The 57,671-nt window shown below is 63.3% G+C and carries 48 protein-coding genes (1 of these 48 running past the window's edge); 32 read left to right on the top strand and 16 right to left on the bottom strand.

Features of this window, described 5'->3' with window-relative positions:
* The 4 genes from xseA to tal form a co-directional block, all read left to right on the top strand.
* Positions 1-1,189 carry the 3' portion of an exodeoxyribonuclease VII large subunit gene (gene xseA / locus AC22G6_RS15035; protein ID WP_487367431.1) on the top strand. The gene continues 152 nt to the left of window position 1, outside the view, so only the last 1,189 of its 1,341 coding nucleotides appear in the window; its start codon lies off the left edge, out of view; the stop codon is at positions 1,187-1,189.
* A 177-nt stretch (positions 1,190-1,366) separates the two neighbouring features.
* On the top strand, positions 1,367-1,951 hold the full coding sequence (locus AC22G6_RS15030) for a superoxide dismutase (protein ID WP_108948889.1): 585 nt from the start codon (positions 1,367-1,369) through the stop codon (positions 1,949-1,951).
* 108 nt (positions 1,952-2,059) lie between these two features.
* On the top strand, positions 2,060-2,809 hold the full coding sequence (locus AC22G6_RS15025) for a pseudouridine synthase (RefSeq protein ID WP_487367430.1): 750 nt from the start codon (positions 2,060-2,062) through the stop codon (positions 2,807-2,809).
* Positions 2,810-2,848: 39 nt separating this feature from the next.
* On the top strand, positions 2,849-3,928 hold the full coding sequence (gene tal / locus AC22G6_RS15020; protein ID WP_487367429.1) for a transaldolase: 1,080 nt from the start codon (positions 2,849-2,851) through the stop codon (positions 3,926-3,928).
* A gap of 72 nt (positions 3,929-4,000) precedes the next feature.
* On the opposite strand, the gene AC22G6_RS15015 is transcribed toward tal, so the two are convergent.
* The 13 genes from AC22G6_RS15015 to AC22G6_RS14955 form a co-directional block, all read right to left on the bottom strand.
* Positions 4,001-5,902, bottom strand: a complete 1,902-nt coding sequence (locus AC22G6_RS15015) for a chemotaxis protein CheA (protein ID WP_487367428.1) — start codon at positions 5,900-5,902, stop codon at positions 4,001-4,003.
* A 65-nt stretch (positions 5,903-5,967) separates the two neighbouring features.
* Complete coding sequence (gene cheZ / locus AC22G6_RS15010) at positions 5,968-6,840, bottom strand: protein phosphatase CheZ (RefSeq protein ID WP_487367427.1); 873 nt, start codon at positions 6,838-6,840, stop codon at positions 5,968-5,970.
* A 32-nt stretch (positions 6,841-6,872) separates the two neighbouring features.
* On the bottom strand, positions 6,873-7,274 hold the full coding sequence (gene cheY / locus AC22G6_RS15005) for a chemotaxis response regulator CheY (protein ID WP_108976102.1): 402 nt from the start codon (positions 7,272-7,274) through the stop codon (positions 6,873-6,875).
* A 27-nt stretch (positions 7,275-7,301) separates the two neighbouring features.
* The gene (locus AC22G6_RS15000) at positions 7,302-8,261 is read right to left on the bottom strand and encodes a chemotaxis protein (RefSeq protein ID WP_108976104.1); all 960 of its coding nucleotides are present in this window, start codon (positions 8,259-8,261) and stop codon (positions 7,302-7,304) included.
* 9 nt (positions 8,262-8,270) lie between these two features.
* On the bottom strand, positions 8,271-9,239 hold the full coding sequence (locus AC22G6_RS14995) for a chemotaxis protein (protein ID WP_487367426.1): 969 nt from the start codon (positions 9,237-9,239) through the stop codon (positions 8,271-8,273).
* A gap of 137 nt (positions 9,240-9,376) precedes the next feature.
* Complete coding sequence (locus tag AC22G6_RS14990) at positions 9,377-11,053, bottom strand: methyl-accepting chemotaxis protein (RefSeq protein WP_487367425.1); 1,677 nt, start codon at positions 11,051-11,053, stop codon at positions 9,377-9,379.
* 137 nt (positions 11,054-11,190) lie between these two features.
* Positions 11,191-11,802: a chemotaxis protein CheB gene (locus AC22G6_RS14985; protein ID WP_487367424.1), complete on the bottom strand. Its 612-nt coding sequence runs from the start codon at positions 11,800-11,802 to the stop codon at positions 11,191-11,193.
* 9 nt (positions 11,803-11,811) lie between these two features.
* Positions 11,812-12,747: a CheR family methyltransferase gene (locus tag AC22G6_RS14980; protein ID WP_487367423.1), complete on the bottom strand. Its 936-nt coding sequence runs from the start codon at positions 12,745-12,747 to the stop codon at positions 11,812-11,814.
* 61 nt (positions 12,748-12,808) lie between these two features.
* Positions 12,809-13,828 (bottom strand): flagellar motor protein MotB, encoded by a 1,020-nt coding sequence (gene motB, locus AC22G6_RS14975; RefSeq protein ID WP_487367422.1) that lies wholly within the window; start codon positions 13,826-13,828, stop codon positions 12,809-12,811.
* Between the two features lie 73 nt (positions 13,829-13,901).
* Positions 13,902-14,756, bottom strand: a complete 855-nt coding sequence (motA, locus tag AC22G6_RS14970; RefSeq protein WP_108948900.1) for a flagellar motor stator protein MotA — start codon at positions 14,754-14,756, stop codon at positions 13,902-13,904.
* 136 nt (positions 14,757-14,892) lie between these two features.
* Positions 14,893-15,450 (bottom strand): flagellar transcriptional regulator FlhC, encoded by a 558-nt coding sequence (gene flhC / locus AC22G6_RS14965; RefSeq protein ID WP_487367421.1) that lies wholly within the window; start codon positions 15,448-15,450, stop codon positions 14,893-14,895.
* Positions 15,451-15,462: 12 nt separating this feature from the next.
* Complete coding sequence (flhD, locus tag AC22G6_RS14960) at positions 15,463-15,780, bottom strand: flagellar transcriptional regulator FlhD (RefSeq protein WP_108976115.1); 318 nt, start codon at positions 15,778-15,780, stop codon at positions 15,463-15,465.
* Between the two features lie 147 nt (positions 15,781-15,927).
* Positions 15,928-17,904 (bottom strand): GGDEF domain-containing response regulator, encoded by a 1,977-nt coding sequence (locus AC22G6_RS14955; RefSeq protein WP_487367420.1) that lies wholly within the window; start codon positions 17,902-17,904, stop codon positions 15,928-15,930.
* Positions 17,905-18,067: 163 nt separating this feature from the next.
* Here AC22G6_RS14955 and AC22G6_RS14950 point away from each other — a divergent pair, with 163 nt between their 5' ends.
* The 19 genes from AC22G6_RS14950 (at position 18,068) to AC22G6_RS14860 (ending at position 43,814) form a co-directional block, all read left to right on the top strand.
* Positions 18,068-18,610 (top strand): NUDIX hydrolase, encoded by a 543-nt coding sequence (locus AC22G6_RS14950; protein ID WP_487367419.1) that lies wholly within the window; start codon positions 18,068-18,070, stop codon positions 18,608-18,610.
* Positions 18,611-18,734: 124 nt separating this feature from the next.
* Positions 18,735-19,370 (top strand): HNH endonuclease, encoded by a 636-nt coding sequence (locus AC22G6_RS14945; RefSeq protein WP_487367418.1) that lies wholly within the window; start codon positions 18,735-18,737, stop codon positions 19,368-19,370.
* 132 nt (positions 19,371-19,502) lie between these two features.
* Entirely contained in the window at positions 19,503-21,011 is a 1,509-nt protein-coding gene (gene xdhA, locus AC22G6_RS14940; protein WP_487367417.1) for a xanthine dehydrogenase small subunit, read from the top strand.
* A complete protein-coding gene (gene xdhB / locus AC22G6_RS14935; RefSeq protein WP_487367416.1) occupies positions 20,998-23,316 on the top strand; it encodes a xanthine dehydrogenase molybdopterin binding subunit in 2,319 nt (772 codons plus the stop codon). Before xdhA ends, xdhB begins: the two co-directional genes overlap by 14 nt.
* Entirely contained in the window at positions 23,313-24,395 is a 1,083-nt protein-coding gene (gene xdhC / locus AC22G6_RS14930; protein WP_487367415.1) for a xanthine dehydrogenase accessory protein XdhC, read from the top strand. The genes xdhB and xdhC overlap by 4 nt, the downstream gene beginning before the upstream one ends.
* Positions 24,392-25,984, top strand: a complete 1,593-nt coding sequence (locus AC22G6_RS14925) for an ABC transporter ATP-binding protein (protein ID WP_487367414.1) — start codon at positions 24,392-24,394, stop codon at positions 25,982-25,984. Before xdhC ends, AC22G6_RS14925 begins: the two co-directional genes overlap by 4 nt.
* Positions 25,971-27,035 (top strand): ABC transporter permease, encoded by a 1,065-nt coding sequence (locus AC22G6_RS14920; RefSeq protein WP_108948908.1) that lies wholly within the window; start codon positions 25,971-25,973, stop codon positions 27,033-27,035. Before AC22G6_RS14925 ends, AC22G6_RS14920 begins: the two co-directional genes overlap by 14 nt.
* A gap of 9 nt (positions 27,036-27,044) precedes the next feature.
* A complete protein-coding gene (locus tag AC22G6_RS14915) occupies positions 27,045-27,977 on the top strand; it encodes an ABC transporter permease (protein ID WP_108948909.1) in 933 nt (310 codons plus the stop codon).
* 354 nt (positions 27,978-28,331) lie between these two features.
* Positions 28,332-28,748, top strand: a complete 417-nt coding sequence (locus AC22G6_RS14910; protein ID WP_487367413.1) for a sugar 3,4-ketoisomerase — start codon at positions 28,332-28,334, stop codon at positions 28,746-28,748.
* Complete coding sequence (locus AC22G6_RS14905; RefSeq protein ID WP_487367412.1) at positions 28,745-29,605, top strand: sulfotransferase family protein; 861 nt, start codon at positions 28,745-28,747, stop codon at positions 29,603-29,605. Before AC22G6_RS14910 ends, AC22G6_RS14905 begins: the two co-directional genes overlap by 4 nt.
* 108 nt (positions 29,606-29,713) lie before the next feature.
* Positions 29,714-30,814, top strand: a complete 1,101-nt coding sequence (locus AC22G6_RS14900) for a DegT/DnrJ/EryC1/StrS family aminotransferase (protein WP_487367411.1) — start codon at positions 29,714-29,716, stop codon at positions 30,812-30,814.
* A gap of 86 nt (positions 30,815-30,900) precedes the next feature.
* Complete coding sequence (locus AC22G6_RS14895) at positions 30,901-32,109, top strand: ATP-grasp domain-containing protein (protein ID WP_487367410.1); 1,209 nt, start codon at positions 30,901-30,903, stop codon at positions 32,107-32,109.
* A gap of 1 nt (position 32,110) precedes the next feature.
* Positions 32,111-33,040: a glycoside hydrolase family protein gene (locus AC22G6_RS14890; protein WP_487367409.1), complete on the top strand. Its 930-nt coding sequence runs from the start codon at positions 32,111-32,113 to the stop codon at positions 33,038-33,040.
* A complete protein-coding gene (locus AC22G6_RS14885; RefSeq protein ID WP_487367408.1) occupies positions 33,037-33,969 on the top strand; it encodes a GNAT family N-acetyltransferase in 933 nt (310 codons plus the stop codon). The genes AC22G6_RS14890 and AC22G6_RS14885 overlap by 4 nt, the downstream gene beginning before the upstream one ends.
* A gap of 8 nt (positions 33,970-33,977) precedes the next feature.
* Positions 33,978-34,754, top strand: a complete 777-nt coding sequence (locus AC22G6_RS14880; protein WP_487367407.1) for a class I SAM-dependent methyltransferase — start codon at positions 33,978-33,980, stop codon at positions 34,752-34,754.
* A 2-nt stretch (positions 34,755-34,756) separates the two neighbouring features.
* A complete protein-coding gene (locus AC22G6_RS14875; protein ID WP_487367406.1) occupies positions 34,757-36,178 on the top strand; it encodes a hypothetical protein in 1,422 nt (473 codons plus the stop codon).
* A gap of 520 nt (positions 36,179-36,698) precedes the next feature.
* On the top strand, positions 36,699-38,180 hold the full coding sequence (locus AC22G6_RS14870) for a flagellin N-terminal helical domain-containing protein (RefSeq protein WP_487367405.1): 1,482 nt from the start codon (positions 36,699-36,701) through the stop codon (positions 38,178-38,180).
* A 452-nt stretch (positions 38,181-38,632) separates the two neighbouring features.
* Complete coding sequence (locus tag AC22G6_RS14865) at positions 38,633-40,057, top strand: methyltransferase domain-containing protein (protein ID WP_487367404.1); 1,425 nt, start codon at positions 38,633-38,635, stop codon at positions 40,055-40,057.
* Positions 40,058-40,073: 16 nt separating this feature from the next.
* Positions 40,074-43,814, top strand: coding sequence for a glycoside hydrolase family 99-like domain-containing protein (locus AC22G6_RS14860; RefSeq protein WP_487367403.1), 3,741 nt, complete (start codon positions 40,074-40,076; stop codon positions 43,812-43,814).
* Here the strand turns inward: AC22G6_RS14860 and AC22G6_RS14855 are convergent, their stop codons facing one another.
* On the bottom strand, positions 43,815-46,133 hold the full coding sequence (locus AC22G6_RS14855) for an O-linked N-acetylglucosamine transferase family protein (RefSeq protein ID WP_487367402.1): 2,319 nt from the start codon (positions 46,131-46,133) through the stop codon (positions 43,815-43,817).
* Between the two features lie 240 nt (positions 46,134-46,373).
* On the opposite strand from AC22G6_RS14855, the gene AC22G6_RS14850 reads away from it, so the two are divergent.
* The 9 genes from AC22G6_RS14850 (at position 46,374) to AC22G6_RS14810 (ending at position 53,847) form a co-directional block, all read left to right on the top strand.
* Positions 46,374-47,855 carry a flagellin gene (locus AC22G6_RS14850; protein WP_487367401.1) on the top strand — a complete coding sequence of 494 codons (1,482 nt, stop codon included), beginning with the start codon at positions 46,374-46,376 and terminating at the stop codon, positions 47,853-47,855.
* A gap of 77 nt (positions 47,856-47,932) precedes the next feature.
* Positions 47,933-48,340: a flagellar protein FlaG gene (locus AC22G6_RS14845; protein WP_487367400.1), complete on the top strand. Its 408-nt coding sequence runs from the start codon at positions 47,933-47,935 to the stop codon at positions 48,338-48,340.
* Positions 48,341-48,367: 27 nt separating this feature from the next.
* Positions 48,368-49,798 (top strand): flagellar filament capping protein FliD, encoded by a 1,431-nt coding sequence (fliD, locus tag AC22G6_RS14840; RefSeq protein ID WP_487367399.1) that lies wholly within the window; start codon positions 48,368-48,370, stop codon positions 49,796-49,798.
* Positions 49,799-49,815: 17 nt separating this feature from the next.
* Entirely contained in the window at positions 49,816-50,220 is a 405-nt protein-coding gene (gene fliS, locus AC22G6_RS14835) for a flagellar export chaperone FliS (protein WP_487367398.1), read from the top strand.
* Positions 50,221-50,232: 12 nt separating this feature from the next.
* Complete coding sequence (locus tag AC22G6_RS14830) at positions 50,233-50,556, top strand: flagellar protein FliT (RefSeq protein ID WP_487367397.1); 324 nt, start codon at positions 50,233-50,235, stop codon at positions 50,554-50,556.
* Between the two features lie 36 nt (positions 50,557-50,592).
* Positions 50,593-51,729 carry a flagellar hook-length control protein FliK gene (gene fliK, locus AC22G6_RS14825; protein WP_487367396.1) on the top strand — a complete coding sequence of 379 codons (1,137 nt, stop codon included), beginning with the start codon at positions 50,593-50,595 and terminating at the stop codon, positions 51,727-51,729.
* Positions 51,716-52,057 carry an EscU/YscU/HrcU family type III secretion system export apparatus switch protein gene (locus AC22G6_RS14820; protein WP_487367395.1) on the top strand — a complete coding sequence of 114 codons (342 nt, stop codon included), beginning with the start codon at positions 51,716-51,718 and terminating at the stop codon, positions 52,055-52,057. The genes fliK and AC22G6_RS14820 overlap by 14 nt, the downstream gene beginning before the upstream one ends.
* 113 nt (positions 52,058-52,170) lie before the next feature.
* On the top strand, positions 52,171-52,950 hold the full coding sequence (locus AC22G6_RS14815) for a flagellar brake protein (RefSeq protein ID WP_487367394.1): 780 nt from the start codon (positions 52,171-52,173) through the stop codon (positions 52,948-52,950).
* Positions 52,951-53,067: 117 nt separating this feature from the next.
* Positions 53,068-53,847 (top strand): flagellar brake protein, encoded by a 780-nt coding sequence (locus AC22G6_RS14810; protein WP_487367393.1) that lies wholly within the window; start codon positions 53,068-53,070, stop codon positions 53,845-53,847.
* A gap of 36 nt (positions 53,848-53,883) precedes the next feature.
* Here the strand turns inward: AC22G6_RS14810 and AC22G6_RS14805 are convergent, their stop codons facing one another.
* Together AC22G6_RS14805 and AC22G6_RS14800 are read right to left on the bottom strand one after the other, a co-directional pair.
* On the bottom strand, positions 53,884-57,336 hold the full coding sequence (locus tag AC22G6_RS14805) for a pyruvate carboxylase (RefSeq protein ID WP_487367392.1): 3,453 nt from the start codon (positions 57,334-57,336) through the stop codon (positions 53,884-53,886).
* Positions 57,337-57,355: 19 nt separating this feature from the next.
* Positions 57,356-57,671 (bottom strand): NAD(P)(+) transhydrogenase (Re/Si-specific) subunit beta (locus tag AC22G6_RS14800; protein ID WP_487367391.1); only part of this gene is annotated, 316 nt, incomplete at its 5' end.

The raw sequence follows: 57,671 nt of genomic DNA, 5'->3' as shown, positions 1-57,671 counted from the left end.
CCTCAAGGATGCGCAGGCGCAGGTGCGGTGCGCGATGTGGCGCAACCGGGCGCAGCTGCTGGCGTTCCGCCCGGAAAACGGAATGAAGGTCGAAGCCCGGGCACTGGTCACGCTCTACGAGGCGCGCGGGGACTACCAGCTCAACGTCGAAGCCCTGCGTCCGGCGGGCATCGGCAACCTGTTCGAAGCCTTCAACCGGCTCAAGGACAAACTGTCGGCCGAGGGGCTCTTCGACCCCGAACGGCGTCGGCCCCTGCCACGCTTTCCACGCGGCATCGGCATTGTCACCTCGCCCGCCGCAGCCGCCCTGCGCGACGTCATCGCAACCTTGCAGCGGCGTTGCCCACAATTGCCGCTGGTGCTCTATCCGGCACCGGTGCAGGGCGCTGACGCCCCCGCCCGGCTGCTCGCATCGCTGCAGCAGGCTGGGCGACGGGCCGGGTCCGACGGCATCGATCTCATCCTGCTGGTACGTGGCGGCGGCAGCATCGAAGATCTGTGGGCCTTCAACGACGAGGCCCTGGCGCGCGCGATCCGGGCCTGCCCGGTGCCTGTTGTCAGCGGCGTCGGCCATGAAACCGACTTCACCATTGCCGACTTTGCCGCCGACCTGCGCGCCGCCACCCCGACCGGTGCCGCGGAGCTCGCCAGCGCCGGCTATCACGCCGCACGCAGCGAATGCCAGACACTCGAGATGCGTCTGACACGCACCATGCAGCGCAGGCTGGAAACCCTCGGACAGCAGTTGGACCGCTGCGCCCTGCGCCTGGTGCACCCGCGCGAGCGCCTGCGTCGGGCAGCAGAAACCATGAACGGGCTGCGACAGGGCCTGCAGCGCGCCATGCGCACCCAGCTGGAACGCAGCGCCCATCGCCAGGCCCAGTTCGCGGTCAGGCTGCAGAACCGACGCCCGGATCCTGCCCGCTCAAAGCAACAGGTCGATCAACTCGGCGACCGGCTGCGACGAGCCGCCCGCGGCAGGCTTGACGCGCACAGGCATGGCATCGCCGCTCTCGCCGCCCACCTCCAGCACCTGGCGCCCGAGGCGGTGCTGGCCCGGGGCTACAGCATCACCCGCGATGCGGCCGGCAACATCCTGCGCTCGGCCACGACGGCCGGCATTGGCGACACGATTCATGTGCAACTGGCTGAGGGCGAACTGAGCGGAAAGATCACCGGCAAGCGCTGATCTGCCGGCGCACACACCGTGCCGGCCAGTTTCCATGCCCCACGGATAGGCTTATGATCATGGCCCTCAGGATTGTCACTTCAGACCAATCCCGACTAGAATGGTCAGGCTTTGAATCATCGGCATTCCTCATTGACTGACCGATTGACGCTTCGACAATACCGACTGGAGAACTCGATGGAACATACTCTTCCCGCTCTGCCCTATGCCAAGGATGCCCTGGCTCCGCATATCTCTGCTGAAACCCTGGAGTTTCACTACGGCAAGCACCATCAGGCCTATGTCACCAACCTGAACAACCTGATCAAGGGTACCGAGTTCGAGAACCTCGACCTCGAGGCCATCGTCAAGAAGGCCCCCGCCGGCGGCATCTACAACAACTCCGCCCAGGTCTGGAACCACACCTTCTTCTGGAGCAGCATGAAGCCGAACGGCGGCGGCGAGCCGAGTGGCGCACTGGCCGACGCAATCAAGGCCAAGTGGGGCTCGTTCGACGACTTCAAGAAGGCCTTCACCGCTTCGGCCGTGGGCAACTTCGGTTCGGGCTGGACCTGGCTGGTCAAGAAGGCTGACGGCGCAGTGGATATCGTCAACATGGGCGCCGCCGGCACCCCGCTGACCACCGGCGACAAGGCACTGCTCTGTATCGACGTGTGGGAACATGCCTACTACATCGACTACCGCAACCGTCGTCCGGACTTCGTGGCCACCTTCCTCGACAAGCTGGCCAACTGGGAATTCGCGGCGAAGAACTTCGCCTGATTCCTGCCGTCCCGCTCCCTTCGGGGAGTGCAGACTCGCAAAGCGATCCCGGCCTCCGGGGTCGCTTTTGTTTTCTCGGACGCCCGAAGCACAAGGCCATACCCTCCGATGCTCGACATCCTCTATCGCGACGATCACCTGATCGCGATCCACAAGCCCTCCGGTCTGCTGGTTCATCGCACCGGACTTGACGCGCGCGAGGAGCGCTTCGCGGTACAGTTGCTGCGCGACCAGATCGGCCGCCACGTCCATCCCGCTCACCGTCTCGACAAAGGCACGTCGGGCGTACTGCTGTTCGCACTCGATCGCGATACGGCCGCGCGTGCCGGCGCGCTGTTCGAGAATCAGCAGGTATCGAAACGCTATGTTGCTGTCGTGCGCGGACATCCGCCCGCAGCCGACGTCATCGATCATCCGCTGGTGCGCCGTTTCGACCCCGCGGAGCGCAGGTCTGCGCGCGCGGAAACCTTGCCGCAGAGCGCCATCACCCGCTACCGCCGACTGGCCACGGCCGAACTGCCCTACCAGGTCGACCGCTACCCGAGCAGCCGCTATGCGCTGGTCGAGCTGCAACCCGAGACCGGCCGCCGCCATCAGCTGCGCCGCCACCTGAAACATGTCTCGCATCCGATCATTGGCGATGCAACATTTGGCAAGGGCCGCCACAACCGGCTATTCCAGACCCTCTTCGGCAGCGATCGCCTGCTCCTCGCGTGCACCGGACTCGCCTTCCGCCACCCTTTGAGCGACACCCCATTGCAGATCGACTGCCCCTTGGCACAGGACTTTACGAAGGTACTGACGGCACTCGGTTGGCATTTGCAGGCTGACGGACTTTCGGCCACGGGCGATTCATAGCAGAATAAGGGTCCGATCCGTCACCCGCCCTCAGGTCACATGAATCCGCTGCTGCAAGTTCGCGAACAGGGTCAGCAAATCTGGCTCGACAACCTCTCCCGCACGCTGCTCAACGAGGGGCACCTGGCACGCTTCATAGCCGAGGATGGCGTCGCTGGCGTGACCACCAACCCGGCAATCTTTTACAAGGCCATTGCCGGCGGACGCTACTACGAAGACGATCTGGCGGCGCTCAAGCGCCAGCCCATCGGTGCCGAAGCGCGCTATGAACAGCTGGTGATCCCCGACGTGCAGCGCGCCTGTGACCTGCTGCTGCCACTGCACCGCGAATCGCACGGCAACAAGGGCTACGTGAGCCTGGAGGTGTCACCCGAACTGGCCGACGACGCCGCAGGCACCCTGGAAGCCGGCCTGCGGCTCAAGGCCGCGGTCAATCGTCCCAACCTGCTGATCAAGGTACCCGCAAGCGCTGCCGGACTGAAGGCGATCGAACAGCTCATCGGCGCCGGCGTCAGCGTCAACGTCACCCTGATGTTCTCGCTCGCCCATGTCGATGCGGTTGCCGCCGCCTATGTGCGTGGCCTCGAACGTCTGCGTGCCGCGGGCGGTGACGTTTCCAGCGTGATGTCGGTGGCAAGCCTGTTCCTGTCGCGGGTCGATACCCTGGTCGACAAGCAGCTGGAAGAGCTCGGCGGCGAGGCGCTGGCACTCCGCGGCAAGGCTGCGGTCGCCACTGCACGCCTCGCCTACCAGCGCTACCGCGCGCGCTTTCACGGTCCCGACTTTGCCGCCCTGCAGGCGGCGGGCGCCCGCCCGCAGTTCATGCTGTGGGCCAGCACCGGGACCAAGAACCCCGACTACAGCGACCTGCTGTACGTTGAGCCCCTGATCGGGCCGGAAACAGTGAATACCCTGCCTGACGCAACGCTGGACGCGCTGCGCGACCATGGCAAGGTCGGCAATACGCTGGAGCAGGACGTCAGCCTCGCGCAGGCGGCCATGGATGGCCTTGCAGCCCTCTCGATCGACATGGATGCAGTCGGCGAGAAGCTGCAGGCGGACGGCCTGCGCCAGTTCGAGGAAGCGTTCTCAAAACTGCTTGAATTGACAGCAGACTGAAGCGGCGACGGCCGCTTCAGGCACTGCGCGCCGCACGGCAGCTCACGCTGGCCGCGGCGCGCAGCTGGCGGGTCAGGCCGCCGCCAGCTGCGGCAGGGGCTTCTTCACCAGCGCCGAGCGTGCCACACCACGCTGATCGCCAGCCGCGCCCAGCACTTCCTTCATGTCGAGGATGAGGACGATCTGTCCGTTGGACAGGGTCGTCACACCGGCCACACCCTTGGGCCGGAAGTCATCGAGCGACTTGATCACGGCATCCTCGCGACCGGCGAAACTGTCGATGGCCAGAATGAACGACAGCTCGGCGGTCTGCATCAGCACGCCGTACTCCGGCGGGCGCTCCTGCTCCCAGCCCAGCAGGCCGGCAAGTGGCAGAATGGGCAGCACTTCGCCCCGCACCACCATCGTCGCCCTGCCCCCCACCTCCTGCACCTGGTCGATCTCGATCGGCAGGATCTCGCGCACCATCGACAGCGGCACGGCAAACGGCTGCTCCCCGAGCCTGACCAGCAACACGGGCAGAATCGCCAGCGTCAGCGGCAGGCTGATGATGAAGGTCGTGCCCTTGCCCTGGGTCGAGCGGATGTCGATCGATCCGTTGAGCTTCTGGATGTTGGTTCGCACCACGTCCATGCCGACGCCGCGGCCGGATACGTCCGACACCTGGGCGGCAAGCGAGAATCCGGGCAGGAAGATGAGGTTGAAGCTCTGCCGCTCATCCATCGTATTGGCCTCCTCATCGGTGATGAGGCCTTTCTGCAAGGCCTTGGCCCGCAGCTTCTCAGCGTTCATGCCGCGACCGTCGTCGGCGATCAGGATCACGATGTGATCGCCCTCCTGGCGCGCCTCCAGACGTACTTCGGACTTCTCCGGCTTACCATTGGCCCGGCGTTCGACGCTGTCCTCGACACCATGATCGACCGCATTGCGAATGAGGTGGATGATCGGATCGGACAAGTCCTCGATCATGGTCTTGTCAATCTCGGTTTCCTCGCCGGCAAGCACGAGCTCCACGTCCTTGCCGAGATTGCGCGCAAGATCGCGCGCAATGCGCGGATATTTCTGGAACAGCCGCCCGATCGGCTGCATGCGAGTCTTCATCACCGCGTTTTGCAGATCCGAAACCAGCAGGTCGAGCTGGCTCACCGCCAGGTCGAGCGCATGCAGGGTCTCGGTATCGTTGCGTCCGCTCAGGATGTCGCTGCGCAGCGCATTGAGTCGGTTCTTGGTCAGCCCGATTTCTCCCGACAGGTTCAGCACCTGGTCAAGACGCGAGGTATCGACGCGGATCGAGTTGTCGCGCTGACGCTCGCCCTCGCGTCTCCCTGCCGGTGCGGAAGCACCTGGCCGGTCGCTCGCACGGCGTCCGACCGCGCGCTTGATGACCTCTTCCGGGTCCTCCAGCGGCTGCGCAGGAATGAGCTTCGCGGCTTCTGCTGCAGGTTCGACAGTCCCCTTCGGCACCACCGCGACGGCGTTGTAGAGGAGCTTCCAGTCAGGCTCGTGCGCGCTGCCGGTGTTCTCGCCCCCGCCTTCGCCACCACCCTTTCTGGTTGACGCCGGCTCGACCGCCGGCACGGCCTCACCGGCAATGGCGAGTTTCAGCGCGGCAATCAGGGCCGGATCGGCTGCCGGCGGCTGGCCGCCATGCTCGAGATGATTGAACATCTCGCGCACTGCACCGGTCGCCTCGAGGATGACGTCCATCATCTCCGAGCTGACCGCGAGTTCGCCGTTGCGCAGCTTGTCGAACAGGTTCTCGGTGAGGTGGCACAGGGTCACCAGCTCGGTGGCGTTCAGAAAACCGGCGCCGCCCTTGATGGTATGAAACCCGCGAAAAATATCGTTGAGCAGGTTCCGGTCGTCAGGGAAGCGCTCCAGATCGACCAGCTTGTTGTCGACACCTGACAACAGGTCTCCGGCTTCGACCAGGAAGTCCTGCAGCAGATCTTCCATTCCGGCAAAGTCACTCATCGCTCTATCGCTCCCATTCACGTTCGGGCCGCCGGGTCAGAATGCCCGTACGGCCAGCGTGCAGATCAGAAACCCAGGCTCTCGAGGAGGTCATCGACCTGCCCCTGGCTGGTCACCACGTCATCGCGGCCTTCACTGCTCACCACCGGGCCATTCATCAGCCCGGCATTCTTCTCGATGCGCATCTCAGCGGGCGCAACCTCGAGCAGGACCTCGAGAAGTTGCGACTCCAGGGTCTGCGCCATGTCGACTACCTTCTTGATGACCTGGCCGGTGAGATCCTGGAAGTCCTGCGCCATCATGATCTCGAGCAGTTGCGCATTCGTGGCGCGACTGCCGTCGCTGACGGCGGACAGAAAGCCCCGGGTCTCGCCCGCCAGTGCCTTGAACTCTTCAACCGAGAGTTCGTTCGCATACAGTCGGTCCCACCTCGCGCGCAGTGCGTCGGCATCGCTTTCGAGCTTGTCCTGAATCGGTTTGGCCACATCGGTGGCGTTTAGCACCCTGCTCGCCGCCTGTTCGGTCATCTGCGCGATGTAGGTCAGGCGCTGACGTGCATCGGGCATCGCCTGCGCGACCTCCTGCAGGGCAGAGTCGAATCCGAGCTCGAGGAGCGAGTCGTGCACCTTGCGCGTCATCTGACCGATACGATTGAATACGGCTTCCGGGGCCGCTGCATCCTGCTCTGCGGCGGCAGGCGCTGGCTCCGGCAAATGCACGTCGGGCTCTGCCCCCTCGGATACGTCGAATTCGGCGGCAACCGAGTCGAACAACGCCTGCAGTTCGTCGCTGTCGTCCGTTTCGGGGGCTGCGGCCGGTGCGGGCACTGGACGCTGGAGCACGGGTTCGGGCTCGGCCTGGGGCGACGCAATGCTGTCGAACAGGGCCTGCAGTTCATCCGAATCGCTCGCTTCGTCAAATTTCATCCGCTTCGCCATTTCCTGGCTCCCTATGTGGTTCGTGCTGCCAGTCAGGCAGCTGCACTTTTGCCGAGCTTCTCGAAGATCTTCTCCAGCTTCTCGGACATGGTCGCAGCGGTGAAAGGCTTGACGATGTAGCCGTTGGCCCCGGCCTGCGCGGCTGCGATGATGTTTTCCTTCTTGGCCTCGGCCGTGATCATCAGCACCGGAAGATGCTTCAGCTGCGGCGTGCGGCGGATGGTCTGCAGCAGGGTCAGGCCATCCATGTTGGGCATGTTCCAGTCGGTCACGACGAAATCGAAGGGGGAAGCACTGAGCTTTTGCAGTGCAACCACGCCATCTTCAGCCTCGTCGACATTGGTGTAACCCAGCTCCTTGAGCAGGTTGCGCACGATGCGGCGCATGGTCGAAAAATCATCCACGACCAGAAATTTCAGTTTTGGGTCAGCCATCTCATTCTCCGTTGTGCCCGTTCCCGATCAAGCCTGGCGTGCGCGCTGGAGCAGCGGCCGCAAGGTCTCGGCGAGAACATCAGCGTCGAATTTTGCCACGTATGAATCCACACCGACCCTTTTCCCCATCGCCCGATTCGCTTCCGATGACAGGGAGGAGTGCATCACGACGGGAATTCCGTCGAAGCGGCTGTCGTTCTTGATATTGCGCGTCAGCACGTAACCGTCCATTTCGGGCATCTCCGCATCGACCATGATGAGATCGATCTCATCACCGACGTGATGCCCCATCTGCTGGGCGTGCGCTGCCATGCCTTCCAGCCGCGTCCACGCCTCAAGCCCGTTCTGCGCATGCTTGTGGCGGACACCCAGCTTGTCGAGCACTTCGGCGATCTTGCGCCGGGCAACGGCCGAGTCATCCACGAAGAACACGTTCACGTCATCGCCGCCATGCAGTGGACTAATGTTGCCGACGATCGCCTCGCCGAAGGTATTGGCCAGAATGGTCTCGACATCAAGAATCGACACCAGCTTGCCATCGGCCAACTCCGTGATCGCAGTGATGTAGTTCTGACTGTTCGACGACACGTTGTCAGGCGTGCGCACCTTGTCCCATTCGACGCGGATGATGCGATCGACCTCCTTCACCAGGAAGCCGAGGGTGCGCTTGCTGTACTCGGTCACCATCATCGAGCCGCCGAGGGCATCGCCGGGCGCGCTCAGGCCGAGAATCTTGGCCAGGGACAGCACGGGAATGACGTTGCCACGCAGGGAGATCAGACCCTCCACACCGCGCGGCATGTTGGGTGCCTTGGTGATGAAGGGCGTCTTGGACACCTCGCGCACCTTGAACACGTTGATCCCGAAGGTTTCGCTGGTACCGAGCGAAAACAGCAGGATCTCCATTCGGTTCGAGCCGGCCAGCATGGTGCGGCCGTCTACCGAATCGAGCAGGGCGGTATCTTCTTTCTGGTCGAGACTCAACATTGACTCACCTCACTTCCTGACCGGCGCGACATTGCGGCTGATCAGGCGACGCAGCGTCTGCGACAGGCGCTGCGGTTCAAACTTGGGAACGTATTCATCCACACCGACCGACTTGCCAAGCTGCTGGTTCGACATGCCCGACAGCGAAGAATGCATCACCACCGGCACGCCCTCGAAACGCGGGTCGGCCTTGATGTTGCGGGTCAGGATATATCCGTCCATCTCGGGCATTTCGACATCGGTCAGCACCAGGCTCAGGGTGTCGCTCACCTTCCGCCCAGCAGCTTCTGCCTGCGCAGCCATCAGCTTGAGCTCTTCCCACGCACGACGCCCGTTTACGGCCGAGATGTACTTCACACCGAGCACATCGAGCGTCTGGCAGATCTGCTTGCGTGCCACTGACGAATCGTCGGCGAACAGCACCAGATGTTCGCCGCCATTGTCAATTGGTGTGATGTCCTTGAACATGTGGCTGTCGTCGTAGCGGGTCGTCTCCGACAGCACCTTTTCGACATCGAGCAGCATCACCAGGCGGTTCTCCGGCAATTCGGTGACGGCGGTGACCAGGCCGCCCATGTTGGCGGTCAGCATGTCGGGCGGCACCCGCATCTGCGACCAGTCCAGGCGCAGAATGGTGTCGACCGCTTCGACCAGGAAACCCTGGGTGTGGCCGTTGTACTCGGTCACGATCATGATGTCGCGCGGCGTGTCGGCCCCCACGCCAACGTAGCGCGCCAGATCAACCACCGGCACCAGTGCGCCGCGCAGGCTGACCATGCCCACGACCGATGCGGGCATCTCCGGCGCGGCGGTGATGGCCGGCGTACGCATGACCTCACGCACCTTGAAAACGTTGATACCGAAAGTCTCGCGCCGGCCCGTTTTCTGATCCGTACCCAGCGTAAACAGCAGGATCTCCAGCTTGTTGGTCCCGGCAAGGCGGGTACGGGCATCGATATTCTTCAGTAACTCGGACATTTCATTCTCCGCACGCTTGCGGCTGCTGGCCCGGTCAACGCGACCGGTAGCGCTGTTGTGTAGTGTATCGACCCGAAGGGATCAGACTTTAGCAAGTGGCCGACATTGTGCCCCGGACTACAGGGCGAGTGCACCCCTCAAGCCTGATAGCCCATGCGGAATCCGCCCCACTGGCGGCCATTGACATACACCGGCGCCGAGATGTCGTGCATGATCTCGCCGGTATCGCGGCGATAGGTCTGGATCAGGAACTGCAGTTCATGCGCGCCACAGCGCTTGCCCACCGGATCGTCAAAGATCCGCTTGCTGCGGTTGCCGACAAAGTCCTTGTCGTAGTCCCCGGTCAGGGGCTGGGAAAAGCGCGTGTTATGGGTTGGAACGTAGCCACGCCGGTCGCAGCCGATGGCGTAGATGATTTCACCGTGCTTCTGCAGGATCGCCTCCTGAACGCGGGGAAACAGCTTGTCGGTGAATGCATCGAAACGCGTGGTGTATTTCTGCGGCCGGGTATTGGGAATGGGCTGGGAGGTCTGGTCGAACAAGGCGTCGGCCGTGATCTGCCCTGCCGCAATCGCCTGCTCCATGAGCCGCCCGAGTTCGCGGGCGGCCTGCTGCACGATCGCGGGCATCATCTTGTGGGTGGCCATGGCCTTCTCGCCTTCGGCACCGAGACGGAACACGTTGCTGATCTCGTGCAGGTTGAGCGCCAGGCTGTCGAGCTCGTGCGCCTCGTCGAGCGTCTTCGCCGCACCGTCGGCATTGCGCTCGACCATGCTCATGATCTGGCGGACGTTTCCGACCACCTTGTCGGCCTCATCCCCCTGCCGGGAGATGGACTGCGCGATTTCATCCACCCGCTCCATGGTCTGCTGAGCGCCACGATTGATCTGCTCGAGGGAACTGGCCGCCTGGCGCGCGAGCTCGGCGCCGGCGCGGGCCTGCTCGCTGCCCTGCTTGATGGAAACGATTGCTGCACCGGTTTCCGTCTGGATGGCGGTGATCATCGTGCCGATCTCACTCGTGGCAGCAGACGTGCGTTCCGCCAGTTTTCTCACCTCGTCGGCGACCACCGCGAAACCCCGGCCCTGCTCGCCAGCACGCGCAGCCTCGATCGCCGCATTGAGGGCAAGCAGGTTGGTCTGATCGGCAATCTCGCGGATCACCTTCACGATGCCGCTGATCGCCTGCGAGCGTTCGCCAAGCGCCGAGATCACCTGTGCGGACTGCTCCACCGAGCGGGCAATCAGGTCGATCTCGGACGAGGCGCTGGACACCACTCGTGCGCCCTCGATCGACAGTTCCCGTGCCTCCTGCGCATTCCGGGCCGTTTGCGACGCATGACCGGCGATCGCATTCACGCCGGTCGTCATCTCCTCGATTGCCTGCGCCATCTGTTCCGATGCACTGCGTTGCGACGTCGATCCCTCGGCCACGCCGGCAGCGAGCGACGACAGCGTTTTGGCCTTTTCCGCCACACGCTGGGCGTCGTAGATCACCTTGCCGACGATGCCCTGAAAGCTCGCAATCAGGCGGTTGTAGTGCTCGATGCAGTCGGACAGGGGGCCGCTCGTCGTCGCCGCCCGCCGCGACAGATCGCCATCCTCGTAGGTTTTCCGCAGCGTCGCGGCAAAGTCCCCGAGCGGCGAGCCGAAACGCAGCTTCAGCAGCATGGCGGCAAGCGCAGCGACCGCAACACCGACAAGCGCATGTGCAGCCATCGCAATCCACGCCGGCGCCGGGTCGATCGCGGCAACGATGCCGCCTCCGAGGCCTGCCAGCAGGCCCAGCATGATGCAAACCGACCACATCCTCATCTCCCTCTCCTCTCGCGCTCACTGCCGCATATCTCATCACAGGCCGCGCGCTTGCGGCGCAGCTCCAATGTCTTCAGCTATCGGCGCGGATCCAGAACTTCTTTAGCCCTGATCCACAACATGAACGGAAATAGCGCTCAGGTGCCCGCGCCCTGGGCCGCAAGCCGCACCTGAATACGCCCTGCAATGTCGGACAGACTGACGATTTCACGCGCAGCGCCCAGCAGCGCCGCTTCGCGTGGCATGCCGTACACCACACAGGAAGCCTCATCCTGCGCGATCGTCCACGCCCCGCCCTGGGACATGCGCAGCAGACCCGCCGCACCATCCCGCCCCATGCCGGTCAGCAGCACGCCGACGGCAGCGCGTCCAAGTACCGCTGCCGCCGAGTGAAAAAGCACATCAACCGAAGGACGGTGCCGGTTGACCGGATCCGACTTCGCCAGCCCACACTGGAAACCCGTCCCCCCGCGACGAATGCTCAGATGCGAATGACCAGGCGCAATATAGACGGTTCCGGGCTCGACACGCTCGCCGTGCTCGGCCTCCTTGACCCGCAGCGCGCACAAGCCGTCGAGCCGGCGCGCAAAGGAGCCGGTAAACATCTCCGGCATGTGCTGGACGATCATGATCGCGGGCATGCTCGCAGGCAGCCCCGTCAGCACTTCGCGGATCGCCTCGGTGCCACCGGTCGAGGCGCCGATGAAGACGATGCTGCCACCCGCTGTTGTGCCGAAAACGTGACTCACGCCGGCACCTCAGCGCAAGGGCGAATCGAGCCGCACATACACCGTGCGCCCGCGCGAACGCACAAGGTCTGCGGCATGCATGAAACTCTCCGAGTGCCCGGCATACAACTGCCCGTCGGGGCGCAGCAGCGGAACGAAGCGCTTGAGAATGCTGTACTGGGTGGGCTTGTCGAAGTAGATCATCACGTTGCGGCAGAAGATCGCATCCAGCGGTCCCTGCACCGGCCACATGGGGTCAAGCAGGTTGATGCGGCGGAAGCTGACCAGGCGGCGCAGTTCCGGGCGGATCTCGAATGCCCCGGCGTCAGCGCCACTGCGCGGGGTGAAGAACCGGCTCTTGCGCGCATCGGACAGGCGCTCGATACGATCCTGCCGATAGATGCCCGCCTCCCCGTGCGCCAGCACCGAGGTGTCGATATCGCTGGCAAGGATCTGCACCGGCGGCGCGAGGGAGTTGAACGCCTCACACGCAGTCATCGCCAGCGAATACGGCTCTTCCCCGGTCGAGGCTGCGTTGCACCAGATCCGGATCGTACGCTTCTCGCCGACCTGGCGGAGCTGATCGGCGAGGATGTCGAAGTGGTGAGGCTCACGAAAGAAGGAGGTGAGGTTGGTGGTCAAGGAATTGACGAAGGTCTCCCACTCCCCCCGGTCGCGCTCGAGTCTGGCCAGATACTGCGCAAACGTGCGGTCGCCGCAACTGCGCAGACGGCGCGCGAGGCGGCTGTAGACCATGTCCTGCTTGGCCGACGACAGGGCAATGCCCGCGTGTTGATGGATCAGGGTACGGATGCGCTCGAAATCGGCCGGCGTAAACTCGAACTCACGATCGCGCGCAGCCAGACCGGGCGCAGAAGCGGCAGGCGAGAACGGTGCCCGCCGAGGCGCATCCGGTGCAGTGCCTGCCGGCGACAAGGGCCGCCGCGGCGGAGGATCGAAAACCATGCATGAACCTCTTCAAGTGCGCGCAATGAACGCACACGCGGCGCTCACATGCTGCTGTTCCTTATCGCCCCAGCGCCGGGCGGATATTCGGGATGATTCCTTGCGCAGCCGATCCACTGCTGCCGTCGCGCGTCAGCGTCGCAGGATCGAGCGGCGCTGACGCGCTGACATCGAGGTTGCCACCCTCGCCACGAATGGCGGCTTCGGTGCGCTTGTTGAGCACGATGATGCTGATTCGGCGGTTGATCGGATCGAGCGGATCTTCCTTCCGGAGCGGAATGGTGTCGGCAAGCCCCACCACACGCACCACCTTGGCCACCTCGAGACCGCCGCTGACGAGTTCGCGGCGCGAAGCATTCGCTCGGTTGCTGGACAGCTCCCAGTTGGAGAAGCCGCGATCGCCGCCAGCATAGCGCGCCGAGTCGGTATGGCCCGAGAGGCTGATGCGATTGTCCACGTCATTGAGCGCACGCCCGATCGAACGCAGCAGGTCGCGCGTATAGGGCTGAAGGTTCGCACTTGCGGAGGTGAACATCGGCCGGTTCTGTTCGTCCACCAGCTGGATGCGCAGCCCCTCCGAGGTGATGTCCATCAGGATCTGCTCCTTGAACTGCCGGAGCTGTGGGTCAGCCTCGATGATGGCTTCGATGCGCCCCTTGAGATCGACCAGCCGGGCCCGTTCGCGACGCAGCTCGGCCTCTTCGGCACTGCCATCGGCGGGATCGGACGGGTTCCGGTCGCGCGCAGCGTCAACATTGATGGCACGGGTGCTCGGCGTATCGCCACGCTTGACCTGCCCCACCTTGCGCGACAGATCCTCGCCACCGCCCTTGATGATGCTGGAACTGTCTCCCGAGCCCTCGCCGCCAGCCATCGCCAGCTTGAGCGGATTCTGGAAGTGATCGGCAATGCCTTCCAGGTCGCCCTGCGCGGTCGAGCCGAGCAGCCACATCAGCAGGAAAAACGCCATCATCGCGGTCACGAAGTCGGCATACGCAATCTTCCAGGCACCGCCGTGCGCGCCACCGCCGCCTTTCTTGATGCGCTTGACGATGATTGGTTGCTGGCTTTCGTCGCTCACGACTCCACCCCGACCGGAACCGGATCCGGATCAGAACGCACCAGCACGAAGCCTGTTTCCGCCATGCCCTGCCTCAGCCCTTGCGGTTCTTGATTTCTTCTTCGAGCTCGGTAAAGGTCGGCCGATCGGAGGCGTACAGCACCTTGCGTCCGAACTCGACCGCCACCTGCGGCGCATAGCCGTTCATGCTCGCCAGCAGCACCACCTTCATCACCTGGTAGATCTTTCCACCCTCTTCGACCTTCTGCTCGATCTGGCTTGCAAGCGGGGCCACGAAACCGTAGGACACGAGAATACCGAGGAAGGTACCGACCAGCGCGCCGCCGATCATCTTGCCCAGCACCGCCGGCGGCTCGCCCACCGAGCCCATCACGTTCACCACGCCCATCACCGCCACCACGATACCGAAGGCCGGCACCGAATCGGCGACCTTGGACACGATATGGGGCGCCACATGCGCTTCCTGGTGATGGGTCTCGATCTCCATGTCCATCAGGTTCTCGATCTCGAACGCATTCAGGTTGCCGCCCACCATCATGCGCAGGTAGTCGCACAGGAACTCGACCACATGGTGGTCCGATGTCACGCTCGGATACTTCGAAAAGATCGGGCTCGAATCCGGGTTCTCGATGTCGTTCTCGATCGACATCAGGCCTTCCTTGCGCACCTTGGCCAGGATCTCGAACAGCATCGCCAGCAAATCGACGTAAAGCGCGCGGTTGTACTTTGAGCCCTTGACCGCCATGCTCAGCGAGCCCAGCGTGGCCTTGAGTGCCTTCGGCCCGTTTCCGGCCACGAAGCCGCCGATCATGAGGCCGAAAATGGCGATGTACTCGAGCGGCACCCACAGTGCGAGCAGGCTGCCGTGCACCGCATAGGTGCCGATCGACGCGGCGAGAATGATGACGTAGCCGATGATCAGAAACACTGCTTACTCCAGGCTAGAATCACGGGTCGGTTGGGAATGCAAAATTGTAACGGCCCGCAGCGTAAAAACTTGAACTCCGGGCACGAAAAAAAGGCTGCCTCCGGATCAGGCAGCCTTTCTGTTGGAAACGGCAGCGTCAGGCCGCAACCGTATCCCTGACCTTGGTCTTGCGCACCGCCGTCCGCTTGGTCTTGCCTGCACGCGAAGGCATGTTGCACAGACCGCAGACATAGGCCTGCGTCGGGTCGTATGCATGGGCCACAAAGTGCCCGCCGCAACAGGTGCAGCCCGCCATGTGCAGCAGGTCGGCATCAAAGAAGCGGACCAGGGTCCACGCGCGGGTCAGGCTGAGCACCGGTTCCATCTGCTCGGCCTCGATCTGATCGAGATAGAGATGATAGGACTTCAGGATGGCTTCGAGACCACTGACACCAGCCTTCTTCTCGAAGAAGCGATGAAAGCCCATGAACAGCGACGAGTGCACGTTGGGCTGCCAGGTCATGAACCAGTCGGTCGAAAACGGCAGCATGCCCTTGGGCGGCGACACCCCGCGAACTTCCTTGTAGATCTTGAGCAGCTTCTCGCGGCTGAGCTGGGTTTCGACCTCGAGCATCTGCATGCGCGCGCCGAGCTGCACCATTTCCACCGCGCGGCGAATGTCGTCCGCTTCGTCGATAATCCGTTTGTTCTTCATTTTCTCTTCTCCTCAGGCAGCTTCCTCGGCAGCCTTGCCGGCAGCGATGATCGCTGCATGCAGACTGGAGCTTGCCTGATCGCGGCCCTCGCCCGCCATCAGGCGGCCAAGTTGCTCATCATTGAATCGGAACTGCGGCATCAACATCTGGTTGTTGGACATGCGCACGAGCTTCGCAGCGGAAAGCCCCTCGATCAGGTCGGCAAACGCCTCGCCCACGCCGAGCCTGAACATTGCAGTTTCCCGATCACTGCGCAGCATCTGCTGTGCCAGCATCAGATAGGCCAGGTTCAGCTCGCGAATCTCTGCCTGAAAATCGGGGCGTTTCATGAAAAATGACTCCCTTTCAGGGACAAGCGGCTTTGAAGTTAAAGTAATTTCTGAACATCCGCAAGCTTTCCCATGCCGCAATGGGGGTCAATGCTGTTGCAAACAGACAACACCTCTTCAGCCCAGCTCATGCCAAACGGGCAAAAATCAGGCCGGTGCTTCCGGTTGCTGCACCGAGGCGACGCGATTCCGGCCCTGACGCTTCGCCATGTAGGCGCCACGGTCGGCCTGTTTGATCAGCGCGTCGAGATCGGCCATCGCGCCATCTCGCATCGCCACCCCGATACTGACCGTCAGTTCAAGCGCGGGACCACCGGTCTCGATCAGGAGAGCATCCACCGATGCACGCAAGCGCTCGGCACAGATCATGGCCGAGGTCAGCCCGGTCTCTGGACAGATCACCAGAAATTCGTCGCCACCGGTGCGACAGATCACGTCCTGCCCGCGCAAGGCCTCGCGCAAGGCATCCGCGGCCTGGCGCAGGACCATATCGCCGACGTCGTGGCCGTGCGTGTCGTTGATGAGCTTGAACCCATCGAGATCGATGATCATGCACGACAGCGGCCGGCGATTACGGGTAGCCGTCACCCATTCCTGGTGCATGCGGTCAATGGCATAGCGACGGTTCGGGAACCCGGTCAGCGCATCGGTCAATGCCACTTCCTGCAATCGCCGGTTCGAGATCGCAAGCTCGGCTGCGAAATGCCGGACTTCCTCGCGGTCGCGCTCAAGTTCCTGCTGCAGGCGCACGACGCGCTGCCCTGCATGGAAACGTGCGGTAAGCACCTTGGGACGGAACGGCTTGAGCAGAAAATCGTCTGCGCCTGACTCGAACGCATCGATCAGGCGATCGTCGTCATCGTTCGGCGCAAGCAGCAGGATGTACATCCTGCGCCCCACGCGGGTGGCACGCAGGGCACGAATCAGCCGTTCGCTCTCAGCACCGAACACACCGCAATCGATCACCATCATGTGCGGCTGAAGCTCGACAACCGCCTCCAGCACCTGCTGCCCGGGGCGGACCTCGAACAGGCGATGCCCCTCGCCGTCAAGCACTTCGCGCAGCTGGTCACGACTGCTCGCCTCGTCATCCACCAGCAGGACGCGCAAAGCCGCACTCGGGCTCTGCGGAGCGGCTTCAACCGCAACACTCGCCTCCGGCACCGCACATTCGCCGGGCTTCACCGCAGCGCTTGCATCGCCCCCGTCACCCGGGCACAGCTCCGAGAACTGCGGCGGCGTAACCGTGTCGATCTGCAGCAGCTTGCCCCATTCGACCCATTGGCGTCCGATGTCGCTGCAGGCTCCGACGAACTCATCGCGGCTGTATCCGAGGCGCAAGGCCAGCTTCAACACCATCCCCATCAACGCTGGCTGATCGGCCTCTACGGCAAGGCAGATCTCCGCGACGGCCCGGGACAGCACGAGACACTGCATCATCGTCGCTTCGCGACTCTCGGGTGCGAAGGCCGCACGCTCGGTCTGCTCGAAGAAACGCACCGGCTCGGAGAAGACCGGCGGCAACCCCCAATCCACCAGCATGGCCGCACCCAGCTCGCGGTGGGTCATCGCCAGCGCTTCCTGCTCCAGGTCGAGCAGACGCCGATCCGGATTGCGCTGGACCTCAAGCAGCAGGCGGCCATACTCAACCGGATACACAGTCGCCATCGCCAGCTCGCCGATCCGCGCAAGCAGCCCGACCGAGAAGGCCTCGTCAGCGGCGACCACGCGCAGACGCTGAACCAGCGTTTGCATCGACAGTGCCATGACCAGCGAAGATGACCAGAAGCGCACGTAATCAAAGCCGGCGCATGCACCCTTGCGATAGCTCGACAGCAGCGAAAAACCGAGCGCCATCGTTCGCACCGCAGGCATGCCCAGCACCATCAGGGCTTCCTGCACCGACACGACCGAACGCCGCTGCAGCCCGACCAGACCGTTGGCGGCCTTGATGATACGGCCCACAAAAGCGGGGTCGCCCTTGATCACCCGCGCCAGCTCTGCCACCGACACGTCGTCGCTTTGCGTCATGCGAATGATGGCAAGCGCAACCCCGCGTGGGGAAGGAAGATCGCCCGTCGCCTTAAGCTGCGCAAAACGGTTCATGTCGATCGAAGGAGGCATGTTCTCGCAAGAAGTGAATTGGACCCTGTTCGCTAGCATAAACGCTAACGACGATATCTTGTACAGATCACATACACACACAGCGGTGCCGCCCCGCTGTTTCGATACTGATTGGCGCTGCACGGGCCTGTTAGAATTGGCATCGTATACAGGAAGCCCTCCCATGAAGTTCTGCTCAAGCTGCGGTGCCGCTGTCGATTTACGCATCCCCCCGGGCGATGCCTTGCCACGCCATGTCTGCGACAACTGCGGCACGATCCACTACCAGAACCCAAAGCTTGTCGTCGGCGCGCTGGCCGAGTGGGGAGACCGCATCCTGCTGTGCCGGCGTGCGATTGAACCCTGTTATGGCAAATGGACCTTGCCCGCGGGTTTCATGGAGAACAATGAAACCACCGCACAAGGCGCTGTGCGTGAAACCCTTGAAGAGGCCTGCGCGCGGATCGAGCTGGGCGAGATGTTCTCCCTGATCGACGTTCCCCATATCAGTCAGGTTCACATCGTGTATCGCGCCCGCCTGCTCGACCTCGACTTCCGCCCCGGCGAAGAGTCACTCGAAGTCGCACTGTTCGAAGAAGCGGACATTCCGTGGGACGACATTGCCTTCCGCACCATCGCACTGAGCCTGCGACACTTCTTTGAAGATCGTCGCAGTGGCAAGTGGTCTTTCCACACCGGCAGCATCGGGCCCGCGCCAAAAACCTGAAACCCTGCTTCGGCGCGCGCTGCAGCCCCCGGGGACAGCTTGCGCTGCGGGGAGTTGTCTGTTTTCATTCACAAACGTGGTGCGCCGCGTTTCGGTGCGCCCACCCAGAGGTAACGGAGGACGCGTGCTGATCGAACATGGAGCGACGCTGCTGGGACCGGACGGATTGGCCATTCAGGAAGATGGCCAGCATCCGTGGATCCTGTCGCTCGACATGAACGGCGCCCCCTACCGCTGGATCTCGTGGCAGGCTGCCTGTCACTACCATGCGCGTGATCTCGTGGCCTGGAGCATTGGCGACCATTCCTTCAGCTTCCTCGGCGGCACCTCGCGTCTCACCGGGAAACGATCGCAGATCACCACCCAGAGCATCATCGCCATCAAGGGACGCACGCAGCGCCCGGCGGCGCTCACCAAGGTGCCTCCACTCAGCAACCGCGAGCTGTTCCGGCGCGACCAGTTCCTCTGCGCCTACTGCGGACATCGCCTGCCCGGCAGCCAGCTCACCCGCGACCACGTGATGCCGGTTTCCCGCGGCGGCCGCGACGTGTGGATGAACGTGGTCACAGCCTGCCGGCCCTGCAACCAGCGCAAGAGCGGACGCACCCCCGAACAGGCGAGAATGGCGCTGCTTTATGCGCCCTATGTGCCGAACAAGGCCGAGTACCTGATTTTGTGCAATCGCCACATACTTGCTGACCAGATGGATTTCCTGACCCGCCATCTCCCGCGCCAGAGCAGGCTTCTCGCCATAGACTGACGGGCGTATTGCGCCAGTCTGGGGCATTATTTTGTGCATCGCACCAAGCTGGCGCACAAAATCCATCATTTTCAATACTTTGTATAAACAAGGGCACCGGCACGCCAGCACCGGCGATGCTAAATTCAAGCCATGACGACAGCAGAACTTCATTTCCTCCTCGACGGTCGCGACATCCGGCTGCATCAGGTCAGCCCGACAACGACGCTGCTCAACTGGTTGCGCGAAGACGAGGGACGCACCGGCACCAAGGAAGGCTGTGCCGAAGGCGACTGTGGCGCCTGTACCGTGGTCGTTGCCGAAGCACGTGACGGCGAGCTGGTCTGGCGCAGTGTCAACGCCTGCATCCAGTTCCTGCCCACCCTGCACGGCAAGGCCTTATTCACGGTGGAAAGCCTGCGTGCAGCCAAGGGCGGGTTGCATCCGGCCCAGGCGGCGATGGTGAGCTGCCACGGCTCTCAGTGCGGGTTCTGCACACCGGGCTTCGTGATGTCGCTGTTCGGGCTGTACCAGACCGAGGCCGCACCCGATGGTGACGCCGTGGCCGACGCGCTGTCCGGCAACCTGTGCCGCTGCACCGGCTACCGCCCGATCGTGGATGCCGCACAGGAAATGTATCGGCTGCCTGCACCCGACGGCGAACTGCCTGCGCCACAGTGGCAGAACGCAACCGACCCCGCGGCACAGGCCCTGCTCGACCGTCTCGTGCGCATGAATGCGGACGACGCCACGCTCGACATCGTCCATGCGGACGGCCGCTTCACCGCGCCGCGCAGCCTCGATGAATTTGCCAGCTGCGTCGCCACCTACCCGGACGCGACCATTCTCGCCGGCAGCACCGACATCGGCCTGTGGGTCACCAAGCAGTTCCGCGCCCTTCCGCACCTGATCTATCTTGGCCGGGCGCGCGAACTCAACCGCATTTCCGAAACCGACGGCTGGCTCGAAATTGCCGCCGCGGTGACGCTGGAAGACGCCTTCGAGGCCATCCTCCCGCACTACCCCGAACTCACCGAACTCTGGCGCCGCTTTGCCTCACGCCCGATCCGCAACGCCGGCACGCTGTGCGGCAACATCGCCAACGGCAGCCCCATCGGCGACTCGATGCCGGCGCTGATCGCCATTGGCGCCGAGGTGGTGCTGCGCCACGGCGATCGCACCCGTGCGCTGCCGCTCGAAGCGCTCTATCTGGGCTATCAGAAGAAGGATCTTGCACCGGGCGAATTCGTGCAGTGCGTCAGGATTCCCGTCGCACGCGGCCCCCTCGATGAACACCTGTTCCGCGCCTGGAAGATCTCAAAGCGTCAGGACCAGGACATCTCGGCGGTGTTCGCAGGCTTCTCGATCATTCATCACCATGGCATCGTCAGCAGCGCACGGCTCGCCTTCGGCGGCATGGCCGCAACGCCCAAGCGCGCCAGCCACGCGGAAGCCGCGCTCATCGGCCGCCCCTTCGATGCTGCGGCCCTGAGCGATGCCCGCGCCGCGCTCGCACTCGACTTTCAGCCGCTGTCCGACATGCGTGCGTCTGCCGAATACCGCATGAACGTCGCGCAGAACCTGCTCACCCGCCTGCACCATGAACTCGCAGGTCATCCGACCCGCATCGACAGCGTGGAGGCCGATCATGCTCAGCACTGAAGCACGCGGCAGCGCCGGCGCTGCCCTTCCCCACGAATCGGCAGTGCTGCACGTCACCGGCAGCGCCACCTATATTGACGACCTGCCCGAACTGCGACGCACGCTGCATGCGGCAATCGGACTCGCGACCGAAGCACATGCCCGCATCCTCAGCATCGACCTGTCGGCCGTCCGCGCGGCACCGGGTGTGGTCTGTGTGCTCACCGCAGACGACATTCCCGGCCTGAACGATTTCGGCCCTGTCGTGCACGACGACCCGATCTTCGCCACCGAAGAAGTGCAGTTTCATGGCCAGGCGCTGTTCGCAGTGCTTGCCGAAGACATGCGCGCCGCCCGCGCCGCCGCCCGTCTTGCCAAGGTCGAATACGACCGCCTGCCCGCGCTGCTCGGCATCGACGAAGCGCTCGAAGCCGGCACCCGGGTGCTGCCCGACGTCGCACTCCGGCAGGGCGATGTCGATACGGCCATCGGTGCCGCGCCGCATCAGCTCGAAGGCACCGTGCGCCACGGCGGACAGGATCACTTCTACCTCGAAACCCATATCGCCTACGTCATCCCGCAGGAAGACAGGACCTTCAAGGTGCATTCGTCGAGCCAGCACCCGGGCGAAGTCCAGTTGCAGGTCGCCCACGCGCTCGGTCTGGAGGCCAAGGACGTCACCGTCGAATGCCGACGCATGGGTGGCGGCTTCGGTGGCAAGGAAAGCCAGCCCGGGCAGATCGCCGCGATTGCCGCCATCGGCGCGCTGCGCACCGGGCGCCCGGTCAAGCTGCGCCTCGACCGCGACGACGACATGGTGCTCACCGGCAAGCGCCACGACTTCCGCATCGACTGGCACGTCGGTTTCGACGACGAGGGCCGCATTCTCGGCGTGCGTTTCCGCCAATCCACCCGCGCCGGCTATTCGGCCGACCTCACCGGTGCGATTGCCGACCGCGCGATGTTCCATGCCGACAACGCCTACTTCCTGCCCAGCGTCGCGATCGACTCCCACCGCTGCAAGACCCATACGGTATCGAACACCGCGTTTCGCGGCTTTGGCGGGCCGCAGGGCATGTTCGGCATCGAGGAGGTGATCGACGCCATTGCGCGCAAGCTCGAACTCGACCCGCTCGACGTGCGCAAGCTCAACTACTACGGCACCACCGAGCGCAACACCACGCACTACGGCCAGGTCATCGAAGACAACGTGATCCACGAGATGACGGCCGAACTCGAAGCCGGCTGCGACTATCGCGCCCGCCGCGAAGCCATCCGCGAGTGGAACGCAAACAGCCCGGTTGTGCGCCGCGGCATCGCCCTCACCCCGGTCAAGTTCGGCATCTCCTTCACCGCCACCCACCTCAACCAGGCCGGCGCACTGCTAAATGTGTATACCGATGGCACGGTGCTGCTCAACCACGGTGGCACCGAGATGGGACAGGGTCTGTTTACCAAGGTGGCGCAGGTGGTGGCCAGCGAATTGCAGATCGACATCGACCGCATCCGCGTCACCGCCTCCGATACCGCGCGCGTGCCCAATGCCTCGGCCACTGCAGCGTCGAGCGGTGCCGACCTCAACGGCAAGGCCGCACAAGACGCCGCACTCAAGATCAAGGCACGGCTCACCGAATTTGCCGCGGCCAGGTACGCCGTGCGCGAAGACCAGGTCGAGTTCCGCGCCAATCAGATCCATGCCGGCACCACCGTCGTCAGCTTTGCCGAGCTCGTGCATGCGGCGTGGATGGCGCGCGTCTCGCTGTCCGCGACCGGCTACTACCGCACACCCAAGATCGCCTACGACCGCGAAACCCTCTCGGGCCGCCCGTTCTATTACTACGCCTACGGGGTTGCGTGCAGCGAGGTCGCCATCGACACCCTGACCGGTGAGTCGAAAGTGCTGCGCACCGACATCCTGCACGACGCCGGCCAGTCGCTGAACCCGGCGATCGATATCGGCCAGGTCGAGGGCGGCTTCATTCAGGGCATGGGCTGGCTGACCATGGAAGAGCTGCACTGGGACGCAAGCGGACGCCTGCGCACTCATGCACCCTCCACCTACAAGATTCCGGCGGTCTCCGATGTCCCCAGGATCTTCAACGTTCGCCTGTGGGATCGCGCCATCAACGTCGAAGACTCGATCTTCCGCTCCAAGGCCGTCGGCGAGCCACCCTTCATGCTTGCGCTGTCGGTCTGGCACGCGATCAAGGACGCGGTGGCTGCGTCAGCCGACTACCGCGTCACCCCGATGCTCAACGCGCCGGCCACCGCCGAAGAGATCCTGCGCAGCGTGGACGACGCCCGTCAGCGGGCCCACACGCCATGACTGCCGGACGCCTGCTCGATCATCTGGCCGCCAGCCTCTGCGCCGGCGAGCCCATGGTGTGGATCGGCGTCGCGGAGACACGCGGCTCGGCACCGCGCGCGCCGGGCGCCCGCATGCTGGTCGGCATGGGCTCGAGCTTCGGCACCATCGGCGGCGGTCACCTCGAACTGCGTGCCATCGAAATTGCGCGCGGCATGATCGTCGATGACGCCGCTGGTCTTGCGACCGCCCCCAGAATCGAGCGCTTTCCGCTTGGGGCCAGCGTCGGCCAGTGCTGCGGCGGCGTGATGCACCTTGCCTTCGACGTCATTCGCCCGACTGAGCGTGCATGGGTCGAAGCGGCACGCGCACTGGCGCACGAGGACATCGAGTGGGTGCGCATCCTCAGCCTCGGGGGCGCACCTGTGCAGGTCGCCAGCCTCGCCAGCCTGCGCGCCGACAGCCGCCATCCGGCGCTCGCCGCCAGTGCGGCCGGGCTCGCCTCCCTTGCCGGCGACAGCGCCATGATCTGCTGCGACAGCCTTGGCGGCGAGCGCCACGTCATCGAACTCATGCGCCCGGCGGAGCTGCATCTGGCCTTGTTCGGTGCGGGCCATGTCGGCCGCGCACTGATCGAAGTCCTTGCCCGCCTGCCGATCCGCGTCACCTGGATCGACCCGCGCGAGTCGGAATTTCTGGCCTGGATGCCGCAGAATACGCGCCCCGTCCTGACCGACATGCCGGAAGCCGAAGTGCGACACCAACCTGCCAACACCGCCGTGCTGATCACCACGCACAGCCATGCGCTGGATCTGGAACTGGTGCGGACCTGGCTCGATCGCGGCGACTTCGGCTTTCTCGGCCTCATCGGCTCGACCTCCAAGCGCGCCAGCTTCGAAGCCAGGCTGCGCGCCCGCGGCTACACCGAAGCGCAACTCTCCCGCATCGTCAGCCCGGTCGGCGACCCCGCCGTCGTCGGCAAGGAACCCGAAGTCATCGCCATCGCGATTGCCGCGCAGCTCATGAGCCTGCGCAGCAAGCCACAGAACGTCCGGCACATCCGGCAAGATCATCCAGCCAAGGCATGCACGACACCATGACCCAGCAGACAAGCCCTTCCCCGGGCGCGCCGCCGCGCCTCGTACTGAGCAACATCCGCAAGGTCTACCCGACCGTGGTCGCCAACGACGGCGTCAATCTTGAAGTCGCGCCCGGCGAGATTCATGCCGTTCTCGGCGAAAACGGCGCCGGCAAGTCGACGCTGATGAAGATCATCTACGGCGTCACCCGGCCCAGCTCGGGGGAGATGCAGTGGGAAGGCAAGGATGTCACCGTCGAGAGCCCGGCGCATGCGCGCGAACTCGGCATCGGCATGGTGTTCCAGCACTTCTCGCTGTTCGAAACCCTGACCGTGGTCGAGAACGTCGCCCTCGCCCTGCCGGGCAAGCCCGATCTCGGCGAACTCGCGCAACGCATCGAAGAGGTCTCCAAGCGCTACGGCCTGCCGGTCGATCCGCGCCGCCATGTGCACGCGCTGTCGGTAGGCGAGCGTCAGCGGGTGGAGATCGTGCGCTGCCTGCTGCAGAACCCGCGCCTGCTGATCATGGACGAGCCGACCTCGGTGCTCACGCCGCAGGCCGTGCGCAAACTGTTCGAAACCCTGCGCCAGCTCGCCGCCGAAGGCTGCTCCATTCTGTACATCAGCCACAAGCTCGACGAAATCAAGGAGCTGTGCCACACCGCCACCGTGCTGCGCGGCGGCCGCGTCACCGGCCACTGCCGCCCGGGCGAGGAAACGCCGGAATCAATGGCGCGACTGATGATCGGCAAGGATCTGCCAGTGTGCGAACACGGTGCCAGCCAGGCCAGCAACGAGGTCCGCCTGCGCCTGGCCGGGCTGTCCCACGCCACACCCGACCCCTTCGCCACCGACCTGCGCGACATCCATCTCGACGTCCACGCCGGCGAGATCGTCGGCATTGCCGGCGTATCGGGCAATGGTCAGCAGGAGTTGCTGCGCGCGATCTCGGGCGAGGAACCGCTGTCGGAAAGATTCCCGGTGCAAATCCTCGGCACCGAAGCCGGTCGCATGAACCCCGGCCAGCGGCGCAAACTCGGCATGTGCTTCGTGCCTGAAGAGCGCCTCGGTCGTGGCGCCGTGCCCACGATGTCGCTCGCCGACAACGCGATCCTGACCGCGGCGAAGTCGCAGCATTTTGTTAACGGGGGCTTTCTGGCCTTCAGCCGTGCGCGGACCTTTGCCGAGAAGTGCATCGAGTCCTTCAGCGTCAAGTGCGGCGGCGCCCCTTCGCCAGCCAAATCGCTCTCGGGCGGCAACCTGCAGAAGTTCATCATGGGCCGCGAAATCCTGCAGGCACCCAAGCTGCTGGTGTGCGCCCAGCCCACCTGGGGTGTCGATGTCGGCGCAGCCGCCTTCATCCGCCAGTCCATCATCGACCTGCGCAACCGTGGCTGCGCCGTGCTGGTCATCTCCGAGGAGCTGGACGAATTGTTCGAGATCTGCGACCGCATCGCGGTCATCGCCAAGGGCAGGCTGTCGCCGCTGCGCCCGACCGCTGAAACCTCGGTAGAGGATATTGGCGTGTGGATGAGCGGCCTGTGGCCAGGCTCCGAGCTCGCAACCGAAACGGTTGAACAGAAAGGGGAGCTCGCTCATGCTCAGGCTTGAACCCCGCGCCGAAGTCTCGCGCCTGATGAGCTACCTGTCGCCGGTACTGGCGGCCGTGCTCACCCTGATCGCAGGCATGGCCGTCTTCTCCTCGCTGGGCAAGGATCCGGTCGAAGGTCTGCGTCTGTTCCTGATCAGCCCGGTCAAGGATCTCTACGGCGTTTCCGAACTCCTGCTCAAGGCCACGCCGCTGATGCTGTGCGCCATCGGTCTCGCGGTGGGCTTCCGCGCCAACGTATGGAACATCGGCGCCGAGGGGCAATTCATGCTCGGCACCGTTGGTGCGACCGGCATGGCCCTGTATTTTCAGGAATCCGACAGCAGCCTCGTGCTGCCCGCAATGGTGCTCGCGGGTGCCGCCGCCGGCGCAGCCTGGGCCGCCATCCCAGCCCTGCTGAAAACGAAGTTCAACGCCAACGAGATTCTGGTGTCGCTGATGCTGGTCTATGTGGCGCAGTTGTTCGTGTCCTGGCTGGTGTTCGGGCCCTGGAAAGACCCGGACGGCTTCAACTTCCCGCAGACGGCAATGTTTGCCGACCATGCGCTGCTGCCGATTCTTGTTGAAGGCACACGCCTGCATGCGGGCTTCCTCATCGCGCTCACCGCGCTGGTCGCCGGCTACGCCTTCATGAACCGCAGCTACACCGGCTTCAAGATGCGGGTCGCGGGCGAAGCGGCCGAGGCCGCGCGTTACGCGGGCTTCTCTGCCAACCGCATGATCTGGATCGGCCTGCTCACCGGCGGTGCCGCAGCCGGCATTGCGGGCATGAGCGAAGTGGCCGGCCCCATGGGCCAGCTCACCGACAAGGTCAACCTGGGCTACGGCTTTGCCGCCATCATCGTGGCCTTCGTCGGCCGCCTCAACCCCTTCGGCATCCTGCTTGCCAGTCTGCTGATGGCCTTGCTGTACATCGGCGGCGAGCAGGTGCAGCAGTACATGAACCTGCCCAGCTCCATCTCGCTGGTGTTCCAGGGCCTGCTGCTGTTCTTCCTGCTGGGTTCGGACGTATTCATCCACTACCGGCTGAAGTTCGGCCGCGTTGCCGCCTGAGGATCGATCATGGACGCTTCGCTCTTTACTTCGATGCTGTTTGCCACCGTCGTGGCCGGCACCCCGCTGATCATCGTGTCGCTCGGCCTGCTGGTCAATGAAAAGGCCGGCGTGCTCAACCTTGGCGCCGAAGGCATGATGGCCATGGGCGCGGTCGCCGCCTTCGCCGTCACCCACCACACCGGCAGCCCGTGGCTGGGCGTGCTCGCCGGCATGGGTGCGGGCATGGCGGTGTCGCTCGTATTCGGTCTGCTCACCCTCACGCTGCAGGCCAACCAGGTGGCGTCCGGGCTCGCGCTGGCGATCTTCGGCGTCGGCCTGTCGGCCTTCATCGGCAAGCCCTTCGAGTCCATCGCCCTGCCCGCGGTGCCGCCGATCCGCATCCCCTTCATTGCCGACCTGCCGCTGATCGGCGAGGCACTCTACAACCAGCAGGCCCTCGTCTATCTGTCGTGGGCGATGTTCTGGGCCGTGGTGTGGTTCCTCTACCGCAGCCGCGCCGGCCTGGTGCTGCGCGCCGTGGGCGAATCCCCCGCCTCGGCACACGCCATCGGGCATCCGGTCATCCTCATCCGCTATCTCGCGGTGCTCTTCGGCGGCGCCATGGCCGGCATCGGCGGCGCCTTCCTGTCGGTGTTCTACACCCCGATGTGGGTCGAAGGCATGGTCGCCGGTCGCGGCTGGATCGCCCTCGCGCTGGTCGTGTTCGCCACCTGGCGCCCGCTGCGGGTCATGGTCGGCGCCTATCTGTTCGGTGGCGTCATGATCACCCAGCTCTTCATCCAGGGCTCGGGCATGCAGATCGACTTCCCCGCGCAGTTCCTGTCGTCGCTGCCCTACTGGGCGACGATCATCGTGCTGGTGGTGATCTCGCGCAATGTGAACACCATCAGGCTCAATTCACCGATGTCGCTGGGCAAGCCTTTCCGCGCCGAAGGCTAGGCGCGCAAGCGGCATTGAACAATGCGAACCCCGGACGATCGTTAGCACACTCATCGTGCGGTAAGCGAGAAGCCCCACCCGTGCGCGAGATAGTCGCAATGACAAGGCCCGTATTTACGGGCCTTGTTGTTTCTGGGACGTTCGTGCGGGCTCAAGCGGTCGGAATTCCTGTCTGCCGCACCAAACAGGACGCCGCGACACAATGCGATATTGCGCATCAAAAGGAGAAACAGTAGCCAAAACCCATAACAGTTCGATGTATCAATCGCCCCCCCTCCCCCTTAGAATTACAACGTGCCCTGCTTGCCAGGAAGTCAATCAAAGGGTAATCGCCAAGGCCACAAGGGATGGACCATGTCACTCGATGACTGCAGGATGATCGAACTACCGAAGATTCACGACCAGCGAGGGAACCTGACCTTCGTCGAGGGTGACAGACACGTGCCCTTCGATATCAAACGCGTGTACTACCTCTATGACGTGCCCGGCGGATCGGAGCGCGGCGGTCATGCTCACGGAAAACTCCAGCAGTTCATGATCGCCATGTCGGGGAGCTTTGACGTCGTGCTCAACGATGGTGATCGCGAGCGTCGCTTCCACCTCAATCGCTCATACAACGGCATCTACATCGCGCCGATGACCTGGCGCTATCTGGATAACTTCTCATCGGGCGCCGTCTGTCTGGTGCTCGCCTCAGCGTATTACGACGAAGCCGACTATTACCGCGACTATGCGTCATTCAGGATTGCGGCACAGGCATCACGCACATGATGAACACCTCGACTCTTCCCAACGAGGCTGACATGCGAGGTAGCCGCTTGATTATCGTCGGTGGCGCGCCGCGATCGGGGACCAGCCTGTTCCAGTCCATGATGGACTCGCACCGTGATGTCTATGGCGGGCCCGAGTTTGATCACCTGACCGACATCGTCAACTTGCGTAACCGCCTGCAGCAGGGCCTGCAGTATGGTCGCATCACGCACTTCGTTGATGCGGCGCAGATCGATGACGCCATGGGGCAAATGGTGGAGTCCCTGCTCTATCCCGTCGCGGATCGCCATGGGGTCAGCCGGCTCTCCGAAAAAACACCGATGAATGTCCTTGTCTTCAAGGACCTGATGACGATACTGCCTGGCGCCAAGTTCGTGCATGTCATACGCGACCCGCGCGCAGTCATCATGTCCATGTATCAGGTCGCCAAGCGCATTGACCAGGCCGGACAAACGCGGCCGCACTTCCTGAGCAACCTGGAAGCAATGGCCTTGTACATCAATCAGTGCGTGCATGCCGGCGTTGAAGCCTGCGAGAGTCAAGCCGCCCGCGCGATCATCGTGCGCTACGAAGATCTGCTCTCCCGTACCGAAGACACGATGATGAATCTGCTGAACTTCCTCGACCTGCCTGATGATCGTGCGGTCCTGAACCCGGGCCAGGTCGTGCACGAGAGCGCGAGCCTGTTGAAGGACGGTTCCGACCCATGGGCCGGCGGGCGCAGAACGTATACCGATCCAGAGCGTGAGAATCAGGACAAGTGGCGCGAAGATCTTGACCCAAACTCAATCGAAGTACTCAACCGCCTGTTTTCCGCTGCTCCGGTATACGCTGCACTGGGCTACAACTTCGATTGACGAGATCCGCGTTGCGCGGCCTGCGCATCGACAACCAGGCGAAAAATTCACGGCATTCGGTTGCGGACGTTTGGTTCCGTTAGCCGAATCGACTGACTGCGCACCGAGATGACGACACCTTTCTTCGACATGCAGGCGATCACCACCCCGATCGAATCCGAGTTGAGGCATGCCTTCGAGCGGGTTCTCAGCAGACATCACTTCATCCTGGGTGACGAGCTCATGGCCTTCGAACAGGAGTTCGCCCGCTACTGCGGCGTCGAACACTGCGTAGGCGTCGGCAATGGGCTCGAAGCGCTGTACCTGACACTGCAGGCCATGGGTATTGGCGCTGGGGATGAAGTCATCGTTCCGGCCCATACTTTCATCGCCACCTGGCTCGCCGTCACCTGGAGCGGCGCCCGGCCCGTGCCGGTCGAATCCTGTCCATCCGGCTTCAACATCGATCCTGAACGCATTGTCGAAGCGATCACGCCCCGCACAAAAGCCATCATCGCCGTGCACCTTTATGGTGAGCCCGCCGATATGGCCGCGATATGCAGCATTGCGGCACAGCATGGTTTGCAGGTGATCGAAGATGCTGCGCAGGCGCATGGCGCGCGCTACCGCAACCGCCCCGTAGGCAGCCTCGGTGACGCGGCCGCCTTCAGTTTCTACCCGACCAAGAACCTGGGTGCGATGGGCGACGGTGGCGCCATCTGCACGAGTAGTGCAGCCCTGGCTTCGCGCCTGCGCTCACTGCGCAACTATGGATCGCAGACCAGGTATCAGCATGACGAAGCTGGCTACAACTCCCGCCTCGATGAGCTTCAGGCTGCCTTTCTGCGTGTCAGGCTGCGACGCCTCGATGAAGACAATCGTGCGCGCCAGTCAGTCGCCCAAGCCTACATTCAGGCATTGTCAGCGCTGACACATATCACCGTGCCTCAGACGCCCGACTGGGCCACGTCCGTATGGCATCTTTTCGTCATTCGCTGCACACGGCGCGACGCGCTGATGAAGGCCCTGAAAACAGCGGGCATCGACACCCTGATCCACTACCCCGTTCCTGCCCATCGGCAGGGCGCCTATTCCGGCGAAAACTGGCCCGATCTGCCGATCACGGAACAGCTCTCATCAGAAGTACTGAGTCTGCCGATGTGGCCAGGACTCGACCCTGCACCTGTCATCGCGGCAGTGCTGCAGGCAGATCAGGAGCTGGCCTCATGAAAGCGCCACCGTGGAATGTTCTCGTATTCCCGGCCGGCACAGAGGTCGGGCTGGAAATTTTCCGTTCGCTCGAACACTGCAAGGAGGTGCGGCTGTTCGGTGCCTCTGCAGCCGTGGTCAACCACGGACCTTGCGTCTTTGCGCACTATCGCGAACTGCCATCCATAGACAATGCCGACGCCTTGCACGCGCTGAAGGCACTGGTCGAAGCGTGGGAAATCGACTTCATTTTCCCGGCAAATCCTCTTGTCATGGACTTCCTCGATGAGCACCGAAGCGAGTTTTCCTGCGCTGTCGTCATGCCTGCCAGCGCCACCTTCAATATCGTCCGCTCCAAGTCCGCGAGCTACAAGCACCTTGCACAGCAACTTCCCGTACCGGAATTGCATAGCGCGGAGAGCGTCGACCGTTTTCCGGTTTATCTGAAGCCAGACCGCCTGTATGGATCGCAGGGAGGACAGCGACTCGATAGCCGCCACGCACTCGCGGCTGCCGGCAGTCTGGAGGGCATGCTCATCTGCGAGTACCTGCCGGGCGATGAGTACACCGTCGACTGCTTCTCGAGCAGCGCCGGGCAATTGCTGTTCGCCGGCCCGCGAACGCGCGAGCGTATCCGCATGGGCACCTCGATGCACAGCAAGGAACCGGACAGCGAGACCCATGCAGCGTTACTTGCGCATGCACTGCAGATCCATAACGCACTGGACCTGACCGGTCCATGGTTCTTCCAGATGAAGCGCGATGCTCAGGGAACGCTGAAACTGCTGGAGATCGATCCGCGTATCGCCGGCACCATGGCGTTTCACCGTGTGCAGGGCATTAACTTTCCGCTTCTGGGACTGCTCGACAAGGCCGGTATGAGCGTGCGCATATTGCGCAACCCGTACCGTCAGTACAGCATCGATCGGGCTCTGACGAATCGCTATCGACTGGACCTGCGCTACAGCACGGTCTATGTGGACTGGGACGACACGCTCGTCATCAAGGACGCTCTGAACACGCAAATGCTGCAGTTTCTCTATCAATGCATCAACCAGGGAAAGCGCATCGTTCTGCTATCGAAATCACTCGCAGCCGACAAGGAAGCGCTGCTTGCCCGTTGGCGCCTGCAATCGCTCTTTGATGAAATCCACTGGTTGCGTGAAGATGAATCGAAAAGCGACTACATCCACGAAACCAACGCCATTTTCATCGACGACAGTTTCACTCAACGTGAAGAGGTCGCCACGCGTTTGGGCATCCTGACTTTTGACCCCAGCATGGTCGAAATATTGCTGGACGACCGGGGACACTAGCATGATGCACTGGCAGAAACTCGGACAGGTCTATCACCGCCAGCGGGAGGCTGGCTGGTGGCATAGCCACACCATGGCCCCCTCCGCCATCTGTCTGAACGACGAGGTCATCCGTGTCTTCCTCGGCTGCTGGGATAGCGCGGGCATCTCCCGCATCGGCTATGTCGATGTATCGGCAGAGCGCCCCAATGAGGTCCTTGCTGTGTCCCCCAGGCCTGTTGTCGACATCGGCCGGCCGGGCTGCTTTGACGACAATGGTGTATTCCCCGGACATGCCACGCGCGTTGGCGACACGATCTACCTCTACTACACCGGCTTTCAGCTTGGCGAGAAGATCCGCTACTTCAATTTCGGTGGCTTGGCGCTGAGTCGCGACGGCGGTCAAACCTTCACTCGCGTCTCCGAGGCACCCATCCTCGACCGCGCCGACGAGGGCCTGAGCGTTCGCGCTGGGCAATCCATCCTGCACGAATCAGGCGCTTTCCACACGGTCTATTCCGCAGGTAGTGACTGGGTCAATGTGGGTGGCTATCTGCGGCCAACTTACGATGTGTATTACCAGTCGTCCCCCGACGGTCTGGCGTATCAACGCAGCGGCCAGCGCATCGTGACGCACGACGCAAGCGTGGAGCACGGCCTGGGCAGGCCCCAGCTCGTCCGGCTCGGCGAGCGCTACGTCGTCTTTTACACCCGCCGCACGCTGGATATGAAATATCACTTCGGACTGTCACTCTCCGACGACTTGCAGCACTGGGAGCGCGCCGACCATCTCGCCAGCATTGCCCATGGCACAGGCTTCGATAGCGAAATGGTGTACTTCCCCTCGCTGGTCAGCGTACCCGGAAGCGGACGACGGTTCCTGTTTTACGCCGGCAACGGATTCGGTCGCGACGGCCTTGGTGTCGCCGAACTGCATGGGGACTTCCCGTGATCGCCGCCGCCTATTCGGCCAAAGACCGCAAGCGCTGGGACACCTTTGTGCGCAACAGCCGCAACGGCACGCTGCTGTTTGACCGCGCCTACATGGAGTATCACGCAGAGCGCTTTGTCGACGCCTCTCTGATCATAGACGAAGCAGATGCGACACTGGCCCTCCTGCCCGCCAGTCGCCACGACAATACGATCCGCTCGCATGGCGGACTGACTTACGGCGGCTTCATCACCGATGGTCGCATGCGGGTCGAGAAGATGCTCCGCACATTCGATGCCGCGCTGGCGTTTTACAACAGCATCGGTATCACGCGGCTTGAATACAAGGCCATTCCGCATATCTACCATCGAGCACCGGCCGAGGAAGATGCCTACGCCCTGTTCCGCCTCGGTGCCCAGTTGCTCAAGCGCGAGCCCTCAGCAGCCTTGCATTTGCTCGATACCGGCTTACCTGGCAAGAAACGCAATGGCGCAGCGCGCGCAGCACAACTTGGATTGCGCTTTGAGCAGGTCAGCACGGCCGATGCCCTGATGGCGCTGATCAACACGAATCTGCAACTGCGTCACGGTGTCAGTGCCGTTCACAGCGCTGCCGAGATGAATCGCCTGCGCGCGGCCTTCCCCCGCAGCATCGAAATTTTCCACGTCTGCGACGGAGACGGACGCCTTGTAGGAGGCGCCATCGTTTACGTCGCGGGGCCGGTTGCGCACACCCAGTATCTTGTTGCATCCGAGGCTGGTCGCGCTAGCCGCGCAATGGATTTCCTGATTCATGCGCTCGCCACACGCTATCGCGAAGGCTGCCAGTGGCTCGAGTTTGGCATTTCGACAGAAGCGGGCGGACAGGTTCTTAACGAAGGGCTGATGAGCCAGAAGGAAGAATTCGGTGCACGTTGCGTATGCTACGACACCTACGTAATCGATCTTTGAGCCCTGCAATGAAAGCATCCGTTGATTCAGCGCAATCCGATAGCATGCAGGGCGATCCCGCGATCTGTGCCTACACCGCACACTATCTCCTCCGCCAGGGCGGAGCACGTTATCCGGCCGAACATCTGGTTCGCATACTGATGGGCCGTCATCCAAGACTGGCGCTGGATCAAGCGGAGTATCGGGGCGCCCCCTTGCTGGAGGTCGGCTGTGGCGACGGCAGAAATCTTGGGCTGTTTCATGATCTGGGCTTCAGGATTCACGCCACCGAAGTCAGCGCGGCAATATGCGACTCGACCCGCGCTCGACTCCAGAAGGCTGGTATACCGGCAAGCCTGGATGTCGGCACCAACGCGCGCTTACCCTATCCCGACGCATCGTTTCGTTACCTGATTGCCTGGAACAGCTGTTACTACCTCGAGGCAGGGTCGGCCTTCGCCGATCACGTCAGGGAATATGCTCGCGTACTCATGAACAAGGGCTTTCTGATCCTGTCTGTGCCGATGCCCACAAACTACATCTTCAATGACTGCGCTGCCCATGCTGATGGCAGCACCACACTGACCACCGACGCCTTCGGCGTACTTCAAGGTGCCCGACTGCAGCGCTTCAGCGATGCCAAGGCCCTGCAACAGAGTCTTGAAGCAGCATTCGCCGATTTCTCACACGGAGAAATACGTGCAGATTGCTTCGGTGTTCAGAACGATCACTTTCTGCTCGTGTGCCGAAAATACAGCCCGACGGATTCTCCGCAATCACAGCAGGATCATCAGACAAGGGTCTGACCATGAATCAGGATCTTCTTTCCTTCATAGCCGCCATCGAAGCACTTTTCGCAAAGAGTGAGGCGGATTCGGCGCTTGCCGCGATCCGCGCACTGGTAGATACGGTGACCAATGACCCGGCAACCGTCGGAAATGTGCTGTCGTCGCCAGGCCTGGACGCACTCTGCCAGAAGCTCGGCGCCATTTCGCTCCACTACATCGAATCTGAGAAGATACGTCCCCCGGCGGCCGACCGCCAAGCCGACGTCATCATTCTCGCCACGGAGCTCTATGGTGTGGGGGGGCATACGCGGGTTATCGAGGACATCATCCGGGCGCAGCCGGATAAACGTCACCTGATCCTGATGACGAATTTCTTCTCGCACGATTACCAATTCGACCGGGAGCGCTTTACCAGGCTCGGGGTTGAAGTCAGAACCCCCGAATCCGGTGACTACCTGAGTCGCCTCGTATGGACACAGCTGCAGTTGTGCAGCCATCCCGACGCACAGGTCCTGGTTTTCAACCACCACGCCGATGTGGCCGCGATTGCCGGCATTCAGCCCGGTCTCAATCGCGAGGTCGTGTTCTGTCACCATGCCGACCACCATCTATGTCTGGGCGCTGCGCTGGATTGGGTACGCCATGTGGACCTTTACGAAGACTTCTGCAAAACCTGCCGCACAGCCGGGATCAAGGCCGAACTCTGGCCCCTGTCTGTACCGGACATCGGCGCACGCCCTCACGATCCCGCTTCGTTCCGCCGGACAGGCTCCTTGCTCACTGCCTGCAGCGGCCATGACGCGAAATTCATGGCCCCCTATCCATTCCACTACTGGATGGTCCTGCCGCAGGTCCTGCGACGCAGCGGCGGCAGGCATCTGCACATCGGCCCCTTGTCTGGCGACGTCCTGAACGCCATACATGCAGAACTTGCCGTGCAAGGCGTCAGCGCAGATCGCTTCACACATATCCCGTGGGTCGAGAATCTTGGCGCAACGCTCAAGGAACAGGGCGTGGATCTTTACATCGGTTCGTTTCCGCTAGGCGGCGGACGCGCCATCATCGAGGCCATGGCCGGCGGCACCCCGATCGTCACCCATGCACACCACATGCACCCACCGCTGGGCAGTGCCACGCTTGGCCCCGTTGGCACCTGGTGCTGGGCTACTCCGGACGAACTGCTCGCCATCATCGATTCGGCTTCACCAGAAGCCCTTGCCAGTCACTCGCAGCGCGCACGCGAACACTATCTGCAGGCCCATGCTCCGGCAGGTTTCGAGGCCGCGGTGCGCGGCGCTCCGACAACAGTCGCAACAGCGCCCGAAAATATCCGCAAATCGCCCACAGTCGACCCGCTTGCAGCGTACCTCTTGCGCGCGCAAGTGCGTAACGAGACCTTCCCCATCGTCTTCAATCTGCTCGCTGAGGCCGCACAACAGTGAGTTGACTGTTTCTTGATTGTCGCCCGTTCCCACCCAACAAATACATTGCCGTTCGACGCCACCACATTGTGCTGAAGCCGATGACGGTGACCATCGTAAGCAGCCCGTCACCTTGCTCCCGAACACTGCTGCGCAACACCCTGCGGCAACAAGGTAGAACCCGGCTTGCAACGGTGCAGAGAGACGAGAACTGGTCGTCCCCTCCCACCTCGTGGATCACCGCCTGGACAGGGCCGGCCTGATCAGGACGAACCGGGCCCAGCAGTCACCCTCCCGGTCGCGATGCTCCGCCTCAGAAATATTGCCGCCGACCGGCAAAAGGCTGCCAAGCCCTGATCGCAAGCCGGCAAAACTTGCCGAAAGTCACCAATAAAGCCACCTAAAACAATGAAATAGAAAGAATAAACATGCTGGCACGCATCTCGCTATGTCTGTTTCAGAAGGCTCGGATTCATCAACGGTGTTCCAAACAGCCAGCCAGTCCGGGCGACATCAGAACCTGATCTAAGGAGATGCAAAAATGGCACAGGTAATCAATACCAACGTCGCCTCGCTCAATGCACAGCGTAACCTGAACACCTCCCAGGGCTCGCTCGCGACCTCGCTGCAACGCCTCTCCTCCGGCTTGCGCATCAACAGCGCCAAGGACGATGCCGCAGGCCTCTCGATCTCGGAGCGCATGACTTCGCAGATCCGCGGACAGGATCAGGCCCGTCGCAATGCCAATGACGGTATCTCGCTGGCGCAGACGGCCGAGGGCGCACTGCAGTCGTCCGGTGATGTGCTGCAGCGCATCCGCGAACTGGCGGTGCAATCGTCCAACGCAACGAACTCGGCCTCGGACCGCCAGGCACTGAACGCCGAAGTGAATCAGCTCACAGCCGAGCTCGACCGCATCGCCCAGACCACCGAATTCAACGGCAGTCGACTCCTCGACGGCTCCTTCACCACGGCAACGTTCCAGGTCGGCGCCAACGCCGGGCAGACGATTCAGGCCACGACGGCCAACTTCAGCACCAATCAGTATGGCGGCTACCGGATCGGCTCCCAGGCAGCGGCAACTTCAGGCGCCAAGGGCGACCTGACGACCGGCAGCACGCCGTTCTCGATCGCTTCGTCCGCCGCAGCATCAAACCGGGTTGCCGGCGGAACGGTCACGATCAATGGCGCGACCGGTGCATCTACCGCCACGATTCCAGCAGGTGCCTCGGCGAAGACGGCCGCCGCGCTGATCAATACCGAGAGCGCAACCACCGGTGTCACGGCATCGGCAAAAACCGAATTCGACATCGACTTCAGCGCCCCCAATATCAGCTACAAGTTCGACGTCAGTTCGAATAACTCCGCTGCGGTCACCATCTCCTTCACCATCGGCGCAGAGGACAACGACGGACTGGCTTCGGCCATCAATGCGTTCAACGACGTTTCCTCGAAGACCGGTGTTTCGGCGCGCATCAACGATACCGGCGACGGCATCACCCTGCTCAACGCAGCGGGCGAAAACATCACCATCGCCAACGCGGCGTCGGGTTCGGCTGCGGCCACCATCGGCGGAACGGCGACGGCTGCAGGCGCGACCGCCATCGGAACCGGCCAGCTGGTGCTGGACTCGGACAAGTCGTTCAGCATCGACGCCCCGAATACGACCGACTTTTTCAACGCAACCACTGCAGCGGCACAACTGCAAAAGGTCAGTGACCTCGATGTCAGCTCCGTCGATGCCGCACAACGAACGCTAGCCATCGCAGACGCGGCCCTGTCGGCAATCAACGGACAACGGGCAAAATTCGGTGCTCTGCAGGCTCGCTTCGACACCACGATATCCAATCTGCAGGTATCGTCCGAAAACCTGTCGGCCTCGCGCTCGCGCATCCGCGACACCGACTTCGCGTCCGAAACTGCGAACCTGACACGCGCCCAGATCCTGCAACAGGCCGGCACTGCAATGCTGTCGCAGGCCAATGCGCTGCCACAGCAGGTGCTGCAGTTGCTGCAGGGCTGATTCCTTAAGTACCATCGCGCTTGTCTGATCCACTACTTAGCCCCTGCTTCTGGCCCACAAATGGCGCCAGAAGCAGGGGCTAAGTGCCAAAACCGACGCGCTCATCCGAAATCGGAAACAGATCGACCTCGCCGGTTTCGCTGAGCGCCATCCGCGACCTTGCCCCGAGAGCCGCATCGGTGCGGAAAAAAGCTTCAAGCAACAACGACGTCACCTGCATACTTGCACCCTCATGCCACACCGTGCTCAAGCTCGTTCAATTCACCACTTCGATCAACATCCGCTCAAGACCAAGGCACTGCGGTCCGAGACGTCCGGCGAGCTTCGCGCTGGGTTGCCAAGCTTCGATGCATCTGCCAACAACAGGATCAGACCGGACGCCTCGCCCGTCACATCGCCCCCCGTTTTCAGCAAACCGGCCCGACTAACACGACGCCAAGGGACTCGCAACGATGCAGACTACCCCCGCCGATAAAGACCGCGACCAGATTGAACTGGCCCGCAGCCTCATTGCCCAGGACGATCTCGCGGAAGCTGCCGATATCCTCGCGGCGCTGGTGCTGGCCGATACGCCACTTGCCGAGGCCTACCACGACCTCGGCTGCCTCGCGGTCCGGCAAGGTGATCTCGAGACGGCTTCATCGCTCTTCAGTCGGGCCCTGGAAAAGAACCCCGAGTCGCTCACTGCCCGCCGCAGCATCGCGCTGGTGCAGGCCTTCGAGCACCAGTACGACGACGCGCTGGCCACCCTCAGTCCTGTCCTTCGTTCCGGCCTGGCTGGCAGCGACGACTTCGGGCTCGTGCGCGACATCCTCGGCAAGGCATCGGCGCTCGGCCCGATCGCCTGGGCGCGGTTGCTCTCGGACCTGCGCACACCCTCGCACGAACAGAAGCAGGCGATCGACGAATACCAGACGATGCGTCAGCAACTCGCGGCACAGAAAGCAGCTAACGAGCAGCTACGCGCCGAACTCGACGAACTCCGCGTCGAGTTGCGTCTCCTCGCGTCCACGCCTAACCCCGAAACGCGTAACGCCGCCTGGCAGCGGATCCATGCCCTGTCCGACGAAGACTGGCAGAACGTGCTGATCCGCAGCGTCAACATGCCTTCCTACCGAGGATTCCCCTTGCCGGGTTTTCCCGAGGACGCGCTGCAGACAGGCACCGTCGGCTCCAGCAATGAACCCGCACTGCGCGAGGGCTTTAATTTCTACCGCGCGGTAAAGGCGCTTTGTGGCACACACGGTCATCCTCTGTCCACCGCCACGCGCCTGCTCGATTTCGGCACGGGGTGGGGGCGGTACTCACGAATCTTCATGAAGGAGATCGCGCCGGACAACATCACCGGTGTCGACGTCGACCCCGACCTCGTCCAGGTGTGCCGCCGCACCTTTCCGTACTGCAATTTCGACCTTGTTCCGCCCTTCCCGCCGACCGAACTGCCCGCAGCACAGTTCGACCTCGTCATCGCCTATTCCGTTTTTTCCCACTTGTCGGAAGCCGCCGCCACCGCGTGGGTCGAGGAGTTCGCGCGCATCCTGGCCCCAGGGGGCATGATCGCGATCACCACACAAAGCCGGCGCTTCCTGGCCTACTGCGACACCATACGTCGCACGGGCGAAATCACTCACCCCTGGCACCTGAAGCTGGCCGAGTCCTTCGTCGACCTCGAAGCGTCTCAGGCCGCCTACGATCGAGGCGAGTTCCTGTTCTCAGCCACGGGGGGCGGTGACGCCCGACCGTCAAGCTTTTATGGCGAAGCCCTCGTGCCACCGGCCTTCGTCGAACGCGTCTGGTCGCGCTTTCTTGAGCCCGTCACCTACATCGACGACGGCAGCCTGCCTCAGGCCCTGATCGTCATGCGCAAACCCAGCTGAAGCGAGCACACCGCCCATGCAGCCGAAACTGATCGCCTTCCACCTGCCCCAATTCCACCCGATTCCCGAAAACGATGCCTGGTGGGGCAAGGGCTTCACTGAATGGACCAACGTTGCACGCGCCACGCCCCATTTCCCCGGCCACCACCAGCCGCAGTTGCCGACCGATCTCGGCTTCTACGACCTGCGCCTGCCCGAGGCACGCGCTGCGCAGGCCGAACTTGCACGCGAATACGGCATCCACGGCTTCTGCTACTACCACTACTGGTTCAACGGCAAGCGCCTGCTCGAGCGCCCAGTCGAAGAGATCCTTGAGTCCGGCGAACCGGACTTCCCCTTCTGCCTGTGCTGGGCCAACGAGAACTGGACCCGGCGCTGGGACGGCGCCGAGCAGGAGATCCTGATTGGCCAGAACTACAACGACGACGACGATCGCGAGCACATTCAATACCTGATCGAGGCTTTCCGTGATCCACGCTATATCCGGGTCGACGGCAAGCCACTGATCCTGATCTACCGCGCCCGCCATCTGCCCGACCCGAAGCGTACGACCACCATCTGGCGCAACGAGGCGCGCAAGGCGGGAATTGGCGAGATCTTCATCTGCCGCGTGGAGAACTTCTTCAACGAACGCGATGATCCCCACGTGCTGGGGTTCGACGCGTCGGTAGACTTCCAGCCCGACTGGATGGCAATCAACGACGACAACCCGAGCGTCGTTCTGCCCGACGAGCATTTCGTGGTCGACTACCGCGACATGGTCGAGTCGCAACTGGACCGACCCGATGTCCCGCATCTGCGCTTTCCCGGCGTCACGCCGTCATGGGACAACTCCGCCCGCCGCAAGAAGAACGCCTTCATCATCGCCGACAGCGCGCCGGAAGCCTATGAGCACTGGCTGACCGAGACCTTGCGCAGCGTATCCGACCGCCCCGAGAGCCAGCAACTGGTCTTCATCAACGCGTGGAACGAATGGGCCGAGGGCAACCATCTCGAACCCGACCAGAAGTTCGGGCGTGGCTACCTCGAAGCCACCCGCCGTGCACTCGAGACCGCCGCCGCGCCACGGACACTGAAATCCCCGCCGCTGGTCGATCCGCTTTCCCACGACGGTTTCGTCCCACGGGAAGCGTATACCAGGCGCGAGTCTGCGCAACGCCTCAGCAAGGCGGCCGGCCTGCTGCATGATCAGCGGCTGAGCGGCTGCGCCCCGCCGCACATCCGTATCGTGCTCGACGCCACCAACTGCAGCGACGCTCAACTTCAGGACTCGCTGAACTCGGTTGCAGCCCAGCTCTATGAACACTGGCAGCTTGAGGTGCTATCGCAGCGGGCCGCGCCGAACATTGCCTCCTCGCGCCTTGGCTGGCACACCATCGAGCCGCAGCAGGCAGCGGCGGCCACTCTGCAGCTGGTCGAAAGTTCGGGCGACGACTGGCACCTCGTTTTCGCAGGAGGCGAGCTTCTCGCCGAGGATGCCTTGCTGTTCGCAAGCCAGGCCTTGATCGATGCCCCCGAAGCCAGCCTGTTGCTGACCGACGGCGACACCAGGGATGCTGATGGCAGACCGGTTCGAACCTGGCTCGCCCCCGGGGTCAACCCCGACTGGCTAAGATCCACGCTCACAATTGGAGGCCTCGTCATCGCCAGCACGGGGATCATCCGCAATGCCCTGCAGGACATCGGCGACTCCCCCACCAACGCCTTGCCCCTGGCGGCCGTGCTGCGCGCGTTCGAAGACGCAGATGGGCACCACATGCTTCACCTTCCCCGCATTGCACTGAGCCGACCTGATGCCGTAGCCCCGATTCCGCTTGGTTTTCGCGCCGAGCTGCTGCAGACCCACCTCGGGCGCCAGGGCCATGCAGCCAGCATCGATCACGGCATGCTGGATGACAGTTGCCGTATCCGCTACGAGCACACGCACGAGGCGCCCACGGTCGCGATTGTGATCACCGGCATTGGCGACCGCGGCATGCTGCTACGGTCAGTGGAAGGCATCCTCTCGCACCCGGCCACGCCCCCCCTTTCGATCCTGTTGCCGCTGGCGCCAGACTGTACCGCCGACACGCGTGAGTGCCTGCAACAACTGGCTGCACTCGGCTCACCGGGCATCCGGATCATTGAGGTCGCGGCAGGGTCGCCGACGGCTGTGGCGAATCAGCTCGCAACGGCGACCGAAGCCGACGTGCTGCTTTTCCTGGGCAACGGACTGATTCCGCTCGATGCGGACTGGCTCGATGCCCTGGTCCGCCATGCGCTCAGGCCAGGCATCGGCGCAGCCGGCGGCCGTGTGATCGCGCCCGATGGCTCGTTGCAGCACGGCATGATCCGGCTCGGCCAGATGGGTATTGCCGCGACCCCGTTCCAGGACGTATCGGTCGGCTATACCGGCAGCGGGGGTGAGTTGCAGCTCGAACAGAACTGCACCGCAGTCTCGACGCAGTGCCTGATGATCCGGCGCAAAACCTTCCACGACGCTGGCGGATTCGCAGCCGACCGCTATCCAGCGCGCCACGCCGAAGTCGACCTGTGCCTGCGCCTCGGCGAGCGGGGCCTTCGCACCGTGTGGACGCCCTATTCGACCGTCGTTGCGCCTGCACCACGTCCAGCGCCGTCCTTCGGCCCGCCTGTGCGCGACGATGAGGCTTTGGTCGACGACTGGCTTGAGCGCGTCCCGATCGACCCGTATTTCAACCGTCAGCTCACGCGCCATTTCAACCGGCCACGGCTGCAGACCGACGTAGCGCTCGCGCAGGATGCGCTGCCCTGGCACCCGGTGCCGCGCATCTACGCCCACCCCGCAGACCTGACCGGGTGCGGCGAGATTCGCGTTTCCACGCCGCTGCGCGCGCTAAACCGCGCCAGCCTGATTCAGGGCGGCGGCGGCACCCGCTTCCTTGGCCCATGGGAGCTCGCGACCGTCGCCCCCGACACGGTCGTGACTCAGCGCATCTTCAGTGACCTCGGGCTGAGCTGGCTGGCTGCATACCGCAAATATGGCCGCAGCCTGCTGATCTACGAACTGGACGACCTGATCACCCGTATCCCACGCGAGAACGAACACGGAAAAGGCTTTCCCGCCGATATCGAGGCGCGCATCGAGAAGGCCATCGGCCTGTGCGACCGCCTGGTGGTGTCGACCGCAGCGCTGGCAGACGCTTATGGCCGCTTCGCGAACGAAACCTTAGTCGCCCCCAATCTCCTCGACGATGCAATATGGGGCGGATTACAGCCCACCCGCAAACAGGGCGCCCGACTCCGTGTCGGCTGGGCCGGCAGCACCAGTCACGGAGGCGATCTGGCGCTCATGCACGACGTGGTGCGCAGCCTGTCCGATGAGGTGGACTGGGTCTTCCTGGGTTTCTGCCCCGATGTGCTGCGCCCCTTAGTGCGCGAGTTTCACCCGTCGGTGGCTGTCAAGAACTATCCCGCGGCGCTGGCCGGCCTCGGGCTCGACATCGCCATTGCGCCACTCGCGGCCAATGCCTTCAACGAAGCCAAGAGCAACCTGAAGCTGCTCGAATACGGTGCGCTCGGCTATCCGGTCGTGTGCAGCAATGTTCTGCCTTACCAGGGCAAGCTGCCGGTCGTCAGGGTTGCGAACACCACCCAGCAGTGGGTGGCTGCACTCCGGCGTCTGCTGGCCGACGCAGACGAACGCCAGTCGCTGGGAGACTCACTCCGTACCGAAGTCCGGGCGAACTGGATGATCGACGCCCGGCGCGCCGAGTGGCTATCGGCCTGGACGCGCTGATCAGTCTGCAACCTCAATGCGACCCGCCCCTGGGCCGTCCGTCCGGCGCACCCAGGCCATTTCGAGGCCGCGCCCGAGGTGGCGGGCGAAGGCTGCCGTATCGAACAGTGCGCAGTGTTCGCGCGTTGCCTGCAGGCGCGTCCGCAAGGCGGCAAGCGCCGGTCGATCATGCGCTAGCGCAAGGATCAGTGCCTCATAGGCCGCATCGTCATGCGCGACCAGTTCGGGCAATCCTGCAGCCTTCACAATGCTGGCCGACACCCGTGACACGAAGGTGGTACCGCAGCGCGCGACCTGTGGCACGCCGGCCCAAAGCGCATCGCTCGCAGTCGTGTGGGCATTCACCGGAAATGCGTCGAGCGCGAGATCGGCCGCAGCCAGGCGACCGAGGTGAAGTCCGGATGACATTCGCGGCGCCCAGACCAGACGCCCCGGATCAACGCCAGCCAGACTTGCAGCCACCGTCATTGCCTCACGCGCCTCGGGGCTAGCCTCGAGTAACCACAGGATGGCGTCCGGGACAGCCCCGAGCAGGCGCATCCACTGATCGAAAACCGCGCGCGTGATCTTGTAGGGCTGATGGAAGGCTGCCATGACAAACGCGCCTTCGGGCAAGCCGAGGTCAGCGCGCGAAACCCTCGGCCCAATGGCGCGTTTCAGGTCGTTCGGCTGGTAGCAGCCCGGTACACTCAGAACGCGCTCGCTGTAGTGCGCCTCCGCGCCTGGCGGAATCGTCACCGGATCGGCAATGACGTAGTCAATCCACGGCGCACCCATCGTTCCCGGAAAGCCCAGCCATTGCATCTGCACCGGTGCAGGGCGATAAGCCAGGATGCCGCCCCGGTAGCCCTGGGTCCAGCCCTTGAGATCGATCGCGATGTCGATGCCGTCGTCGCGCATACGGCTCGCTGCAGCCTCGTCGCTAAGCGCGCCCACTGACACCCATCTGCGAATGCTTTGCTGCAAGCGTTGGCGATAGGAGTCCTGGACGTCGGGCCCATGATCGTAGGCAATCAGGGTGAAACGGGCGGGATCGAGGGACTCGATTGCACCCGCGAGCAGGTGAGCTGTCGCGTGATCGCGGAAATCTGCCGACAGGAGCGCAACGCGCAGAGGGCCCGTCGCCAGCGCACGAGGCTGCGTCTGCCCTGCTTGCGGAAAGCGGGCCGAGAAGTGACGCGCGATCTGCAACTGGGTGGCCGGGTCCGAGCCCGGCGTCGCCAGCCAGGCAAACGGCGATGGCGGCTCGCCTGTGCGCAGCGCTTCGCCGCTCTCCAACTGTCCGGCAAAAGCGTTCTCGAGGAGGTCGGCCCCATCCCAGTCGAGCACCTGACGACATGCGTGCGCCGCCTGCAGTATCCATGCGGGGCGCGCTGACCGCTTTACCGCCTCGATCAGCGCCTCGCGCGCCAGCGCATGCTCGCCAAGATCCTGCGCGGTGCAACCAAGGTTGTAATAGGCGTCTGCGCACTCGCAGTCGCACTCGAGTGCCTTGAGCAATGCCATCCGGGCCTCTTCCAGTTGCCCCGCATCACGCAGCGCTACCCCGAGGTTGCTCCACCCCTGTCCCCACTCGGGCGCCAGTGCCACTGCCCGACGACCCGCCGCAATGGATTCACCGATTTCGTGGCGAGCGCGCTGCGCAAGGCCGAGGTTGGACCATGAAACCGCATCGTCCGGCGCCAAGCGGACAGCGTCGCGCAACCAGCCCTCGGCCTCGGCGGGCTCGCCTTCGCCCGTCTGCAGCAAAATGGCACCCAGCAGCGCAGCCGCACCTGCATCGTCCGGAAGCGCACTCAGGTTGTCACGGCAGAAACGCTCTGCCGCCGCGAGATCTCCACGCTCAACGAGGAGCTCGCGACACAATCGCGCAAGTACGCAATCTTGTGGCTGCAAGGCATAGGCAGACAGAAAGCGGTCAAGCGCATCAGCGGGCCGTTGCGCCTGCAGCAACACGCAACCGAGGTTGTAGACCGGCGTCGGCACACCCGGCTGCATTGCGATTGCCCGCTCGTGCGCCTCGATCGCCGCATCCAGCTGATTATCTGCCGCCAGGGCATTACCAAGATTGCTCATGGCCTGCGCGTCCTGTGGCAGCAAGCTCACCGCTTCGCGCAGGGCAGTCACGGCCTCGGCAGCACGCCCCATCTCCAGTAACGCACACCCATGCAGCTTGTGTGCGAGACCTGTGCCGGGGTGGCGCCGACACAAGGCCGCGGCAAGCGCAGCAGCCTGTGCATGCCGCCCGGCAGCAAAATGTGTCGCCGCGGCGCTCAAGGATTCCCTGTCATGTGCCGAAAGCAGTTTGTGCTGCGCCATCAATCAATTCCCCAGGCATCGTCGGTGCCGCGCATCTTAACCGGTGTTACCCGCTGCCTTGCCCGGACACGGTAATCGTTGCCGGGCCAGGCAAACAAGCGGGAGAAATTTCCTAAAGTTCTCCGATCATGGTCCGTTAATGGAATCAAGAGCACAGGAATCAGGATTCAACATCTGGCTCGCATCGGACACCCCGGCCAGCGCCGGACATTTTTGATACTTCTCTAACGGAGAAAAATCATGGCACAAGTTATCAACACCAACGTTCAGTCGCTGAATGCCCAACGCAACCTGAACACCACCGGCAGCTCGCTGGCCACTTCGCTGCAGCGCCTCTCCTCCGGCCTGCGCATCAACAGCGCCAAGGACGACGCGGCCGGACTCGCAATTTCCGAGCGTTTCACCGCCCAGATTCGCGGCCTCGACCAGGCTCAGCGTAATGCCAACGACGGCATCTCGCTTGCACAGACCGCCGAGGGTGCACTGTCCTCGTCCGGCGACATCCTGCAGCGGATTCGCGAACTCGCTGTGCAGTCGTCGAACGCGACCAACTCGGCTTCCGATCGTCAGGCATTGAACGACGAAGTCAACCAGCTCACGCAAGAACTCGACCGCATCGCCAAGACCACCGAATTCAACGGCCAGAAGCTGATGGACGGCTCCTTCACTTCGGCAACGTTCCAGGTTGGCGCCAATGCGGGTCAAAGCATCACCGCAACAACGGCCAACTTCTCCACCAACCAGTATGGTAACTACCGCATCGGCTCCAAGGCGGCGACCACTGCAGGCGGCACGGGCGACCTGACCAACGGCAGCACGGCCAACGCAATTGCCTCCAACGCTGCAGCGACCAGCCGTGTCGCAGGTGGCTCCATCACGATTAGCGGTGCAACCGGCTCCGCCACGGTTTCGATTACTGCGGGCGATTCGGCCAAAAAGGCTGCTGAACTGATCAATGCGCAGACCAGCACCACTGGCGTGAAGGCATCGGCCAAGACCGAAATCGACGTGACCGCCATGGCGGCGAACACGACCTACAAGTTCGACGTTTCTTCCAACAACAGCACTGCAGTGACGCTCTCCTTCACTGTCGGCTCTGCTGTTGATCAGGACGGGCTGTCTTCGGCAGTCAATGCGTTCAACGACGTGTCTTCCAAGACCGGCGTCACCGCGCGCATCAACGACACCAATGACGGCATCACCCTGCTCAACGCCGCAGGTGAGAACATCACCATCGCCAACGCGGCAAGCGGATCGGCCACTGCGACCATCGGTGGCACCTCGACTGCCGCAGGTGCTTCTGCAGTCGCCACCGGCCAACTGGCCCTCGACTCCGAGAAGTCGTTCAGTGTCGCCGCAGCCAACACAACCGACTTCTTTAACGCCACAGCAGCGGCAGGACAGTTGCAGAAAGTCAGTGACCTGGATGTCAGTTCGGTCGATTCGGCGCAGCGCACACTGGCCATGGTCGACTCAGCCCTCGCTGCGGTGAATAGCCAGCGTGCCAAGTTTGGTGCCCTGCAATCACGCTTCGAGACCACCATCTCCAACCTGCAGACCACAAACGAGAACCTGTCGGCCTCGCGTTCGCGGATTCGTGACACCGACTTCGCGTCGGAAACCGCCAACCTGACCCGCGCTCAGATTCTGCAACAGGCCGGCACCGCGATGCTTTCCCAGGCCAACGCCCTGCCGCAGAACGTACTTTCGCTGCTCGGCTAAGCAGAGTAGGCTAAGGAAAACCACACGGCGCGAAGTTCGCAAGAGCCTCGCGCCGCTTTCCCTTGAGGGAGGCAATCATGACTATCCCTGCGTTAAGCAGCTCCATGACGTCCGATGTGCTGTCGCACGCCTCTGCGGCACCGCCTGCCGGGTCGGCTCAGACTTTGGGGTCGACACGAAACAGCGGCACGGCATCCGGCGCTGAACAGATTTCCTCGGCCACGGCCACCACATCGCAGCAGTCTTCAGGTACGCCCGCTTCGTTGCAGGAAGTTGAGCAGGCGATGGAAGAAGTGCGAAATGCAATTGCTCCAATGGCACAGGACTTGCTTTTCTCGATAGACGAGGACACCGGCAAGACCGTCGTCAAGGTGGTGGATTCAAGCACCGACGAAGTCATCCGGCAGATCCCGTCCGAGGAAATCATCACCATCGCCAAGGCGCTGGACAATCTGCAGGGTTTGCTGCTCAAACAGAAAGCCTGAGTGGCGGCGGCATAGAAGGAGAACGTTATGGCGACAATTACTTCAACTGGTCTGGGTTCAGGGCTCGACATCGAGTCGATCGTCACCCAGCTGATGACGGTAGAAAGTCAGCCGCTAAGCCTGCTCGCTGCCAAGGAAGCCAGCTATCAGGCAAAACTCTCCGGATTTGGCCAGATCAAGAGCGTGCTCTCGTCGCTGCAGACGGCAACAACTGCCTTAAACGATGCGGACAAATTTGCCGCAACCAAGGCAACATCGAGCGGCGACGGTGGCTTCACGGTCAGTTCGAGCACCGCCGCCGCAGCGGGAAGCTATAGCGTGGATGTAATGCAGATGGCAAAGATCCAGCGCGTCTCCACACCGGCCACCACCAGCTTCGTGCCCGCCGCGGGCAAGCTGACCATCGACTTCGGTACGGTTTCCGAGGTCAACGGGACCAACACCTTTGTCGACGACGTGCCGGCGCGCACCGCCTCGCTCGACTTCACGGGCAGCACACTTACAGAACTGCGCGATGCGATCAATGCCGACAGTACGCTCGGCATCAAGGCCAGCATCGTCAACAACGGCTCGCAGGATCAGCTGGTGCTCAGTGGCACCACCACGGGCGCCAACATGGCATTCAAACTGACCGGTGACAATGGCCTTGCAGGACTGAGCTTCGATCCTGCCGCAACGGCCGCACCCACGGATACGATGTACTCCGTTCAGGCTGCACAGGATGCCCGCATCAAGGTCGATGGCATCGAGATCACACGCGGCAAGAACACCATTTCCGACGTCATCGAAGGGGTCACACTGACGCTGACCAAGGAGCCGAGCGGTACCGCGACCAGCCTGGTCAATACCGTCTCCGTGTCCGAAGACCAGAGTTCGGCAAAATCCGCGATCGAAGCGTTTGTGAAGGCGTACAACGAGGTCAGCAGCACGATCAAGAGCCTCACAGCCTACGACAGCGAGACCAGTACGGCTTCCACGCTCACGGGCGATTCCACCGCACGCAGCATCGCCAGTCAGTTGCGCAGTTCGCTCGGCGCCTCCTTTAGCGCGTTCGGCGATGCAAAGACCTTGTCACAGGTCGGCATCAGTTTCGACAAGGACGGTACGCTCACCTTCGACAGCAGCACGTTTTCGACGGCGCTCAGCGATCCCGACATGGACGTCTCAGCCCTGTTCACCGGCACCGACGACGTCGACGGTTTCGCCACCACCTTCAATGCGCGCCTGAGTGCCTACATCGACAGTGACGGCCTGATCGCCGCGCGCACGGAAGGGATCAACTCGACAATCACGTCGATCACGAAAAATTACGACACGATGGAAACCCGGCTTGAAGCCACCGAAGCGCGCTACCGTGCGCAATTCACGGCGCTCGACACGCTGATTTCCAGTTTGACCCAGACCAGCACCTACCTGACACAGCAGTTGGCCAACCTGCCCTCCATCAGTTCCAGCTAATACGGACGCCGACTTTCATGTTTGGAACCTCATACGCGAATCGTGCATCGGCTTATGCCAAGATTGGCACACAAACCAGCGTCGAATCGGCCACGCCCCACAAGCTCATCCTGATGCTCTACGACGGCGCGCTGCTGTCGATTGCAACGGCAAGCACGGCGATGCGCAACAAGAACATTCCGGTAAAAGGCGCGGCAGTGTCGAAGGCGATCGACATCATCACCAACGGCCTCAAGGTCAGTCTCGATCTCGAAGCCGGCGGCGAACTTGCCGCTCGTCTGGACGCGCTCTACGAATACATGGCCGAGCGCCTGCTGTACGCCAACCTGCACAACAACGAGGCTGCGCTGGAAGAAGTCTCCGGCCTACTGAGCAGTCTGCGGGAAGCCTGGGAAGGCATCGCCGGCCAGGCTTCGACCTGACGGAGACCGATCATGCTGACACCCGGAACCGGCGCCCACTTGCTGAGCCTCTACGAGGCCATGGCCGCGGCTGCGCAAGCGAACGACTGGGAACAACTCGTCGAGCTCGAACGCGCCGCAGCTGACGTGTGCAAGAGCGCACGGAGCGCGTCGAACGGCACAGCGCTGTCGCCGGACGAGCAGCGCACGCTGGCCGCAAACATCCACAGCATTCTCGAACTCGATCGCGAGATCCGTACTCACGTCGAGCCTGCGCTTGAGAGCACCCGCAAGCTGCTGACGACCACCGTGCGAGACAAGGCCGTGCGCAACGCGTACGGCAATCTCGGGGGGTGAGCGGCTTGACGGTCTGCTGACCGGACGCCCCGCACCATGATTCCTGCCGATCTCGCCGCCCGCCTCCGCCTGCTCAACGAAGCCAGCTTCTTCAACACCGACCCGCCGGTCGCGGGGCTGCAGCGGGCGCGCGAGATCCAGTCGCAACTGCCGGAGCTCGTTCCCGGTCAGCGCTTCTTTGCCACCCTGCAACGCACCCTGCCTGACGGCACCTTTCAGGCACTGGTCGCGGGCAAGCAGGTTACGCTGGCGCTCAACACCTCGGCCAAGGCCGGCGACACACTCGAACTGATCGTTGCCGAAACCACACCCAAGGCGGTGCTCGCCCGACTGGCGAATCCCGACGCCGCTCAGGCCAACAGTTCGGCCCCTTCAACGCTGAGCCAGACCGGCAAGCTGATCAGTTTCCTGCTCACCGGACAGCCGGCCTCAAAGCCCGTCGTACTGGCAAACAACCAGCCGCTGCTGACCACCCCGCCGGCAAACGGTGCCGCGCTGGTGCCGATGCTGCGTCAGGCCGTGGCGCAGAGCGGGCTGTTCTATGAGTCGCATCAGGCGCAATGGCTGTCGGGCAAGACCGACCTCGCAGCCCTGATGCGCGAGCCGCAGGCGCAGGCCGCCGCGACGCCCGGTTCGCAGGCCGCACAGCTTGCCGCACGCCCCGGCCCCGCATCGGGCACTGCAGCGCAAGCCGCCGGCAACGCCGCGGTCGCGGCAGGCACTGCCGGGAGCGAGAATGCACGAGGCGTCGCCTCTGCGCTCGGGACGGAGGCAGCCGTCAGCAAGGCGGGCCCGGTGGCCGAGCGTACCCTGCCGGTCGTCCATCAGCAGCTCGATGCGCTGGCCACCAACCAGTATGCCTGGCACGGCTTTGCGTGGCCGGGGCAGAAGATCGAATGGATCATCGAGGACCCGCGCGGCGAAGCCGAAGGTGGTGAGGCCGAAACCCCTGCCGAATGGAACACCACACTTCGCCTCACCCTGCCCCGCCTCGGCGGCATGGAAGCGCAGCTGCATCTGACACCGGCTGGCGTCGCCTTGCGTCTGCGCGCAGACGACCCCGACGCCATCGCCGCCCTTGAGGCCGGACAGGGCGCGCTGGCCGACGCGCTCGAGGCGGTCGCCGTGCCGCTCACCGGCATGGTCGTGGAGTTGCGTGATGAGCGCGGATGAAACCCCGGGCCGCGGCGAAGCGGTCGCCCTGACCTACTCCAGCGGCGAAGGCGCACCGCGCGTCGTCGCCAAGGGCCGCGGCCTGATCGCGCAGGAGATCATCGAGCGTGCGCGCGAAGCCGGTGTCTATGTGCACGAATCGCCCGAGCTGGTCTCACTGCTGATGCAGGTCGATCTCGACACCCATATTCCGCCCCAGCTCTACGTCGCGGTCGCAGAGCTGCTTGCCTGGCTGTACCGCATCGAACAGGGCAATGATGCAACGCCACCGCCACCACCACCCGCACTGGCCGGCCTGATGGGCACGCCAGCCAAGAAGCCCGAGTAGCGCCTCCCGGGCGCCGATTGCGCCGCACTTGAGCGCGGGCAGCGCATCCCGCACCGAGTCGTGCTATAAGATTTGCGCAATATCCTCCGGAAACCGCATCAGCGTCAGACCGCATGTCCACCGATAACGCACACACCCGGGTCGAGCTCGTCCGCTCAGATGAAGAAGAAAAATATCTGCTGCAGAGCCCCCGCGAAATCCGCCAGCTGCTGACGAGTCTTGTGACCGGTCGTGCGCTGGTGAGCGCGCAACTGACGCCCGGCAACCAGTCCTTCCTGACCGCCGTTCTCGGACTGGCCGACGACGACACAGCCCTGCTGCTGGACGGCAGCACGGACGAATCGATCAACACCCGCATCGAACAGGCGGCACAGATCACCTGCATCACGCAGCTCCACAACATCCGCATCCAGTTTCAGGTGGAGAACCCGGCCCGCATCCAGGTCGATGGCCGGCCTGCATTCCGTGCCCTGCTGCCCGACAGCGTGCTGCGCCTGCAACGCCGCGAGTTCTACCGACTGCAGACGCCGGTCACGCAGTCGGTGATCTGCGAACTTCCGATTGCCGGTGGCACGGGCTGCGGCATGCCGGTCGAAGTCCGGATCATCGACATCAGCAGTGGCGGCATCGCGATTGCGGTGCCGCCGTCGGACTTCGTGTTCGAGCCGCACATGGAGTTTCCCGGCTGCACCCTGCGCCTGCCCGAAGCCGAGCCGATCAGCACCCGGCTGGTAGTCAGGAACCTGTTCCGGCTGGTCAATCGCAACGGAATCGAGATGCAACGCGCAGGATGCGAGTTTCTGGACCTGCCGCGCAACGCCGACAGCATTATCCAGCGCTACATACTAAGGATCGAACGCACCCGCAACGCCCGCGAACGCGGCAATTACTGAACGCCCCTTTCGCGCTGGAAGAAACGCCGCGATCCGGTCGCTGGCGCACCAGCGCAGGGCGAGGCGTGCTATAAGAATCCGTATTCACAAAGGCGTATCACCCACATCAGACAAGGCATGTCCGAAGAGATCGAAAACCAAGCCGTCGCACCGCTGCAAAACGACTTGCTCGAGAAATACCTGCTGCACGGGAAGCGCCAGATTCGCCAACTGCTGCAGGCACTGATCGACGGGCATTCGCTCATCAGCGCGCACCTGTCACCCGGCGGCCAGTCCTTTCTGACGGCGCTGGTGACGCTCTCCGACGACGAGGAGTGGGTCTTTCTCGATGTCAGCCCCGACCGCCTGATCAACGGCAGGGCGTTGCAGGCCGAGCGCATGGTATGCGTCACCCAGCTCGACAAGATCCGGATCCAGTTTTCAGTTGGCCCGCTCACCGAAATGCAGCTGGATGGTCGCCCCGCTCTTGCTGCGCGCATACCCGAGCAAATGGCCCGCGTGCAGCGGCGCGAGTTCTACCGCATGCAGGTTCCGGTGACGCACGAAGTCTCCTGCCGGCTCGGCGTGAAGGCCGACGAAACCGACCCCGAACCACTCGAAGCCCGTGTACTCGACATCAGCCCGGGCGGCACCGCCTTGCAGTTGCCGCTCGATACCGTGCACCTGCCGATCGGCAAGGTGATCGACGATTGCGTGCTCAAACTGGTCGATGGCGAAGCGCTCACGGTCCGGCTCGAGGTCAGGAACAACTCGCAGCAATCAACCCGCAGCGGCGTGCTGACGCAACGCGTCGGCTTCCGCTTCGTCGAGCTGCCACGCATTGCCGACACCCAGATTCAACGCTACATCTTCAAGACCGAACGCGAACGCAGCTCACGCGAACGCCGCGGACTCTGAGCCCGCCCGCCCTGCGCAAGCCGCCCCCGCCAGGGCTCACGAAAAGTCGAGCAACAGATCCTTGGCCGCCACAACCGTGCCCGACGTGGTGTAGACCTGCTTCACCACCCCGTCGCGCTCGGCCTTGATCGACAACTCCATCTTCATCGCTTCCAGCGTCAGCAGCATGTCGCCCTTGCTGACATGCTGGCCGGGGCGCACGGCAATCGTTCCCACCATGCCCGGCATCGGCGCACCGACCTGGTCCGGATTGGCCGGGTCGGCCTGGGGGCGCTCGACCGCATTGAAGCCGGCAACCGGCACCTTGATCAGGCGCGGCTGGCCATTGAGCTCAAAGAACAGCTTCACATGGCCGTCGTCGGTGTCGCTGCGACCGAGCAGGCGGATCACCAGCGTCTTGCCGCGGTCGATCTCGACCGAGATCTCCTCGCCCTCCACCAGACCATAGAAGAAGGCAGGCGTCGGCAGCACGGAAACGTCGCCGAACTGGTTGTCGTGGCGCGCAAAATCGCGGAACACCTTCGGGTACATCAGCGACGAAGCCAGGTCGGTTTCCAACACCGGACGGCCGATCTCGGTCTCGAGCGCCGCTTTTGCCTGCGCCAGATCCACGTCCGGCAGGTGGTCGGCGGCACGCCCGACAACCGGCTCCAGACCGTTCAGCACCTTCTTCTGCAGGGCTTCGGGGAAGCCGTCCGGCGGGTAGCCGAGCTCCCCGCGGAACAACTGCACCACCGACTCGGGAAAGGCGATGTCGCGCTTCGGATCGGTGATGTCCTGAGGGCGCAACTCGTTGGTGACCATGAACAAGGCCATATCCCCCACCACCTTGGAGGACGGGGTCACCTTGACGATGTCGCCGAACAGCAGATTCACCTCGGCATAGGCGTCCGCCACCTGCGGCCAGCGCTCCTCGATGCCCACCGCCCGCGCCTGTTCGCGCAGGTTGGTATATTGCCCGCCCGGCATCTCGTGGCGATAGACCTCGGACGTGCCGGCGCGGATGTCGGGCTCGAAGGGCGAATACTGCCGGCGCACCCCCTCCCAGTAGCGTGACAGCGACTGCAGCGCACGCAGGTCGACTTTCGGATCGCGCGCTGTACCTTTGAGCGCAGCCACGATCGAGCCCAGGCTGGGCTGCGAAGTCAGGCCGCTCATCGAGTCGAGCGCCCCGTCCACCGCATCCACCCCGGCCTCGACCGCAGCAAGCACGCTGGCAGCCGAGATGCCGCTGGTGTCGTGGGTGTGGAAGTGCAGCGGCAGCGCGGTCTCCTCGCGCAGCACCCGCACCAGCTCGGTGACCGCATTCGGCCGGCACACGCCGGCCATGTCCTTGATGCACAGAATATTGGCGCCGGCCTTCTCGAGTGCGCGGGCCATGTCGACGTAGTACTTCAGGTTGTACTTGCTGCGCGACGAATCGAACAGGTCGCCGGTGTAGCAGATCACCGCCTCGCACAAGGCACCGGTGTCGCGCACCGCATCGATCGCGACCCGCATGTTGTCCACCCAGTTGAGCGAATCGAACACGCGGAACAGGTCGATGCCACCGACGCCATCGGGTCCGCGCGCGGCCTGCTGCACGAAGTGGCGCACCACGTTGTCCGCATAGTTGGTGTAGCCAACGGCGTTCGAGCCCCGCAACAGCATCTGGAACAGCACATTCGGTATCGCCTCGCGCAACAGCCCCAGGCGCTGCCACGGGTCTTCCTTCAGAAAGCGCATTGCGACGTCGAAGGTCGCGCCACCCCAGCACTCGAGCGAGAACAGATCGGCGCCCATGCGTGCGTAATGCGGCGCCACGGCGAGCATGTCGGCGGTCCGCATGCGGGTCGCGAACAGCGACTGGTGGGCGTCGCGCATTGTGGTGTCGGTGAGCAGCACGCGCGGTTCGTCGCGCATCCACTTCGAGAAGCGCTCCGCCCCCATCTCCTTGAGGCGGTCACGACTGCCGGGCGGGATCGGCGCGCCGCGATCGCACGCCGGCAGGCGCGGGCGCGGAATCGGCAGCGGTGGCGCGGTGCGGCCCTTCATCTCCGGATTGCCATTGACGATGACCTCGCCAAGGAAATTGAGCTGTCGCGTTGCCCTGTCCTGCCGCAGCGGGAAATCGAACAGCGCGGGCGTTTCGTCGATGAAGCGCGTGGTGCATTCGCCCGAGGTAAACAGCGGGTGGGCGATGACGTTCTCGAGAAAGGCGAGGTTGGTCGATACGCCGCGCACCCGGAACTCGCGCAAGGCGCGATCCATGCGGGCGCTCGCCTCGTCCGGCGTATTGCCCCACACCGTCACTTTCACCAGCAGGGAGTCGTAGAACGGGGTGATGACCGCGCCGGAATAGGCGGTACCGCCGTCGAGCCGCACACCCAGGCCCGCCGCGCTGCGGTAGGCCGTAATGCGGCCGTAGTCGGGGGTGAATCCGTTCTCGGGGTCTTCGGTGGTGACCCGGCACTGCAGCGCATGGCCGTGAAGGCGGATCGCCTCCTGGTCCGGGATCATGCTGTCTTCGTCGCCGATTCGCGCGCCTTCGGTGATACGGATCTGCGCCTTGACGATATCCACGCCGGTGACCTGCTCGGTCACCGTGTGTTCGACCTGGATACGCGGATTGACCTCGATGAAGTAGAAGTCGCCGGTATCCACGTCCATCAGGAACTCGACCGTCCCGGCGTGGGAGTAGCCAACTTCACGTGCGAGCTTGAGCGCCGCTTCACACAGCTCTGCCCGGCGCCACGCATCGAGGTAGGGCGCGGGTGCGCGCTCCACCACCTTCTGGTTGCGGCGCTGTACCGAGCAGTCGCGCTCGAACAGATGCACCAGTTGGCCGTGGGTATCGCCAAGCACCTGCACTTCGACGTGACGCGCACGCCGCACCAGCTTTTCGAGATAGACCTCGTCATTGCCGAAGGCGGCCGCAGCCTCACGACGTGCGGCATCGATCGCATCGCCGAGTTCGGCCTCCGACTCGATGGCGCGCATGCCGCGACCGCCACCACCCCAGCTCGCCTTGAGCATCAGCGGGTAGCCCACCTCTGCCGCCAGGCGACGCGAGGCCTCCAGGTCATACGGCAGCGCACCGGTCGCCGGCACCACCGGCACACCGGCACGTTGCGCCAGTTCGCGCGCAGACACCTTGTTCCCGAGCTGACGCATCACCGCCGGACTCGGGCCGATGAAGGCAATCCCTGCCGCGGCGCAGGCCTCGGCGAAATCCGGGTTCTCGGACAGGAAGCCGTAACCCGGATGGATTGCGTCCACCTTGGCCTCGCGCGCAATGCGGATGATGTCGGGGATGTCGAGATAGGCCTGAATCGGCTTCTTGCCCGCCCCCACCTGATAGGCCTCGTCGGCCTTGAAACGATGGAGGGCGAGGCGGTCTTCATGCGCATAGATGCCGACCGTGCGGATGTTCATCTCGCTCGCGGCACGGAATACCCGAATGGCGATCTCACTGCGGTTCGCGACCAGAATGCTGCGGATCTTCTTCATGTTTGGCTGCTCCATGTTGTCAGGCCTCCAGCGCCTTCACGTGCGTAATCACCTCACCAATGGCCTGCTGCGCACTGCCGTACAGCATGCGGCAGTTGTCCTTGTAGAACAACGCGTTTTCGATGCCGGAGTAGCCCGCGCCCTTGCCGCGTTTGACCACGATCACATTCTGCGCCATGTCCACGTTGAGGATGGGCATGCCGTAGATCGGGCTGGTCTTGTCGGTACGCGCCACCGGGTTCACCACGTCGTTGGCACCAATCACCAGCGCCACATCGGCCTGCGGGAAGTCGGCGTTGATCTCCTCGAGGTCGAAGATCTTGTCGTAGGGCACA

It is taken from the genome of Parazoarcus sp. PS-13 R2A, from assembly GCF_057621855.1.
This window is presented reverse-complemented; position numbering and strand designations above follow the sequence as displayed.

Excerpts from the sequence above, each read along its gene's own strand:
- AC22G6_RS15030 (WP_108948889.1), top strand. The coding sequence starts at position 1,367 with ATGGAACATACTCTTCCCGCTCTGCCCTATGCCAAGGATGCCCTGGCT.
- AC22G6_RS15025 (WP_487367430.1), top strand. The coding sequence starts at position 2,060 with ATGCTCGACATCCTCTATCGCGACGATCACCTGATCGCGATCCACAAG.
- tal (WP_487367429.1), top strand. The coding sequence starts at position 2,849 with ATGAATCCGCTGCTGCAAGTTCGCGAACAGGGTCAGCAAATCTGGCTC.
- AC22G6_RS15015 (WP_487367428.1), bottom strand. The coding sequence starts at position 5,902 with ATGAGTGACTTTGCCGGAATGGAAGATCTGCTGCAGGACTTCCTGGTC.
- cheZ (WP_487367427.1), bottom strand. The coding sequence starts at position 6,840 with ATGGCGAAGCGGATGAAATTTGACGAAGCGAGCGATTCGGATGAACTG.
- cheY (WP_108976102.1), bottom strand. The coding sequence starts at position 7,274 with ATGGCTGACCCAAAACTGAAATTTCTGGTCGTGGATGATTTTTCGACC.
- AC22G6_RS15000 (WP_108976104.1), bottom strand. The coding sequence starts at position 8,261 with ATGTTGAGTCTCGACCAGAAAGAAGATACCGCCCTGCTCGATTCGGTA.
- AC22G6_RS14995 (WP_487367426.1), bottom strand. The coding sequence starts at position 9,239 with ATGTCCGAGTTACTGAAGAATATCGATGCCCGTACCCGCCTTGCCGGG.
- AC22G6_RS14990 (WP_487367425.1), bottom strand. The coding sequence starts at position 11,053 with ATGAGGATGTGGTCGGTTTGCATCATGCTGGGCCTGCTGGCAGGCCTC.
- AC22G6_RS14980 (WP_487367423.1), bottom strand. The coding sequence starts at position 12,747 with ATGGTTTTCGATCCTCCGCCGCGGCGGCCCTTGTCGCCGGCAGGCACT.
- flhC (WP_487367421.1), bottom strand. The coding sequence starts at position 15,450 with ATGAAGAACAAACGGATTATCGACGAAGCGGACGACATTCGCCGCGCG.
- flhD (WP_108976115.1), bottom strand. The coding sequence starts at position 15,780 with ATGAAACGCCCCGATTTTCAGGCAGAGATTCGCGAGCTGAACCTGGCC.
- AC22G6_RS14955 (WP_487367420.1), bottom strand. The coding sequence starts at position 17,904 with ATGCCTCCTTCGATCGACATGAACCGTTTTGCGCAGCTTAAGGCGACG.
- AC22G6_RS14950 (WP_487367419.1), top strand. The coding sequence starts at position 18,068 with ATGAAGTTCTGCTCAAGCTGCGGTGCCGCTGTCGATTTACGCATCCCC.
- xdhA (WP_487367417.1), top strand. The coding sequence starts at position 19,503 with ATGACGACAGCAGAACTTCATTTCCTCCTCGACGGTCGCGACATCCGG.
- xdhB (WP_487367416.1), top strand. The coding sequence starts at position 20,998 with ATGCTCAGCACTGAAGCACGCGGCAGCGCCGGCGCTGCCCTTCCCCAC.
- xdhC (WP_487367415.1), top strand. The coding sequence starts at position 23,313 with ATGACTGCCGGACGCCTGCTCGATCATCTGGCCGCCAGCCTCTGCGCC.
- AC22G6_RS14925 (WP_487367414.1), top strand. The coding sequence starts at position 24,392 with ATGACCCAGCAGACAAGCCCTTCCCCGGGCGCGCCGCCGCGCCTCGTA.
- AC22G6_RS14920 (WP_108948908.1), top strand. The coding sequence starts at position 25,971 with ATGCTCAGGCTTGAACCCCGCGCCGAAGTCTCGCGCCTGATGAGCTAC.
- AC22G6_RS14915 (WP_108948909.1), top strand. The coding sequence starts at position 27,045 with ATGGACGCTTCGCTCTTTACTTCGATGCTGTTTGCCACCGTCGTGGCC.
- AC22G6_RS14910 (WP_487367413.1), top strand. The coding sequence starts at position 28,332 with ATGTCACTCGATGACTGCAGGATGATCGAACTACCGAAGATTCACGAC.
- AC22G6_RS14905 (WP_487367412.1), top strand. The coding sequence starts at position 28,745 with ATGATGAACACCTCGACTCTTCCCAACGAGGCTGACATGCGAGGTAGC.
- AC22G6_RS14900 (WP_487367411.1), top strand. The coding sequence starts at position 29,714 with ATGACGACACCTTTCTTCGACATGCAGGCGATCACCACCCCGATCGAA.
- AC22G6_RS14890 (WP_487367409.1), top strand. The coding sequence starts at position 32,111 with ATGATGCACTGGCAGAAACTCGGACAGGTCTATCACCGCCAGCGGGAG.
- AC22G6_RS14880 (WP_487367407.1), top strand. The coding sequence starts at position 33,978 with ATGAAAGCATCCGTTGATTCAGCGCAATCCGATAGCATGCAGGGCGAT.
- AC22G6_RS14875 (WP_487367406.1), top strand. The coding sequence starts at position 34,757 with ATGAATCAGGATCTTCTTTCCTTCATAGCCGCCATCGAAGCACTTTTC.
- AC22G6_RS14870 (WP_487367405.1), top strand. The coding sequence starts at position 36,699 with ATGGCACAGGTAATCAATACCAACGTCGCCTCGCTCAATGCACAGCGT.
- AC22G6_RS14865 (WP_487367404.1), top strand. The coding sequence starts at position 38,633 with ATGCAGACTACCCCCGCCGATAAAGACCGCGACCAGATTGAACTGGCC.
- AC22G6_RS14860 (WP_487367403.1), top strand. The coding sequence starts at position 40,074 with ATGCAGCCGAAACTGATCGCCTTCCACCTGCCCCAATTCCACCCGATT.
- AC22G6_RS14855 (WP_487367402.1), bottom strand. The coding sequence starts at position 46,133 with ATGGCGCAGCACAAACTGCTTTCGGCACATGACAGGGAATCCTTGAGC.
- AC22G6_RS14850 (WP_487367401.1), top strand. The coding sequence starts at position 46,374 with ATGGCACAAGTTATCAACACCAACGTTCAGTCGCTGAATGCCCAACGC.
- AC22G6_RS14845 (WP_487367400.1), top strand. The coding sequence starts at position 47,933 with ATGACTATCCCTGCGTTAAGCAGCTCCATGACGTCCGATGTGCTGTCG.
- fliD (WP_487367399.1), top strand. The coding sequence starts at position 48,368 with ATGGCGACAATTACTTCAACTGGTCTGGGTTCAGGGCTCGACATCGAG.
- fliS (WP_487367398.1), top strand. The coding sequence starts at position 49,816 with ATGTTTGGAACCTCATACGCGAATCGTGCATCGGCTTATGCCAAGATT.
- AC22G6_RS14830 (WP_487367397.1), top strand. The coding sequence starts at position 50,233 with ATGCTGACACCCGGAACCGGCGCCCACTTGCTGAGCCTCTACGAGGCC.
- fliK (WP_487367396.1), top strand. The coding sequence starts at position 50,593 with ATGATTCCTGCCGATCTCGCCGCCCGCCTCCGCCTGCTCAACGAAGCC.
- AC22G6_RS14820 (WP_487367395.1), top strand. The coding sequence starts at position 51,716 with ATGAGCGCGGATGAAACCCCGGGCCGCGGCGAAGCGGTCGCCCTGACC.
- AC22G6_RS14815 (WP_487367394.1), top strand. The coding sequence starts at position 52,171 with ATGTCCACCGATAACGCACACACCCGGGTCGAGCTCGTCCGCTCAGAT.
- AC22G6_RS14810 (WP_487367393.1), top strand. The coding sequence starts at position 53,068 with ATGTCCGAAGAGATCGAAAACCAAGCCGTCGCACCGCTGCAAAACGAC.
- AC22G6_RS14805 (WP_487367392.1), bottom strand. The coding sequence starts at position 57,336 with ATGAAGAAGATCCGCAGCATTCTGGTCGCGAACCGCAGTGAGATCGCC.